Annotated in this window: 48 protein-coding genes (1 of these 48 running past the window's edge); 33 read left to right on the forward strand and 15 right to left on the reverse strand. The window is 64.3% G+C overall.

Translation table 11 applies throughout. From position 1 onward, the window contains the following. Positions 1 to 289 precede the first annotated feature (289 nt). The 20 genes from flhD (at position 290) to GFD32_RS05650 (ending at position 23947) form a co-directional block, all read left to right on the forward strand. Entirely contained in the window at positions 290 to 622 is a 333-nt protein-coding gene (flhD, locus tag GFD32_RS05555; protein WP_163575574.1) for a flagellar transcriptional regulator FlhD, read from the forward strand. Beyond that, the gene (gene flhC, locus GFD32_RS05560; protein ID WP_163575575.1) at positions 619 to 1191 is read left to right on the forward strand and encodes a flagellar transcriptional regulator FlhC; all 573 of its coding nucleotides are present in this window, start codon (positions 619 to 621) and stop codon (positions 1189 to 1191) included. The genes flhD and flhC overlap by 4 nt, the downstream gene beginning before the upstream one ends. Positions 1192 to 1372: 181 nt before the next feature. Then, positions 1373 to 2245 carry a flagellar motor stator protein MotA gene (gene motA / locus GFD32_RS05565; RefSeq protein ID WP_163575576.1) on the forward strand — a complete coding sequence of 291 codons (873 nt, stop codon included), beginning with the start codon at positions 1373 to 1375 and terminating at the stop codon, positions 2243 to 2245. Then, positions 2242 to 3201: a flagellar motor protein MotB gene (gene motB / locus GFD32_RS05570; RefSeq protein ID WP_163575577.1), complete on the forward strand. Its 960-nt coding sequence runs from the start codon at positions 2242 to 2244 to the stop codon at positions 3199 to 3201. The genes motA and motB overlap by 4 nt, the downstream gene beginning before the upstream one ends. 39 nt (positions 3202 to 3240) lie before the next feature. Beyond that, a complete protein-coding gene (gene cheA / locus GFD32_RS05575) occupies positions 3241 to 5427 on the forward strand; it encodes a chemotaxis protein CheA (RefSeq protein WP_163575578.1) in 2187 nt (728 codons plus the stop codon). Beyond that, positions 5424 to 5918 carry a chemotaxis protein CheW gene (gene cheW, locus GFD32_RS05580; protein ID WP_163575579.1) on the forward strand — a complete coding sequence of 165 codons (495 nt, stop codon included), beginning with the start codon at positions 5424 to 5426 and terminating at the stop codon, positions 5916 to 5918. Before cheA ends, cheW begins: the two co-directional genes overlap by 4 nt. A gap of 92 nt (positions 5919 to 6010) precedes the next feature. Then, positions 6011 to 7657, forward strand: coding sequence for a methyl-accepting chemotaxis protein (locus GFD32_RS05585; protein ID WP_240455555.1), 1647 nt, complete (start codon positions 6011 to 6013; stop codon positions 7655 to 7657). Between the two features lie 86 nt (positions 7658 to 7743). Beyond that, entirely contained in the window at positions 7744 to 9099 is a 1356-nt protein-coding gene (locus GFD32_RS05590) for a methyl-accepting chemotaxis protein (protein ID WP_407081070.1), read from the forward strand. Positions 9100 to 9238: 139 nt separating this feature from the next. Next, complete coding sequence (locus GFD32_RS05595; protein WP_163575580.1) at positions 9239 to 11437, forward strand: methyl-accepting chemotaxis protein; 2199 nt, start codon at positions 9239 to 9241, stop codon at positions 11435 to 11437. Further along, positions 11434 to 12318: a CheR family methyltransferase gene (locus GFD32_RS05600; RefSeq protein ID WP_163575581.1), complete on the forward strand. Its 885-nt coding sequence runs from the start codon at positions 11434 to 11436 to the stop codon at positions 12316 to 12318. Before GFD32_RS05595 ends, GFD32_RS05600 begins: the two co-directional genes overlap by 4 nt. Positions 12319 to 12405: 87 nt before the next feature. After that, complete coding sequence (locus GFD32_RS05605; protein ID WP_163575582.1) at positions 12406 to 13467, forward strand: protein-glutamate methylesterase/protein-glutamine glutaminase; 1062 nt, start codon at positions 12406 to 12408, stop codon at positions 13465 to 13467. Between the two features lie 127 nt (positions 13468 to 13594). Further along, the gene (locus GFD32_RS05610; RefSeq protein WP_163575583.1) at positions 13595 to 15346 is read left to right on the forward strand and encodes a methyl-accepting chemotaxis protein; all 1752 of its coding nucleotides are present in this window, start codon (positions 13595 to 13597) and stop codon (positions 15344 to 15346) included. Between the two features lie 25 nt (positions 15347 to 15371). Then, complete coding sequence (gene cheY / locus GFD32_RS05615) at positions 15372 to 15761, forward strand: chemotaxis response regulator CheY (protein ID WP_163575584.1); 390 nt, start codon at positions 15372 to 15374, stop codon at positions 15759 to 15761. A 46-nt stretch (positions 15762 to 15807) separates the two neighbouring features. Next, complete coding sequence (cheZ, locus tag GFD32_RS05620; protein WP_163575585.1) at positions 15808 to 16503, forward strand: protein phosphatase CheZ; 696 nt, start codon at positions 15808 to 15810, stop codon at positions 16501 to 16503. A 164-nt stretch (positions 16504 to 16667) separates the two neighbouring features. Further along, positions 16668 to 17837 carry a flagellar biosynthesis protein FlhB gene (gene flhB / locus GFD32_RS05625; RefSeq protein ID WP_163575586.1) on the forward strand — a complete coding sequence of 390 codons (1170 nt, stop codon included), beginning with the start codon at positions 16668 to 16670 and terminating at the stop codon, positions 17835 to 17837. Further along, positions 17834 to 19915 carry a flagellar biosynthesis protein FlhA gene (gene flhA, locus GFD32_RS05630; protein WP_163575587.1) on the forward strand — a complete coding sequence of 694 codons (2082 nt, stop codon included), beginning with the start codon at positions 17834 to 17836 and terminating at the stop codon, positions 19913 to 19915. Before flhB ends, flhA begins: the two co-directional genes overlap by 4 nt. A 3-nt stretch (positions 19916 to 19918) precedes the next feature. Further along, positions 19919 to 22123: a flagellar biosynthesis protein FlhF gene (flhF, locus tag GFD32_RS05635; RefSeq protein WP_163575588.1), complete on the forward strand. Its 2205-nt coding sequence runs from the start codon at positions 19919 to 19921 to the stop codon at positions 22121 to 22123. Continuing rightward, a complete protein-coding gene (locus GFD32_RS05640) occupies positions 22123 to 22782 on the forward strand; it encodes a hypothetical protein (RefSeq protein ID WP_163575589.1) in 660 nt (219 codons plus the stop codon). Before flhF ends, GFD32_RS05640 begins: the two co-directional genes overlap by 1 nt. 8 nt (positions 22783 to 22790) lie before the next feature. Next, a complete protein-coding gene (locus GFD32_RS05645; RefSeq protein WP_240455556.1) occupies positions 22791 to 23183 on the forward strand; it encodes a flagellar protein FlhE in 393 nt (130 codons plus the stop codon). A 59-nt stretch (positions 23184 to 23242) separates the two neighbouring features. Next, positions 23243 to 23947, forward strand: coding sequence for an RNA polymerase sigma factor FliA (locus GFD32_RS05650; protein ID WP_163575591.1), 705 nt, complete (start codon positions 23243 to 23245; stop codon positions 23945 to 23947). 12 nt (positions 23948 to 23959) lie between these two features. Here the strand turns inward: GFD32_RS05650 and GFD32_RS05655 are convergent, their stop codons facing one another. Next, positions 23960 to 25165, reverse strand: coding sequence for an EAL and HDOD domain-containing protein (locus GFD32_RS05655; protein WP_163575592.1), 1206 nt, complete (start codon positions 25163 to 25165; stop codon positions 23960 to 23962). Positions 25166 to 25275: 110 nt separating this feature from the next. Next, the gene (locus GFD32_RS05660; RefSeq protein ID WP_163575593.1) at positions 25276 to 26061 is read right to left on the reverse strand and encodes an EAL domain-containing protein; all 786 of its coding nucleotides are present in this window, start codon (positions 26059 to 26061) and stop codon (positions 25276 to 25278) included. Positions 26062 to 26285: 224 nt separating this feature from the next. Here GFD32_RS05660 and GFD32_RS05665 point away from each other — a divergent pair, with 224 nt between their 5' ends. The 3 genes from GFD32_RS05665 to GFD32_RS05675 are packed head-to-tail and all read left to right on the forward strand — an operon-like array spanning position 26286 to position 29810. Further along, positions 26286 to 27104, forward strand: a complete 819-nt coding sequence (locus tag GFD32_RS05665; protein ID WP_163575594.1) for a motility protein A — start codon at positions 26286 to 26288, stop codon at positions 27102 to 27104. Continuing rightward, on the forward strand, positions 27097 to 27789 hold the full coding sequence (locus GFD32_RS05670; protein ID WP_163575595.1) for an OmpA/MotB family protein: 693 nt from the start codon (positions 27097 to 27099) through the stop codon (positions 27787 to 27789). The genes GFD32_RS05665 and GFD32_RS05670 overlap by 8 nt, the downstream gene beginning before the upstream one ends. Positions 27790 to 27815: 26 nt before the next feature. Further along, positions 27816 to 29810 (forward strand): putative bifunctional diguanylate cyclase/phosphodiesterase, encoded by a 1995-nt coding sequence (locus GFD32_RS05675; protein WP_163575596.1) that lies wholly within the window; start codon positions 27816 to 27818, stop codon positions 29808 to 29810. 37 nt (positions 29811 to 29847) lie between these two features. On the opposite strand, the gene argF is transcribed toward GFD32_RS05675, so the two are convergent. Next, positions 29848 to 30768 carry an ornithine carbamoyltransferase gene (gene argF / locus GFD32_RS05680; RefSeq protein ID WP_163575597.1) on the reverse strand — a complete coding sequence of 307 codons (921 nt, stop codon included), beginning with the start codon at positions 30766 to 30768 and terminating at the stop codon, positions 29848 to 29850. A gap of 162 nt (positions 30769 to 30930) precedes the next feature. Between argF and GFD32_RS05685 the strand changes: the two genes are divergently transcribed. Beyond that, on the forward strand, positions 30931 to 31275 hold the full coding sequence (locus GFD32_RS05685) for a Grx4 family monothiol glutaredoxin (protein WP_163575598.1): 345 nt from the start codon (positions 30931 to 30933) through the stop codon (positions 31273 to 31275). A 27-nt stretch (positions 31276 to 31302) separates the two neighbouring features. On the opposite strand, the gene rnt is transcribed toward GFD32_RS05685, so the two are convergent. Beyond that, the gene (rnt, locus tag GFD32_RS05690) at positions 31303 to 31968 is read right to left on the reverse strand and encodes a ribonuclease T (RefSeq protein ID WP_163575599.1); all 666 of its coding nucleotides are present in this window, start codon (positions 31966 to 31968) and stop codon (positions 31303 to 31305) included. A gap of 152 nt (positions 31969 to 32120) precedes the next feature. Between rnt and GFD32_RS05695 the strand changes: the two genes are divergently transcribed. From GFD32_RS05695 to GFD32_RS05705, 3 genes are all read left to right on the forward strand, one after another. Next, positions 32121 to 33341: an argininosuccinate synthase gene (locus GFD32_RS05695; protein WP_163575600.1), complete on the forward strand. Its 1221-nt coding sequence runs from the start codon at positions 32121 to 32123 to the stop codon at positions 33339 to 33341. Between the two features lie 215 nt (positions 33342 to 33556). Next, on the forward strand, positions 33557 to 33856 hold the full coding sequence (locus tag GFD32_RS05700) for an HlyU family transcriptional regulator (RefSeq protein ID WP_163575601.1): 300 nt from the start codon (positions 33557 to 33559) through the stop codon (positions 33854 to 33856). Between the two features lie 146 nt (positions 33857 to 34002). After that, complete coding sequence (locus GFD32_RS05705; protein ID WP_163575602.1) at positions 34003 to 35130, forward strand: DUF294 nucleotidyltransferase-like domain-containing protein; 1128 nt, start codon at positions 34003 to 34005, stop codon at positions 35128 to 35130. A 19-nt stretch (positions 35131 to 35149) separates the two neighbouring features. On the opposite strand, the gene GFD32_RS05710 is transcribed toward GFD32_RS05705, so the two are convergent. The 5 genes from GFD32_RS05710 to GFD32_RS05730 form a co-directional block, all read right to left on the reverse strand. Further along, entirely contained in the window at positions 35150 to 37885 is a 2736-nt protein-coding gene (locus GFD32_RS05710) for a sensor histidine kinase (RefSeq protein WP_163575603.1), read from the reverse strand. Between the two features lie 4 nt (positions 37886 to 37889). After that, positions 37890 to 38093, reverse strand: a complete 204-nt coding sequence (locus GFD32_RS05715) for a hypothetical protein (RefSeq protein ID WP_163575604.1) — start codon at positions 38091 to 38093, stop codon at positions 37890 to 37892. After that, positions 38090 to 40153, reverse strand: coding sequence for a 3'-5' exonuclease (locus tag GFD32_RS05720; protein WP_163575605.1), 2064 nt, complete (start codon positions 40151 to 40153; stop codon positions 38090 to 38092). Before GFD32_RS05720 ends, GFD32_RS05715 begins: the two co-directional genes overlap by 4 nt. Next, positions 40153 to 40524 (reverse strand): response regulator transcription factor, encoded by a 372-nt coding sequence (locus GFD32_RS05725; RefSeq protein ID WP_163575606.1) that lies wholly within the window; start codon positions 40522 to 40524, stop codon positions 40153 to 40155. The genes GFD32_RS05720 and GFD32_RS05725 overlap by 1 nt, the downstream gene beginning before the upstream one ends. A 182-nt stretch (positions 40525 to 40706) precedes the next feature. Then, positions 40707 to 40979: a hypothetical protein gene (locus tag GFD32_RS05730; RefSeq protein ID WP_163575607.1), complete on the reverse strand. Its 273-nt coding sequence runs from the start codon at positions 40977 to 40979 to the stop codon at positions 40707 to 40709. A 92-nt stretch (positions 40980 to 41071) separates the two neighbouring features. On the opposite strand from GFD32_RS05730, the gene GFD32_RS05735 reads away from it, so the two are divergent. Next, positions 41072 to 42130 carry a tRNA-queuosine alpha-mannosyltransferase domain-containing protein gene (locus tag GFD32_RS05735; protein WP_163575608.1) on the forward strand — a complete coding sequence of 353 codons (1059 nt, stop codon included), beginning with the start codon at positions 41072 to 41074 and terminating at the stop codon, positions 42128 to 42130. Here the strand turns inward: GFD32_RS05735 and GFD32_RS05740 are convergent. The 6 genes from GFD32_RS05740 to GFD32_RS05765 form a co-directional block, all read right to left on the reverse strand. Beyond that, complete coding sequence (locus GFD32_RS05740) at positions 42119 to 43186, reverse strand: hypothetical protein (protein WP_163575609.1); 1068 nt, start codon at positions 43184 to 43186, stop codon at positions 42119 to 42121. The genes GFD32_RS05735 and GFD32_RS05740 overlap by 12 nt on opposite strands. A 5-nt stretch (positions 43187 to 43191) precedes the next feature. Continuing rightward, on the reverse strand, positions 43192 to 43827 hold the full coding sequence (nth, locus tag GFD32_RS05745; protein WP_163575610.1) for an endonuclease III: 636 nt from the start codon (positions 43825 to 43827) through the stop codon (positions 43192 to 43194). A 70-nt stretch (positions 43828 to 43897) separates the two neighbouring features. Next, the gene (gene rsxB, locus GFD32_RS05750; RefSeq protein ID WP_163575611.1) at positions 43898 to 44701 is read right to left on the reverse strand and encodes an electron transport complex subunit RsxB; all 804 of its coding nucleotides are present in this window, start codon (positions 44699 to 44701) and stop codon (positions 43898 to 43900) included. Continuing rightward, positions 44698 to 46740 (reverse strand): methionine--tRNA ligase, encoded by a 2043-nt coding sequence (metG, locus tag GFD32_RS05755; protein ID WP_163575612.1) that lies wholly within the window; start codon positions 46738 to 46740, stop codon positions 44698 to 44700. Before metG ends, rsxB begins: the two co-directional genes overlap by 4 nt. Positions 46741 to 46827: 87 nt before the next feature. Next, entirely contained in the window at positions 46828 to 48303 is a 1476-nt protein-coding gene (gene thiI, locus GFD32_RS05760; RefSeq protein ID WP_163575613.1) for a tRNA uracil 4-sulfurtransferase ThiI, read from the reverse strand. Between the two features lie 177 nt (positions 48304 to 48480). Next, the gene (locus GFD32_RS05765) at positions 48481 to 48762 is read right to left on the reverse strand and encodes a hypothetical protein (protein ID WP_163575614.1); all 282 of its coding nucleotides are present in this window, start codon (positions 48760 to 48762) and stop codon (positions 48481 to 48483) included. Positions 48763 to 49240: 478 nt separating this feature from the next. On the opposite strand from GFD32_RS05765, the gene GFD32_RS05770 reads away from it, so the two are divergent. The 5 genes from GFD32_RS05770 to GFD32_RS05790 form a co-directional block, all read left to right on the forward strand. Then, complete coding sequence (locus GFD32_RS05770; RefSeq protein WP_163575615.1) at positions 49241 to 51409, forward strand: TolC family outer membrane protein; 2169 nt, start codon at positions 49241 to 49243, stop codon at positions 51407 to 51409. Positions 51410 to 51484: 75 nt separating this feature from the next. After that, a complete protein-coding gene (locus GFD32_RS05775) occupies positions 51485 to 53659 on the forward strand; it encodes a type I secretion system permease/ATPase (RefSeq protein ID WP_163575616.1) in 2175 nt (724 codons plus the stop codon). After that, complete coding sequence (locus GFD32_RS05780) at positions 53659 to 55086, forward strand: HlyD family type I secretion periplasmic adaptor subunit (protein WP_163575617.1); 1428 nt, start codon at positions 53659 to 53661, stop codon at positions 55084 to 55086. The genes GFD32_RS05775 and GFD32_RS05780 overlap by 1 nt, the downstream gene beginning before the upstream one ends. After that, the gene (locus tag GFD32_RS05785; RefSeq protein WP_240455557.1) at positions 55086 to 55694 is read left to right on the forward strand and encodes a response regulator transcription factor; all 609 of its coding nucleotides are present in this window, start codon (positions 55086 to 55088) and stop codon (positions 55692 to 55694) included. The genes GFD32_RS05780 and GFD32_RS05785 overlap by 1 nt, the downstream gene beginning before the upstream one ends. A gap of 157 nt (positions 55695 to 55851) precedes the next feature. After that, positions 55852 to 57671 carry the 5' end (the start) of a BapA/Bap/LapF family large adhesin gene (locus GFD32_RS05790; protein ID WP_163575619.1) on the forward strand. The gene runs 7513 nt beyond the window's last position, so only the first 1820 of its 9333 coding nucleotides appear in the window; the start codon lies at positions 55852 to 55854; its stop codon lies off the right edge, out of view.

Consider the following 57671-nt stretch of genomic DNA (forward strand, 5'->3'; position numbering starts at 1 on the left):
CGGGCGGGATCCGGTCATCGGACTCCAGCTGGAGCCGCAGCGTCTGAGGATCCAGGAATTCGTGGTGGGCGACAGTGAAGCCTTTCCAGAACAGGCATAGCGGGGTAGCATCCATGGCAACGGCGGTGTCCGTAGGCTGACGTTTTGGCGAATATCAGCTTACTCGGATTTACCGCCGTTTCTCTATCCTGACCTCGCTCAGCGCCCTGCTCATTTCACGCCAGTCTGCGAAGAACCAAAAAAAAGTGTTAGATAAAAACGACGCGCGATATCACGTGCAGGGAACCTTATGCAAACCACCGATCACCTGGATGAGATACAGGATCTCAACCTTGCCTATCTGTTGCTCGCCCAGCGTTTGCTGACCGAGGACCGTTCGGCGGCCATGTTTCGTCTCAAGATCGATGACGACATGGCCGATCTGATCGCCTCGTTGAACGCTTCGCAACTCACCACGCTGTCCCGTACCAACCAGCTGCTCTGCCATTTCGGTCATGAGGCTGCTGAACGCCTGCGCCAGGTGGTGGACAACCCTCGAGACAATGGCCTGTCGCGGTTCCATGCTGCGCTGCTGATGGCCGGTCAGGGGAATGCGTCGCCGCTGGCGGGAGGTGAAGGATGAGTCAGAAGAGCCTCGTCACGGAAATGCAGCAGGTGCAGCTGGCCATCGAGTTGATCGAACTCGGTGCACGCCTGCAGGTGCTGGAAACCGAGACCGATCTCAGTCGGGCGCGCTTGATACGGCTGTTCAAGGAGGTGCGCGGCATGTCGCCCCCCAAGGGCATGCTGCCGTTCTCCACCGATTGGTTCATCACCTGGCTGCCGAACGTGCATGCCTCGCTGTTCTACAACATTTATGAGCGGCTTCGCTCTGAGCAGGGCTGCGAGCGCATGCCGGCCTTCGTGACGGCTTATCGCCTGTATGGTGAGCAGGTACGCATCGATGACGTGGAGCCGGTATTGGGGCTGACTCGGGCCTGGACCCTGGTGCGCTTCTTCGAGAGCGATCAACTGCAGTTGTCGTCATGCACGCAGTGCGCCGGCCGTTACGTGGCCCACGCCCACTCGCCGGACCACGATTACGTCTGTGGCATCTGCATGCCGCCGTCGCGTGCCGGTAAGACCCGCAAGCGCCGCGAACGGGAAGCTGCCCAGGCAGCGGTCGATTCGCTGACGGTAGCCTCCGGCTGAGTCGCTGGCGGGAGCGAGAACCCCATCCCCATAGTCTCATTGACGATTCCGCCCCGGTAGGCTCTGCCGGGGCGGCGCTGGCTGAGCGACTATTTTTTTGTGGCTGCGGCTCAAGTCGTGATGGCGGTGGCCGATACATCCCTATGACATCAAGACGCATCCCTGACTAAGGATACCGGTTGTGCTGATTCTGATTGGCTACGTCGTCGTCATACTCTGCGTGTTCGGCGGCTATGTACTGGCCGGCGGCCATCTAGGGCCGCTTTACCAGCCCACTGAGCTGCTGATGATAGGCGGCGCCGGGGTGGGGGCATTCATCGCGGCCAACAACGGCAAGGCGCTCAAGGCGACGTTCAAGATCTTTCCCAAGCTGCGCCGCACCAAGAAGTACAACAAGGAAATGTACATGGAACTGCTGGCGGTGCAGTTCAAGCTGCTCAGCAAGGTTCGCCGCGAGGGGATGCTCGGCATCGAGCGCGACATCGACGACCCCCAGCAGAGTGCGCTGTTCCAGGAGCACCCCAAGGTGAGCAGCGATCCGATGTTGATGAACTTTCTGACCGACTATCTACGCCTGATGGTCAGCGGGGGCATGGACCCGATGGAAATCGATGAGCTCATGCTGCACGAGATCGAGGCCTTCGAGCAGGAGGCGCACATTCCCGTCGACGCCATCGCCAAGGTGGGCGACGCCATGCCGGCGTTCGGTATCGTGGCGGCGGTCATGGGGGTGGTGAAGGCGCTGAGCAGCGCCGATGCCGGCCCGGAGGAGATGGGCGTGATGATCGCCCACGCCCTGGTGGGTACCTTCCTCGGCATTCTGCTGGGCTACGGCTTCATCAACCCGGTAGCGACCAGTCTCGAGCGTCAGGCCAAGGAAGCGGAGAAGATGCTGCAGTGCATCCGCGTGACCCTGCTGGCGAGCCTGCATGGCTACGCGCCGCAGCTGGCGGTCGAGTTCGGCCGCAAGGCGCTGCACAGCACTGAGCGGCCTGGATTCAGCGAGCTCGAAGAGTACGTACGTAATGCCAAGGCGGGTGCCACGGTCGAATGAGCGAGAATTCAGGCAAGCGGCCCATCATCATTCGCCGCAAGAAGGTCGTTCACGCCCATCATGGCGGCAGCTGGAAGATCGCTCTGGCCGACTTTATGACGGCGCTGATGGCCCTGTTTCTGGTCATGTGGATACTCTCGGTGGCCACCCAGGAGCAGCGCGAAGGGGTGGCGGAGTACTTCAGCACGCCGTTGGTGAATGCCGTCACCGGTGGCGAGCGCTCCGGCAGTACTCAGGTGATTCCCGGCGGCGGACCGGATCCGGCGCACAGCGATGGCGAACGGGCGCGCATCGATACTCAGGAGCGCACGCGCCCCAGCGAGGAGCAGCGACGCTTCTTCATGGATCTGCAGCGGCGCATCGAGACGGTGATCGAGCAGGATCCGGATCTGCGCCAGCTACGCGACCAGATGCGTTTCGATCTGACGCCGGAGGGATTGCGCATCCAACTGTTGGATACGGAGCAGCGGCCGATGTTCGATCTGGGCAGCGCTCGCGTGGAACCCTATATGCGAGATCTGTTGCGTGCCATGGCGCCGCTGATCAACGAACTGCCGAATCAACTCAGCATCAGCGGACACACCGACAGCCTCGCCTACCTGAGCGGGTATCGGGGCTACAGCAACTGGGAGCTCTCCACCGACCGTGCCAACGCCTCGCGCCGCGAGCTGGTGGAGGGCGGTCTGGAATCGGTCAAGCTGCTGCGCGTTTCCGGCTTCGCCGATCGCGTGCCGATGCCGGACACGGAGCCCTTCGATCCGATCAACCGGCGCATCGAGCTGCTGGTGCTGTTGCCCGAAGTGGCGGAGCGGATTCGCAATCCGGGCGTGTTGAACGGGCCCGGCATGCCGAGTCCGATGAGTCGTCGACAGGACGCGCCACTCGGCGGCGATGTGAACCTCGCGCCGGTACGACAATTCACGGAAAGCCTCAGCCGCTCGCTCGGTAGCGAGTGAGTCGGCTTGGATATCAACTGAAACCAGGTGGAACTGCGCATGGATATCACGGACTTCTATGAGACTTTCTTCGAGGAGGCCGAGGAGCTGTTGGCCGACATGGAGCGCCACCTTCTGGAGCTGGATGTAGACGATCCGGATTCGGAGCAGCTCAATGCCATCTTCCGTGCGGCGCACTCCATCAAGGGCGGAGCCGGCACCTTCGGCTTCGATGTGCTGCAGAAAACCACCCATCTGTTCGAGAACCTGCTGGACCACGCACGCAACGGCGAGATGGCTCTGCGGCGGGACATCGTCGATACCTTTCTGGAAACCAAGGACATGCTCAACGATCAGCTGGACGCCTACCGTAACGGCGACGAGCCCGATCAGGAGGCCTTTGAACGTATCTGCAAGACCCTGCAGCAGGTGGCCCTGGAGGAGATCGGCAAGGGGTTGGAGGCGGCCGGCGGCGACATGCCGCAGCCCGATGGCGGCGCCAAGAGCGAGCCACCCAGCCAGTCTGCTGAGCCCGAAGCCGACGCCGAGCCGAGCAGTGATTCAGCCGCCGGTGCGGGGGCCGCGAATGACGGGTGCCGGGTAGTTGCTCTGCTCGGAGTGGGCGAAAAGGATCGCGAACTTCTGGTTGAAGAGCTTGGCCAGCTCGGCGAGGTCGTCGAACATCACGGCGATGAAAAACGCTACGAAGTGGTGATGGAGTCCACGGTCAGCGATGACGACATCGAGGCCGTGATGTGCTTCATCATCGATGCCGATCAGCTCGAGATTCGTGCGCCGGTGGAGCGGGCCGATCAGGGCGAGCCGTCGGCCACGGCCGATGCCGCCAGCGACGAGGAAACGGCTGCGCAAGAGGCCAAGCCGTCTGCCGCGCCGGAGAAGGCCGCCGTGGCTTCCGACAAGCCGAAGTCGGCGGAGTCGAAGGGTAACGACAAGCCCAAACCCGCCGACAAGTCCAAGGCGCAGCCCAAGGCCAAGGCCGGCAGCGAGTCGACCTCGATTCGCGTTTCCGTCGACAAGGTGGACCAGATCATCAACCTGGTGGGCGAGCTGATCATCACCCAGTCGATGCTCGATCAGACCGTCAGCGAGCTGGAGGGCCCGGCCAACGGCAACCTGGTCAACGGCATGAGCCTGCTGCAGCGCAATGCGCGGGATCTGCAGGAGTCGGTGATGTCGATCCGCATGATTCCCATGGATTTCGTGTTCAGTCGCTTTCCACGGGTGGTTCGCGAGACCGCCGGCAAACTCGGCAAGGAGATCGAGCTGGTCACCGAGGGGGCGGCCACCGAGCTCGACAAGAGCCTGACCGAACGCATCATCGATCCGCTCACCCACCTCGTTCGCAACAGTCTCGATCACGGCATCGAGCCACCCGATGCGCGCGAGGCCGCCGGCAAGCCGCGTACCGGCAAGCTGACACTGTCGGCCAAGCACCAGGGCGGCAACATCATCATCGAGGTCATCGACGACGGTGCCGGCCTCAACCGCGAGAAGCTGCTCGACAAGGCTCGCGAGAGCGGCCTCAACGTCTCCGATACCATGAGCGACGATGACGTTTGGCAGCTGATCTTCGCCCCGGGCTTCTCCACCGCCAAGGAAGTCACCGACGTCTCCGGCCGCGGTGTCGGCATGGATGTGGTCAAGCGCAACATACAGGGCATGGGCGGCAGCGTGCAGATCACCTCGAAACCAGGTGAAGGCACCACCATTCGCATCGTGCTGCCGCTGACCCTGGCGATCCTCGATGGGATGTCGATCAAGGTCGGCAGCGAGATGTTCATCCTGCCGCTGTCGGCGGTGCTGGAGTCGTTGCAGCCGGCCAAGGAGGACATCTATGCCATGGCCGGTGACGACGTGGTGCTCAAGGTGCGCGACGAGTATCTGCCGGTAGTCGCGGTGCATGAAGCGCTCGATGTCGCCGACGCCCGCACCGAGTTGACCGAGACCATCGCGGTGATCGTGCAGGGCGAGGGGCGTCGCTATGCGCTGCTGGTGGATGACCTCGTGGGCCAGCAGCAGGTCGTCGTCAAGAATCTCGAAACCAACTATCGCAAGGTGCCGGGCGTCTCCGCCGCCACCATTCTGGGTGACGGCAGCGTGGCGCTGATACTCGATATCACCGGGTTGCACCGGCTCAGCCGTCAAAAGAAAGAAGCGCGTCGGCACAAGCCCGCCGATCGTTCGCTCGAATCCGTAACCGACAACGAGATGGAGACGTCATCATGAACCAGACGACCGATGTAGCGCTGGCCGCGGCGGAAGCGCAGAACAGCGAGTTCCTGGTGTTCTCGCTGGGCGACGAGGAATACGCCATCGACATCCTCAAGGTGCAGGAGATCCGCGGCTACGAGAACGTCACCCGCATCGCCAACACCCCGGAGTTCATCAAGGGGGTGACCAACCTGCGCGGCGTGATCGTGCCGATCGTCGATCTGCGCATCAAATTCAATCTCGAGAAGGTCGAGTACGGCGGTCAGACGGTGGTCATCGTGGTCAACGTCGAGGATCGCATCGTGGGTATCGTGGTTGATGGCGTCTCCGACGTGATGACCCTGTCGCCGGACCAGATCAAGCCGGCCCCCGAGTTCGGGGTCACCCTCTCTTCCGACTTCCTCAGCGGCCTGGGCAGTCTCGAGGACCGCATGCTGGTGATCGTCGACATCGACAAGCTGCTCACCAGCGACGAAATGGCTCTGGTGGAGAAGGTTGCCGAGTGAGACTTGGCCGGGGTCAATTTTGTGATGCCCCGGCCTCTATACAATAACGTTGCATAACGCCAGTGAGCCGTTTGGGAACAGGGGGTTGAAAGTTGAAACTGACCACGATGCAGAAGCTGTGGGGATCGTTCGCCTTCATCTGGCTGGCAATGATCGTGCTGGTCGCCTGGGGGGCCTGGGAGAATCGCCAGATCATGGTCGAGGAGCGCCGGAGCGCGTTGAGCGACTATACCGACATGGCCATGAACGCCATCGACGGGTATGCCCAACGGGTGGAAGCCGGTGAGCTCGGCGAGGAGGAAGCCAAGAGCCAGGTGGCCGAGGTCATCAGCAGCATGACCTACGATGAAGGTCGTGGTTATATCTACGTCTTCAATGAAGACTACGATCTGTGGGCCCACCCGCGCTTGCCGGTGGGCACCAATCTGGGCGACTTCCAGAACGATGAGGACCGCTTCCTGTTTCGCGAATTCGTCGAGTCGGTGCACGACGACGACGGCTTCGTCAGCTACTTGTGGGCTCACGCGGACGAAGACGACGAACTCGTCACCAAGACCTCATTTCACCAGTACCATGCCGATTGGGGCTGGGTCGTGGGGACCGGGGTTTATGTCAACGACATCAACGCCGCCTTCGTCTCCAAGCTGGCCTGGAGCCTGGTGCCTTTGTTGATCGTGGGGCTTCCGGTCACGCTGATGATCGGCAGCGTGTTCCGCGACATCTCTCGTCGGTTGGGCGGCGAGCCGCGCACTGCGGCCGAATTCGTCGGCCATATCGCCGACGGCGACCTGACGCCGGAAGTGACGCTGCGCAAGGGTGACGACAGCAGCCTGCTCTACCACATCGACCGCATGCGCGGTTCGCTGGCGGGAACCATTGGCGAGATCAATCGCCGCGCTCACGAAGTCGACCAGGAGGTAGAAAGCATCGTCTCGGTGAACGATGAGCTGGCCACCCGCACCGAAGAGCAGGCCGCCTCCCTGGCCGAGACGGCGTCGAGCATGGAGCAGCTCACCCAGACGGTGAAGCAGAATGCCGACAATGCCGATCAGGCTCGTGACCTTGCCGGCAAGACCGAGCAGAGCGCCCAGCAAGGCAGCGAGGCGATGGAGAACGTCATCGAGGCGATGTCGAGCATCAACGACAGCGCCGTACAGATGACCAGCATCGTCGACACCATCGAGTCCATTGCTTTCCAGACCAATATTCTGGCGCTCAACGCTTCGGTCGAAGCGGCACGCGCCGGTGAGCACGGGCGTGGCTTCGCGGTGGTGGCCGAGGAGGTTCGCAAGCTCGCGAGCCGCAGCGCCGAGGCCGCCCAGGAGATCAAGACGTTGATCGAGAAGTCGGACAGCCAGGTCAGCAACGGCAGCCAGCTGGTGCGCGAGACGGGCGAAGTCATTCACGGCATGGTGCGCGACATCACCCAGCTCAGCACGCTGGTGGCCGAGATATCTTCGGCTTCAGTGGAGCAGAGCAGTGGCATCGAGCAGGTCAATCAGGCCGTCACTCAGATGGATCAGATGACCCAGCAGAACTCGGGCCTGGTGCAGAGCAGCAACAATGCCGCGCAACGCCTCAGCGAGCAGAGCCGGCGTCTGACCCAGCAGGTGGCGCATTTTCGCGTCGACGGCATGACCCTGTCGACGGCCGACCCGAGGCCGCAATCCTTGCCTGCGCCTGCATACGGCCGCGACGAGGATGCCTGGGGAGAGCGTCGCGAACCGGCAGAGGCGTGAAGCATGACGGTGCCGGCCGCCTCAGCGCGGCCGGTCGACGGACCACAACCATCAGGCTGCGTGCCTGTCGATCATGAGGGAATGACGTGAAGCTTCTCGACAACATGACCGTGCGGGTCAGCTGGAGTCTGGTGCTGGTGTTCTTCGCCGGCGTCATCGTGCTCCTCAGCGGCCTGGGGCTGTATGCCCTGCACATCGGCACCAATGCCGTCGCCGACATCGCGCCCGAGGCCGGCGAGAGCGGCCTGGCATTGTCGCAATCCTACGAGAGCCTGGCCGGTTGGATGCGCCTGGGCATCATCGTCATCCTGGCGGGTTCCGCCGCGGTGATGGCGATCGTGATGTGGGGCATTACCGTCAACGTGCTCAAGCCGCTGGCGCGTCTGGTCGGGTACTTCGAGGGCCTGGCGCAGGGCGATCTCTCCCAGCCCGTGGAGCAGCGCGGCAACAACGAGATCGGGCGGTTGTTCAACTCCCTGAAGCACATGCAGGACGGCCTCTCGGCGACCGTGGGAACGGTCCGCCGCAGCGGCGAGGGGATCTATCACGGTGCCCAGGACATCGCTCAGGGAAACAACGAGCTGTCGTCGCGTACCGAGCAGCAGGCGGCTTCACTGGCCGAGACCGCGTCGAGCATGGAGCAGCTCGCCTCCACGGTGGAGCACAACGCCGACAACGCCCGCCAGGCCAGCCAGCTTGCCGCCGAGGCCACGCGCACCGCTCAGCAAGGGGGCGAGGTGGTTGGCGATGTCGTCACCACCATGCACGAGATCAATGAAAGCTCGCACAAGATGTCGGACATCATCGAGGTGATCGACAACATCGCCTTCCAGACCAACATTCTGGCGCTGAATGCCTCGGTGGAGGCGGCGCGGGCCGGCGAGCATGGCCGTGGCTTCGCCGTGGTGGCTCAGGAAGTGCGCAACCTCGCCGGTCGCAGCGGCACCGCTGCGGGGGAGATTCGCGAGCTCATCGAGGCTTCTCTCAAACGTGTCGATGCCGGTACCCAGCGGGTCGACACCGCTGGCAAGACCATGACCGAGATCGTGCAGGCCGTGCAGCGGGTCAGCGACATCATGGATGAGATCGCCTCCGCCTCGCAGGAGCAGAGCAACGGCATCGGCCAGGTCAACCAGGCCGTCACCCAGATGGACGAGGTGACACAGCAGAACGCCGCTCTGGTGCAGCAGGCGGCCAGCGCTGCCACTCAGCTCGAGGCCGAGGCCGCGCGACTTCACGAGGCGGTGTTCAACTTCCGTCTGGCCGGTGAGGCGGCCGGCGAAAGACGTTCGCAGGGTCGTGCCAAGCCACCCGCCGACATCGATCCCAAGCCCACGGCCAAGGGCGCGAGCAGCGCCCCGGCATCTGGCAAAACAGCGGCATTGCCGGCGTCACGCAGTAACCCGGTGCAGGAAGACGAAGAAGAGTGGGCGTCGTTCTGACCTACCACCCGGCGGCGTCCTAGCGTGGCCGGTGCACGACTGACAACAACGAGAATGCGACTCCCCCTGACGTGATCGCGCGCATGATCACTGCCCTTGATGCGGCAGGGAGTCTGGAGCAAGAAGAACAGGAGGGAACATGCGCAACAACCAGCCCGTCACCCAGCGAGAATACCGGCTCAATGATGAGCAGTTGCTGATTTCGCGAACCGACCTCAAGGGGCGGATCACCTACGCCAACAGCCATTTCGTGGAGGTCAGCGGTTTCGATTGGGAAGAACTGTACGGCGCGGACCACAATATCGTGCGCCACCCCGACATGCCGCCGCCGGTCTTCGAGGACCTGTGGGCCACCTTGCAGAAAGGCGACAGCTGGCAGGGGCTGGTCAAGAATCGCTGCAAGAACGGCGATCACTACTGGGTGCAGGCGACGGTGACGCCCATCATCGAGGATGGCGAATGTTTGGGCTATACCTCGGTGCGCGTCAAAGCCGACGCCGAGGCGGTTCAGCGCGCCGAGAAGCAGTATGCGAGGCTGCGTGACGACAAGGGTCACGGTTTGACGGTTCGCGACGGCCGGGTGACCCGCGGGGGAGTGCTCGGTTGGTGGACGCGGCTCAACCTGGGCAGCGTGCGCGCCAAGCTGGTGATGATGACGCTGGTACCGCTACTGTTGCTGGCGGTGAGCAGCGGTGTCGGTCTGTTCGGACTGCAGGTTTCCGGCGAGCGCCTCGACGAGCTCAATCGCGACGGCCTGCAAGACGTGATTCGCCTGCAGCAGATCGACCAATTGATCTCCCAGGCGCACCAGCAGGTTGGCGGACAGGACCGCATGGAGATCCTGTCCGAACGCGAGACGCATGCCGAGAGCCTGAGCGAGATCGTGGTACGCCTGCGTGAACTGTGGGGTGAGTACCGTGATCGTGATGTCAATGCCACGTCGCTGGCCGATGATTTCGGTGAGGCGGTCACTCGCTACGTTGACGAGAACCTCACGAACATTCGTGATGCGCTGGCCTCCGAAGACTCCATGGATACCTTCACGGCCCTCAACAATGACATCCAGCCGCTGCGCGAGCGGGGGCGCGAGCTGTCGGGCATGGTCAACGAGCTGATCGAGCAGAAGCGTCAGGCCGCTCTCGACATGTCGGAAGCGGCCTCAGCGGGGCAGCGTCAGATGATGATCGGCCAGGCCGTCTTCCTGCTGGTCGGGCTCGTGGTGCTGGTCGCCTTCGGTGGCTGGATCATGCGTGCCATCAACCGCCCGCTGCACCGGGCCAGGAACATCGCACTGCAGATCGCCTCGGGGAACCTTGCCACCGTGGTACCCAAGCTCAAGGATGACGAGTTCGGTCGGCTCATGGATACCCTCGGCATCATGCGTCGCAGTCTCTACATCACCACGTTAGGGGTCAAGCACGGCATCGGCGTGGTGGAGCCGGCCAGTCGCTCCATCGCCGACGGCAACGAGGGTCTGGCCTCACGTACCGAGCAGCAGGCCTCCTCGCTGCAGGAGACCGCCTCCAGCATGGAGGAGATGACCACCACGGTGCAGCAGAACAGCGACAATGCCCGGCAGGCGAGCGGTCTGGCCATGGACAATGCCAACCGCATGCGCGACACCGGCGAGCTGATGCAGGAGGTGGTGTCCAGCATGGAGCGAATCACCGCCAGCTCGCAGAAGATGAAGGACATCATCGGGGTCATCGATGGTATCGCCTTCCAGACCAACATTCTGGCCCTCAATGCCTCGGTGGAGGCGGCGCGGGCCGGCGAGCACGGCCGCGGCTTCGCCGTGGTGGCCGAGGAAGTGCGCAGCCTGGCCGGTCGCAGCGCCGACGCCGCCAAGGAGATTCGCGGGCTCATCGACGGCACCAACGGTGAGATCGAAGGTGGTGCCAGCCGAGTGCAACAGGTCGAAAGCGCCATGTCCGAGGTCATGGAAACTTCGACACGGGTCAACGACATCATCGGCGAGATTACCGCGGCGTCGGAAGAGCAGAGCAACGGTATCGGCCAGATCAACCAGGCCATCGGCGAACTCGACCAGGTGACCCAGGAGAACGCTTCCCGCGTCGAGGAGACGGCCACCGCGGCCAAGAGTCTGATGCGCCAGATCGAAGACCTGGCACGCGACATACAGGTATTCCGCATGCGCGGTATGGGGGCGGAACAGGTAGTCGCCGTGGCGTCGGCGTCGGCGTCGCGAAGCCAGGCCGGCGGTGGCTCGGGTCCTGAGTCGCCGCGCCAGGTTGAGCGTGATCCGCTGCCCGAAAAGCGCCAATCGAGATCGGCCCCTGCCAGTTCGGCCGCTGAAGAGGAGTGGGAAACGTTTTGACCCAGTCTGTGGAAGGTGCTGCCTCCGACGCGGGGCAGTGGTCGAGCGGCGGTCAGCTGGAGCGCGACCTCGTTTTGACCGATGCGGACTTCACGCGGATTCGTCAGCTCATCTATGAGCGGGCGGGGATCGTGCTGGCCGAACATAAGCGCGAGATGGTCTACAGCCGCTTGGCAAAGCGGCTGAGACATCATGGCATGACGCGCTTCGGCGACTACCTGGCGCGCCTCGAACGCTATCCGGAGGCGCGGGAGTGGCAGGCGTTCACCAACGCCTTGACGACCAACCTCACCGCTTTCTTTCGTGAGGCGCACCACTTTCCGCTGCTGGCCGATCACGTGCGAGATCGCCGTGAACCCGTGCGGGTGTGGAGCGCGGCGGCATCCACCGGCGAAGAGCCTTATTCCATCGCCATGACGCTGATGGAAACGTTGGGTTCGCGGGCGTCCAATGCTTTCGTGTTGGGTACCGACATCGACACCGATGCGCTGGAGCGGGCGCGGGCCGGCATTTATCCGGTGGAGCAGGTCAACAAGCTCGATGCGGAGCGGATCAGGCGCTTCTTCCAGCGTGGGCGCGGTCGCCACGAGGGGCTGGCTCGTCTGCGGCCGGAGGTCTCGAACCTGGTGGAGCTCCATTCGCTCAACCTGCTGGCGCCGCAATGGCCGCCGGTGAAGGGTCCCTTCGATGCCATCTTCTGCCGCAACATCATGATCTATTTCGATAAGCAGACGCAGGCGCGGATTCTCGAGCGTTTCGCGCCGCTGCTCAAACCCGATGGACTGCTGTTTGCCGGGCACTCGGAGAATTTCTCCTATATCACTGACGTGTTCCGGCTGCGCGGCCAGACCGTCTACACCCTGGCCAAGGGGCGCGGTTAAAGTTCCGCCGCGCCCTGGCCGATAGGGTCAATAGTTCGCTATCGCCGCGGACCGCCAGCAGCGGTTCGCCAGACTAGGAGGCTTGCCTTGGGATCGACAACGATCAAGGTGCTGTGCGTCGACGATTCGGCGCTGATTCGTGACCTGCTCAGCGAGATCATCAACGAACAGCCCGACATGGAAGTGGTTGCCGTGGCCCCCGATCCGCTGGTAGCCCGCGATCTGATCAAGCGACACAACCCCGACGTGTTGACGCTGGACGTGGAAATGCCGCGCATGGACGGGCTCGATTTTCTCGAGCGACTGATGCGGCTGCGACCCATGCCGGTGCTGATGGTGTCGTCGCTGACCCAGGCGGGCTCCGAGGTCACCCTGCGTGCCCTGGAGCTGGGCGCGCTGGATTTCGTTGCCAAGCCGTCGCTGGGCATTCGCAGCGGCATGCGCGAATACGCAGACGATATCGCCGAGAAGATCCGCGCCGCGGCCAAGTCGCGTCCTCGCCAGGCGCGCAAGCACGACACGCCGACGCCTGCTCGGCTCAAAGCGCCCATCAGCACCAGCGAGAAGCTCATCATCATCGGCGCTTCCACCGGCGGTACCGAGGCGATTCGCGCCGTGCTCGAACCGCTGCCCGCCAACAGCCCGGCGATTCTGATCACCCAGCACATGCCGGGCGGGTTTACCCGCTCGTTCGCGGAGCGGCTGGATCGTCTGTGCAGCATTACCGTCAAGGAGGCGTCGGACGGCGAGCGGGTATTGCCCGGCCATGCCTACATCGCCCCCGGGGATCACCACCTGAAGTTGTCGCGCAGTGGGGCGAACTACGTGGCGCGTCTGGACGACGGGCCTCCCGTCAATCGCCATCGCCCTTCGGTTGACGTGCTGTTTCACTCGGCGGCGACTCAGGCCGGACGCAATGCCATTGGTGTGCTGCTCACCGGCATGGGAAAGGATGGCGCGGCCGGGCTGGTCGAGATGCGCCAGGCCGGTTCGCCGACCATTGCCCAGGACGAAGCGAGCTGCGTCGTGTTCGGCATGCCCCGCGAAGCGATCGCCATGGGCGGCGCTCAGGAGGTGGTGTCGCTGGAGCACATTCCCGAGCGCGTGATGGCGCTGATAGCCGCCTCGGGTCGAGCGCAGCGGGTATGACGCAGCCAGCTTCGCTGCGCAGGAAAGCGCGGGAATACCGTCAAGGATGCAGTCAATTTTTCGTTAGTCGAACCGTAGCAATGCGTAATATGACCGTATCCCGAAATCGACTCGAGGCGTCAACCAAATGACCCGTTTCCTGCGTAATTTGAGCATCCATGCCGCCGTCATCGCGGCTCTGGCATTCTTTCTGGTGGCCTTTGCCGCCAACGTGGTCATCGCGACCCTCGCCGATCGGACATCGCAGGAAACGATCGACACCCTAGAGCAGGTCAACGTCGACCAGCTCAACGAGATCAACCGGGCCGACGCCTTGCTGAGAGGCGCTCTCTATGACCTGGAAGTGGCTTCCAACCTGTTCATGCTAGGGCGCAGTGGTCAAGCGGACGATCGTCTGGCCTCTGCCCTGGATGAGTTGGATCGTGCAGAGGTGCGTTTCGGGAATTTCGTTGCGGTGCCGCGTACTGAAGACGGTGAAGAGCTAGGGGCGAGGGTCGAGGAGACGTTCCAGGCCGTTCTCGATTTGGCACGCGAGCAGCACTCGGCGCTAGATTCCATGAATTCCACGGCGTTCAACACGCTCCGTGAAGAGATGGCCGAGCCGGTTGCCGCCAAGGCTGCCGCTATGACCGAGTTCATGAGTTATGCCTCCGAGCGTGGCGATGCCCTCAAGGCGGAACTCGAAGCGTTTTCATCATTGATCGCCTGGGTCGAGTGGGGCGTGCTGGCAGCGGTGGCGCTGCTCGTCGGTCTGATCTACTTGGGCCTGCGCGGCGTGGTGATCCGCCCACTCAACGTGGCGGTCGAGAACCTGGATGCCATCGCCAATGCCGATCTCACCTCGCGGATTCCCGAAGGCGGGCGCAACGAGGTCGGGCGACTGCTCAACGCCATGCGCGGCATGCAGCAGAGCCTGATCGGGATCGTCGGCGACGTGCGCACCAGCAGCGACTCCATTCATGTGGGAACCCGCGAGATCGCCACTGGCAACGCCGACCTTTCCTCGCGCACCGAGCAGCAGGCCGCCTCGCTGGAGGAGACCGCTTCCAGCATGCAGGAGCTGACCAGCACGGTACGCCAGAATGCCGACAACGCCCGCCAGGCCAGCGGCCTGGCGCAGGAGGCCTCGACGACTGCCGAGCGCGGTGGGGAAGTGGTCGACCGGGTGGTGACCACCATGGATGGCATCTCCGAGAGTTCCCAGAAGATCAGCGACATCACCGGCCTGATCGACTCCATTGCCTTCCAGACCAACATCCTGGCCCTCAATGCCTCGGTGGAGGCGGCACGTGCCGGCGAGCAGGGGCGCGGTTTCGCCGTAGTGGCTGGCGAAGTGCGCAACCTGGCCAGCCGCAGCGCCACGGCGGCGAAGGACATCAAATCGCTGATCGACGACTCCGTCACTCAGATCAAGGATGGTTCGGTGTTGGTGCGCGATGCCGGCGATACCATGCAGGAGGTGGTCAAGTCCGTGCGCCGGGTGACCGATATCATGGACGAGATATCGGCGGCCTCCCAGGAGCAGAGCGATGGCATCGAGCAGGTCAGCCACGCCGTGGAGCAGATGGATCAGGTGACCCAGCAGAACGCTTCCCTGGTTCAGGAGGCCTCGGCCGCCGCTGCTTCGCTCGAGGAACAGGCCAACCGGCTCGAGCGGGCCGTGGCGGTTTTCCGTCTGGCCAGCAGCGATCAGCATGCCGCCCCGGTCGCGAGCCGGCCGAGCTCTGATAACAGCCAGGGCGATCGGCATGCAGCGACTTCCGCCAGTCTGCCGGCTACTCGTGAGTCGCGACAGGCGGCACCGGTGGACCCCAAGCCCAAGCCCAGTAAGACGGAATCACGCCAAGCCGTCGCCGAAGGGGACTGGGAAGAGTTTTAATCGTCGAAAGCAATGAGGATTTCCGATGGCCGATAAAGACATGAGCTTTCTGGTGGTCGATGATTTTCCGACCATGCGCCGGATCGTTCGCAGCCTGCTCAAGGAGCTGGGGTACACCAACGTCGAGGAGGCCGAAGATGGCCAGGACGCGCTGACCAAGCTGCGTGCCGGCAATTTCGAGTTCGTGGTGTCCGACTGGAACATGCCCAACCTCGATGGTTTGGAGATGCTCAAGCAGATACGGGCGGATGACGAGCTCAAGGAGCTGCCGGTGCTGATGGTGACCGCCGAGGCGAAGAAGGAAAACATCATCGCCGCCGCCCAGGCGGGTGCCAGCGGCTACGTGGTGAAGCCGTTCACCGCGGCGACCCTGGAAGAGAAGCTCAACAAGATCTTCGAGAAGCTGGGCAAATGACGAGACCGGCGGGCGCTAGGCGTTCGCCGGTACGAGGAGACGAAAGATGAGCGCAAACGAGCAGTCGGGCGATGCCCGGTCGTCGGGCGCCGCGGGCGATGACCTGGTCCAGCGCATTGGCCAGCTCACACGCATGCTGCGCGAGAGCATGCGGGAGCTGGGGCTGGACAAGGAGATCGAGAAAGCGGCAGAGGCCATTCCCGATGCCCGCGATCGCCTCAGCTATGTAGCCAGCATGACCGAGCAGGCGGCGGAGCGGGCGTTGAACGCCATCGATCGCGCCCAGCCGCTGCAAGACTCGCTCAGCGAACGGGCCGTCGACCTGGACAAGCGCTGGGCCGAGTGGTTCGCCGAACCCAAGGAGCTGGATGACGCCCGCGAATTGGTCAAGGAGACGCGTACCTATCTGGCCGATGTCCCGGACAAGGCCCAGGCCACACAGAAGGAGCTACTCGAGATCATGATGGCCCAGGACTTTCAGGACCTGACTGGCCAGGTGATCAAGAAGATGATGGACGTGATCCGTGAGATCGAGCATCAGCTCGTTCAGGTGCTGATCGACAACGTCCCCGAGGAGCTCGCCCGCGAGAGCATGCAGCGCCAGGCCAACGATCAGTGGGAAAGCGATGCTCGCAAGCGGGATGAGGGCCTGCTCAACGGCCCTCAGGTCAAGCCGGACGCTGCCGACATCGTCACCGACCAGGATCAGGTGGACGATCTGCTGGACCAACTGGGGTTCTAGCCCTCAGCCTCCTGTCGCGGCGCGCCCGTCAGCGCGCCGTACGCTTTCCCCGGTGACTCGGCCGTGCCGATAAAGCCACGATCATAGGCGCTTTTTGGCGTATGGCTGCGGGTATCTTGCCGCCACAATGGCAGGCTGGAAAAACCCGTGTCGGGTAGTGGTCCATGGCCGACGAGAGCAGTGATCAGGAAAAGACCGAAGAACCTACCCCACGACGCCTGGAAAAAGCCCGTGAGGAAGGACAGGTTGCGCGCTCGCGCGAGCTGACGACCTTTCTCATGCTGCTGGGCGGCGTCGTCGGCATGTGGTCGATGGGCGGCCTGCTCTATGACCAGTTGGGAACGGTCATGGAGCAAGCCTTCCTCTTCGAGCGCCGCCAGGCCTTCGATACCGGGCCGATGCTTGCCAAGGTGCTCGAGCTCGGCCAGCGTACGCTGGTGGCCATGCTGCCGCTGTTCCTGCTGTTGGCGCTGATCGCGTTGGTGGCACCGGCCCTGCTGGGCGGCTGGCTGATCTCGGCCAAGTCACTGAAGCCGCAGCTCGGTAAGCTCAACCCTCTCAAGGGGCTCAAGCGTATGCTGGGTACCCAGGCGCTGGTGGAGTTTGCCAAGGCGGTAGCCAAGTCCGTGCTGGTGGGTGGTGTCGGCATGGGCTTTCTTTATTTGAAGCGTTATGACTACCTGGCGCTTCTCGACATGTCGACCACACAAGGCTTGGCAACGGCGCTGATGCTGGCCGCTCAGGCGTGCGGGTTGATGGTGCTGACGCTGCTGGTGGTGATCCTCATCGACGTGCCGTATCAACTATGGAGCCACACCAAGAAGCTGCGCATGAGCAAGGAAGAGGTCAAGCGCGAGCACAAGGAATCCGAGGGCGACCCTCACGTCAAGGCGCGCATACGCTCCCAGCAGCAGGCCATGGCGCGGGGCCGAATGATGAGTCAGGTGCCCGAGGCGGATGTCGTCATCACCAACCCCACTCACTACGCGGTGGCGTTGAAGTATGACGAGGCTCGCATGGGAGCGCCGCGGGTGGTGGCCAAGGGGGCCGATGCGGTGGCGGCGCGCATCCGCGAGCTGGGTGCCGAGTCCGGCGTACCGCTGCTCGAGGCGGCTCCCCTGGCTCGGGCTCTCTACCATCATGTCGATCTGGACAGCGAAATTCCCCTCGATCTGTATACTGCCGTGGCGGAGGTTCTGGCCTGGGCCTTCCGTCTCAAGCATGTGAACGACGAAGGGGGAGACGTGCCGCCAACGCCCGATAACCTGCCGGTGCCGCCTTCCATGGCTGTGCCGGGCAACGACGATACCGAACCGAACGGGGCGCGTGAATGAAATCCCTGAGCCAATACCTGGGGCGCCGTGACTGGCTGGGTGACGTGCGCATGAAACTGCTGGCGGGACCGGTCCTGATCATGATGATCCTGGCCATGATGATCCTGCCGCTGCCCCCATTTGGCCTCGACCTGCTGTTCACCTTCAACATTGCGCTGGCGGTAATGGTGCTGCTGGTGAGCATGTTCACCCAGAAGCCGCTGGATTTCGCCGCCTTCCCGGCGGTACTGCTGTTCACCACGCTGTTGCGCCTGTCGCTCAACGTGGCCTCCACCCGTGTGGTGCTGATGGAGGGACACGCCGGCGGCGATGCAGCGGGCAAGGTCATCGAGGCGTTCGGCAGTTTTCTGGTCGGCGGGAATTTCGCCGTGGGCTTGGTGGTATTTCTGATCCTGGTCATCATCAATTTCATGGTCATCACCAAGGGCGCCGGGCGTATCGCCGAGGTCGGCGCCCGCTTCATGCTGGATGCCATGCCCGGCAAGCAGATGGCCATCGATGCCGACCTCAACGCCGGCCTGATCGGTGAGGACGAGGCGCGCCAGCGTCGTTCCGATGTCGCTCAGGAAGCCGACTTCTACGGTTCCATGGACGGTGCCAGCAAGTTCGTGCGCGGTGACGCCATGGCAGGGCTGGTGATCATGGTGGTCAACATCATCGGCGGGCTGCTGATCGGCATGCTGCAGCACGGCATGAGTTTTTCCGACGCCGGGCGTACCTACACGCTGCTGACCATCGGCGATGGTCTGGTGGCCCAGATTCCGGCGCTGGTGATTTCCACGGCGGCCGGCGTCACGGTGTCCCGGGTCAACACCGACCAGGACGTTGGCCAGCAGATGATCAGCCAGCTGTTCATCAATCCACAGGTGATGATCCTGGCGGCGATGGTCATGGGGCTGCTCGGTCTGGTGCCGGGCATGCCCAATCTGGTGTTCCTGATTTTTACCGGCGTGCTCGGCGGTATCGCCTGGTTCTTGTTGCGCCAGCAGGAGCAGAAGCTGGTGGAAAAGGAAATGCAGGCCGCGCCGCCGCCGGCCCCCGAGGCGCCAGAGGCGAGTTGGGATGACGTCCAACTGGTCGATACCCTGGGACTCGAGGTCGGCCACCGTTTGATACCGCTGGTCGATCAGCGCCAGGATGGCGAGCTGCTGGCGCGCATCAAGAGCGTGCGCAAGAAGTTCGCCCAGGAAGTCGGCTTTCTGCCGGCGGTGGTGCACATTCGCGACAATCTGGAACTGGGCGCCAATACCTACGTGATCTCGCTGAAGGGCGCGGAGATCGGACGTGCCGAGGCGTTTCCCGGGCAGTGGCTGGCCATCGATCCGGGCCAGGTGACCGGGCAATTGCAGGGGACGCCGACCCAGGATCCCGCATTTGGGCTGCCGGCCGTATGGATCGATTCCGCGCAGCGCGAACATGCGCAGGTCTATGGCTATACCGTGGTGGATGCCGGTACCGTGGTGGCCACGCATCTCAATCACCTGCTGCATCGCCATTCGGCCGAGATGCTCGGCCGGCAGGAAGTGCAGAAACTGCTCGATAAACTGAGCGACGATCAGAAATCGCTGGTCGAGGACGTGGTGCCCAAGGCGATCAGCCTCACGGTGCTGCAGCGAATCCTGCAGAACCTGCTCGAAGAGGAGGTGTCCATTCGCGACATGCGCACCATCCTCGATACCCTGGCCGAATATGCGTCTCAGCAGCAGGATCCCAACGAGCTCACCGCTTTGGTACGCATCGCTCTGGGCAGGGCCATCACGCAGCAGTGGTTTGCGGGTCAGGAAACCCTCAATGTGATGGGGTTGGACGCCCAGTTGGAGCAGGTGCTCATGCAGGCCATGAACGGCAACGGCGCGCTGGAACCCGGTCTTGCCGAAACCTTGATGACCCAGGCCGAGCAGGCGCTGGAGCGCCACGAAGCGAGCGGCGAGCCGCCGGTGCTGGTCGTGCAGCACGCCTTGCGGCCGTTGCTGTCGCGCTTCCTGCGCCGTCGTCTCCGGCATCTGGTGGTGATGTCCCAGGCAGAGATTCCCGATGATCGAACACTACGCGTCACCACCCTGGTGGGAGGTCGATAAACCATGAGCGTCATGCGATTCACCGGTGCCAACAGTCGCGATGCCATGCGCCAGGTACGCGAGGCGCTGGGCGACGAAGCACTGATCCTCGCCAACCGGCGTACCGACAGTGGCGTCGAGATCCTGGCCATGGCCGAGTCGTCGGCGCCGGGCGGCGGCGAGGTACCGACGGCTCCCGCCTCGCCTGCGGTGGCCGAATCGCGTGCCGCCCCGGCCGGCAGTGCCGACGGCGCCTTTGCCGCCATGAGCGAGAAGCTGCTCGAGGAGATGCGCGACATGCGTGCGCTGCTGGCGCGCGATCAGCAGGGGCGCGAGTCGCCGAGTGGCCTCGACGCTCAGATATGCGATCTGCTGCTGGGCGTCGGCTTCGGAACGGCACTGGCCGATGAGGTTGTCGCGGCTCTCCCCGACGAGCTGGCCGCTGCCGACATCCAGGAAGAGCGCGTCATGGCGTGGATCAAGCGACAGCTGGTGCAGCGCCTTTCCGGACTCGATGACGAGGCGGCGTTCCTGGATCGCACCGGGGTGGTCGCTCTGATCGGCCCCACCGGGGTGGGCAAGACGACCACCACCGCCAAACTGGCGGCGCGTTACGTGATGCGTCACGGTACCCGCCCGGTGGCGCTGGTCACCACCGACAGCTTCCGGATCGGCGCCCACGAGCAACTGCGTATCTATGCGCGGCTGCTCGACGTGCCGATGTTCGCGCTTACCGCCGACCAGCCGGTCAACGATCTGCTGGGCCGAATGCAGGGCAAGTCCTGGGTCATCATCGATACCGTGGGCATGAGCCAGCGCGATCACCGGGTCATCGAGCAGGTTGGGCACCTGCGCGGCGGCAGCACCCCCGTGCGTCTGGTGCTGCTGCTCAATGCCGCCAGCCAGCCGGAAACCCTGGAAGAGGTGGTGCAGCGCTATCGTCAGGCGGCCCAGGCAGCCGGCGCCGAACTGAATGACTGCGTGATCACCAAGCACGATGAAGCCGGCCGCGTAGCCCCGGCGCTGGACATCGTCATGCGGCATGGCCTGCGCTTGCTGTTCGTTTCCCATGGCCAGCGCGTGCCCGAGGACATGTCGCTGGCCGAACCGCCCGCGTTGATCGACGAAGCGCTGGCCCAGCGTCGCGAGGTGCCTTATCGAGGTAGCGCCTCCGCACCTCGCGACGCGTCCGCGGGACGAACGCCGACGTTGATGGGCCAGGGGCGGCGTCTGGCGGGCACGCTGCAGGCGCTGCGCCAGCGTGTGGACGGCTTCGGCGAACTGGAGGCAGTCTGGGATCTGCTGGGCTTGCCCGACTCGGTCCAGCAGCAGCGTCTGGACGATCTGCTGGCGAGCTATCCCGGCCCCGATCGCGCACTGGGCATGCTGTGGAGCGAGCGTCGCCGGGTGAGTGGCGCTTCCTGGTCGATGCCGGACATCGCCTTGAATGCCGACGGTGACTGGCTGGCGCTGCCGCTGCTGCAGCATAGGCAGGTCGCTGGGCAACAGCCGCGCCTGGCCGATGCAGAAACGAAGCTGGGGGCCAGCGTTCATCTCATGGCAGGTCTACCCGATGCCGATGCCTGCCAGTGGCTGGAAAGCCGTTCGCAGAGCTGGGTCAGTCAGGTGCGCGGCAGCCAGCGCGTCGAGCATGCCGGAGAGCGCGACCCCCTCAAGGCGCTGGCTGCGCTCGCCGATCCCCTCGATGAGGCGCATTGCCGCTTCCGCGGCATGGCGGCGCGACTCAAGCTCGGTACTCTGGCAGTCAACGTGGTTCCCAGGCCGGCGCGACGCGGTGATGAGGGCTTGGCGGCACAGGCCTGGTTCGCCGAGGTACGCGATGCGGAAAGCGGTCGCACGGTAGCCCGGCGCTACTGGCTGACACCGGCACGACTGGCTCGCCAGCCCGTGCCGTTGTTGCTCCATCAGTTGCAGGGGGATGGCCTGGCACTGCTTGCCCGGCGTGCCTGGCAGCGTATCGAACCACAGGAGCTCGGCGAGTTGCGCCCCGATGTGCGACTGCTGATGGCCAGTGGCACGGCGGCGGTGGCGGCGCACCTCGATCTGGCCGATGACGAGGCGGCCATGGATCTACGTGCCGAGCTGCTGGGCCTGGCTGGCGGACGTCGTCGGCGACGTGACGTGGCGCTGATGGAGGCGTTGGTAGAGCTGTTCCTGGTGCGCGATGCCATTCGCCACCTGGGACTTGGTGAACGGGAGGCTGGCTAATGGGCATGGATCAAGCCGCCGGCTTGCGGCAGTGGGCCAGCGGAGGTGAGTCGGCCGATACCGGTTGTCCGCGTCATGTGGCGGAGATGCTGGTCGAACTTTCCGCCAGTCAGGAGGCGGCGGAACTGACGGCTCCGCAGCCGGAGCCATCGGCGGTGCCGCCGACGACGCAAGCCGCGCACGGTACTGAGTCGGCACCCGCGGCATCGTCGGGTGCCGGCGCAGCGGCGAAGGCACCCATGGGGCATTCACGTGCCCAGCCTTCTTCGGCGGATACGGTGACGCTGATGGTATTGGGCCTGCCGGGCATGGGCGAGCGCCAGGCGCGCAAGGTGACCGAGCTCTTCGAGGCGTGGGCCGCAGAGGGCCGCGACTGGATCGGTGACCCGGCCAACTGGCGCGTGGTACCGCTGGACCCATCCAGCCCCCATTTGCCGGTGCTGGCGACCGAGCAATCGCGCTGGGCCCTGTGGGTCGGCAGTGACGAGGAGGCTTTTCGTCGCGCCTACCGCGTGCTGAAGCAGGTGGCCGAGCGAGGTGGGCCCCAGCGCCTACTGGCAGTGCATCCGCCGGACGTGGGCCCCAAGGGCTTGCTGGATAACCTGCGGCGGGTGGCTGCCAACTATTTTGGCATCGAGTTGCTGGTGCTGGCCCGATGAGGGGGGTGATGAGCGCCATGCTGGTGGCCGCCGGCCTGTGGTCGACCGCAGCCGGTGCGGCCGGCAGCTGGGTAGCCAGCGCGCCGGCCATGACCGTCGTCATGGCCGAGCGTGAGATGAGTTCAGCCAGCCTTGCGCCACCCACGCCTCATCTGGCCCGGGGTGAGCGGATCGGGAGCATCCGCTGGCGTTATCGCGTGGCTACGGACGCGGCGGTGAACGCCCGTCTCTGTCAGGCCGAGCGGTGCGTGGCCCTGCCCGGCCCGCGCGGCCAGACGGATGCCTTGGCAGGAGGGGATGCACAGGCTCCGCTGAGGTTCCGCTTCACGCTGGCCGAGAAAGGTCAGCGTGCTGTCAGGGTGGAGGGACTGCAGGTGATCGTGAACCACGAAGCGCCATGACGTTGGCATGGGTGAGCGCCTTCGGCGCGACATCCGGGTGACGGCCGCGAGACGAGAGCATGTACACAGCACGAGGCAAGATCGAACAGAACGACCTGTTGGACCAGTACCTGCCGCTGGTGCGACGCCAAGCGCTGTCGCTCCAGGTACGGTTGCCAGCGAGCATCGAACTGGACGACCTGATCCAGGCCGGTACCGTGGGTCTGCTGGAGGCCATGGGGCGTTTCGATGCCGGCCAGGGGGCGAGCTTCGCCACCTTCGCCAGCCAGCGCATCCGAGGCGCGATGCTGGACGAACTGCGCAGCCGTGACTGGCTGCCGCGCAGCGTGCGACGCAATGCCAGGGCGGTGGACGAAGCCGTACGCAGCCTCGAGCAGCGCCTGGGGCGAGCCGCCGAGGAGACGGAGATCGCCGCTGAACTGGACATGGAGCTGGAAAACTATCGCCAGCTGCTCAGCGATACCAACAGCGGCCACCTGTTGCCCTTCGAGGCGCTGCTCGACGAGGGGCTCGAACCGGGGGTCGACAATGCCGAGGCCGACCGTCCGTTCGATGAGCTGATCGACCAGCAGAGACGCGATCGACTCATCGCGGGAATCGAGGCGTTGCCCGAACGCGAGAAGCTGTTGATGGCGCTCTACTATCAGGAAGAGCTGAACCTCAAGGAGATCGGTGCCGTGCTGGGCGTGACGGAATCGCGCGTCTGCCAGCTGCACAGCCAGGCGGTGAGCCGCCTGCGCACGCGCCTACGCGCGGACGGCTGAGCGTCGCTTGCGTCAAAGGTTGCCCATGAGCGCGCGGGTACTTTCCAACGCTGCCATGTAGCAGCGGTGCAGCTGGTCCGGGCGAGGCTCGTCGGGCATCTCTTCTATTTGGCGTTCATGGCTCTCGGCAAGGCTGAGCACGGCTCCCAACGGGCCCTGACGATCCTTCAGGGCGTGGATGATGGCCGTGTTGAGCGGCAGCTTGGCCAGCAGAGAATCGCGTTCCTCTTCCAGCAGGGCATCCATCAACGAGAACAGACCGGTGGTGAAGGCGTCTTCGGGGTCGAGATCGGGGAAAGGCGCTGCCAGGTTGCGACACATGAAGGCGCGCACCAGGGCCATGCGCAGTACGATGCGAGACGATGGCTGCAGGCTGGCCAGGGTCAGCGTCAGAATCAGGCGGCGCAGCTCGATCAGGCCGAGAATCTGCATGCCGCGGCGCAGGTCGACGACTTCCTTGCCGCCCCGGTTGAAGTAGCTGGAATTGGCGCGGCGCAGGATGGCGACGTGAAGGTGGGGCATCTGCACGACCAGCTCCTGCAGTCGCTGCAAGTCGGTGTTTTCGTCGTAGAGCGCCTGGATCAGGCGGATCTGGGCGGCCTTGTTGCCGTGCCGGCCGCGCGGGCGTGAGGCGATGAAGTCGGGCTTGGCCAGATAATGGCCATCGTAGTAACGGCAGCCCATGGCCCGGTAGCGTTCGAGCGCTTCCGCGCTGTCGATCCGCTCGGCCAGCAGGGCGAGGTCGGCCTTGGCAAGGCGGCTGAGGGTATCGGCGTCGAGGTCGTCGGGTGAGCTCAACCGTACGATGTCGGTGCGTGGAAGCAGGACATCGGAGGCGCATGCCAGCAGGCTGGCTGGCAACTGGAGCCGATAGCCCCTCTCGCGCATCTCGTCCAGGCGCTGAAGCAGCTCGTCGGTCAGGTTGGCCGTGGCATCGATCCCGATCACCAGTCGGCTGGCCGGCGTGGGCAGCAGCTCGGGACGATTGATCCATGGCAATGGGAGCGTGACGAACAGCAGGCGTTCGTCCAGCAAGCCGGTGTCGCCGAGCTCGTAGACGGCGACGGCCAGGGCGCGGGCGGTGGCGGCCAGGATGTCGTCGCTTTCGTCGTCATCCGGCTGGCGATATACGAGCCGCTCGGCGACGTGACGATGCTCACTGTCGTGGATGGGGTGGAGGGCAAGGGTGCAAGGATCGAGATCCCGTGACTCCGACATGCTGCATGGCTCCTTGCTGGATGCGTATGTGCGCGTGAGCATGATACGGGAAGACGGCGGCGACGTCCTCTTCGGCCGCTTGGCTTGGCCGGCGCGGAGCCGGTTGCGACTCAGGCGTCGAGCGTCTCGCGCAACGCTTCCAGGTGTGCGTCGAGCCCGTTGGCCAGCGTTTCCAGAGCGGGCCGAGCGTGAAAATAGCCCTGTTGGTGAGTCAGCCCGTTGCGAGCGAGCCATAGGGCCTCCTCGCGCGTCTCGACGCCTTCGGCGATGAGTCCGATGTCGAGATCGTCGGCGAGCGTCACCAGGCTGTGCAGAATGGCCTGGCGGCGAGGATCGCGGTCGCAGTGGCTGATCAGAGTGCGGTCGATCTTGAGGCGGTCGGGATGCAGAACCGTCAGCAGGTCGAGGTTGGCGTAGCCGTTGCCGAAGTCGTCGAGAGCGGTGGCGAAACCCATGCGTCGGTAGGTGTCGATGATGTTGCGCAGGTGTTGCTGATTCTGTACCTGCTCGGTTTCGGTGATTTCGAAGATCAGCCGCTCGGTGGGCCAGCCGACCTTCCTGGAAACCTCGAGGGTGGCCTGAATGCAGGCACTGGGCTCGTACACCGCATTGGGCAGGAAGTTGATGGAGAGGTTGCCGGTCATGCCCAGGTGGCTGGCCAGTTCGATGGCGCGGATACGGCAGGCCTGGTCGAACCGGTAGAGCAGCTTGGGCGTCACTTGGGACAGAATGCTGAAGGCCGACTCGCCGTTGGGGCCGCGCACGAGAGCCTCATGCGTGGTCACCCGGGCCTGAGCCAGGTCGACGATGGGCTGAAAAGCCATGGTGAACTCGAAGGGCAGCGGCTGTTCGCAGCGAGGGCAGCCATCTTCGGTGCTGGTGAGGCATCGGTGCATCACGGCTCCTGGTTCGGGATTGTAGGGCAGCCGCAACTGGGCCTGTACGCCAAGGTATCGGCCTCGTTGACGGAATCTTTAACGGATAGCCATGGACTTGTTCGAGATCAAGGACGATACCGCTGAGCCGTTGCTGTCGAAGGTGGCAGCAGTCTAAAGTCTGGGGCCGTGTCGCCGATATCGTGTTATCGAGAACGCGCGCCCACGCAGTACTGGAGCCCTGAATGAATCCATCCACCATCATCGGCATGCTTGCCAGCATCGTGCTGCTGGTCAGCGTGCTTTTCTTCACCGCCGAATCGCCGCAGAGCTTCTTGAACCTGCCCGGTCTTGCCATCGTGCTGGCGGGCACCATGGCGGCCACCTTCATCAGCTACCCGTTGCGCGAGGTATTGCGGGTGGTTCGGTTGGTAGGGTTGGTGTTCCGGCGTGAGAACACCTATACCCGCGACGACATCAAGGAACTCGTCGATATGGCGCGGCTGTGGTTCAAGGGCGACGTACGAGCCGTCGAAGAGGCCCTGGAGCGTACGCGCAATCCCTTCCTGCGCACCGGCATCCAACTGGTCATCGCCAATACCAAGGAAGAGGAGATCTTCGACTTGCTGCGCTGGCGCATCGCCCGACTGAAGGCCCGCGAGCACGCCGAAGCGCAGATCTTTCGCACCATGGCGACCTACGCGCCGGCATTCGGCATGATCGGCACCCTGGTGGGGCTGGTGAACATGCTGGAGGTGATGGAGGCCGGCGACCTGCATGTCATCGGACCACGCATGGCAGTGGCGCTGCTCACCACCTTCTACGGCATCCTGCTCGCCAACCTGGTGTTCAAGCCCGTTGCGGTGAAGCTCGAGCGGCGCACCGAGGAGCGCTTGATCGCCATGAACATGGTGCTCGAGGGTATCTCGCTGATCACCAAGCGGCGCCTGCCGTCCTTCATCGAGGAGACGCTCAACTCCTTCGTGGCCAACTACCACGATGAAATCCGCGATGTGGGGCCGGCCAACCAGAACGATCCGACCGAGGCGGGACAGAATGCTTGACAGCACCACCCGCAACGCCTTGCAGCCACCCTCGACCGGTGGGGGCGACGAGGAGGGGTGGCTGATGAGCTATCTGGATGTGCTGACGCTGCTCATCACCCTGTTCGTGCTGTTGGTATCGATGATGGGTAACGGCGTTGCCAGCATGGGCACGCAGGCCGGGGGGCAGTCGCGCCAGGAGATCACGCCGGAGGCTCGGGTAGCAGCCATGATCGTGGCCGGACAGCTGTCGCCGGGCCTCAAGCCGCGACACGATGGGCTCGAGCCACGCTTTTCCGGGCTGCAGATCGATGGGGTGAGCGTTGCCGAGGGCGATCGCGGCATCACGCTGCGCATCGACGACAACCTGCTGTTCAGCAGTGGCGCCGCTCAGTTGACCGGGCAGGGCGAGGAGGTGCTGAGTAGCTTGCACGATACCCTGGCCGAGTTCGACGGTGAGGTGTCGGTGGAGGGGCATACCGACGATGTACCCATCGCCACGGCGCGCTTTCCTTCCAACTGGGAACTTTCCACGGCGCGGGCCATCGCGGTACTGCGCTTCCTGACCGAGCTGGGCGTGGACGCCGAGCGGCTGCGCGCCGTGGGGTATGCCGATACCCGGCCGCTCGAAAGCAACGATTCGGCGCAAGGACGTGCCGCCAACCGTCGTGTGGAACTGCTGCTGCGCCAGCCTGCCGGCCAGTAGCCCAGCACCGTAACCGAGGAGAGGCTTTGTCGTCGGATAACGACATCCCCATGCCCCGGCGCTGGAGCGCCTGGCAGGCCATCGCCCTGTACGTCACGGCGATGACCTGTCTGCTGACACTGCTCATCCTGCTGGTCGCGGTCGGTCAGAACGCGGGTAGCTGGCTCTACGACTGGCGTCACAAAGTGCTCGTGCTTTCCTGTGGCTGGCTGCTGGTGGCTCTCGCCGGGTTGCTGGCGCTGGTGCACTATCTGCGTCTGCGAAAAACGGAAGCCGAGCTGCTGCGCAGCGAACGGCGGCTGTGGCACATCAACCGTTCGTTGCAGGCAGAGCTGCGCATTGCCGCCATGGCGTTCGAAACGCACCTGGGGATGTTCATCACCGATGCCCGGGGGCGTATCCAGAAGGTCAACCGCACCTTCGAGGCGATCACCGGGTATCGCGAGTCGGAGGTGCTCGGCTGCAATCCGCGCATGCTCAACTCCGGACGCCACCCGCCCGAGTTCTATCGCGAGATGTGGCAGCACATCCATGACGAGGGGAGCTGGCAAGGCGAGCTGTGGAACCGTCGCAAGAATGGCGACACCTACCCGCAGCGTCTCACCATCAGTGCGGTGACCGATGACGCCGGAGAAGTCACCCACTACGTGGCGACGCTCAGCGACATCACCACCCGCAAGGCGGCCGAGCAGGAGGCGTATCGCCTGGCTTACTACGATCCGCTCACCGGGTTGCCCAACCGTCGCATGATGCTCGATCGCATCGGGCATGCCCTGGAGGCGTATGCGCGTACCCAGCAGCAGGGTGCCGTGCTGTTCATCGATCTCGATGGTTTCAAGCACGTCAACGACAGCCTGGGACATCAGCAGGGGGATGACGTGCTGCAACTGGTGGCGCGACGCTTCGAGGAGGCGGGTCACGATGGCGATCTCGTCGCGCGGATCGGCGGTGACGAGTTCGTGATCCTGGTCGAGGCATTGGGCGAGGATCTCGAGATGGCCTCTCAGGCCGCCGAGCGCAAGGCCAACAAGCTGCTCGCCGCGCTCGCCGAGCCGTTTCGGGTCGGCGAACAGCGCCACCCGGTTTCGGGCAGTATCGGCATCACCCTGCTCGGTGATGGTACCGAGAGCGTCGAGGAGTGCCTGCAGCAGGCGGAGATGGCCATGTACCAGGCCAAGCAGGCGGGGCGCAACACCCTGCGCTTCTTCGATCCCGTGATGCAGGCCGTGGCAGTCCGGCGAGCCATGCTGGAGTCGGATCTGCGTCAGGCCGTGGCGCACGATCAACTGCACCTCTTCTACCAGGTGCAGGTCGACGAAGCGGAGCGAGTGATGGGGGTGGAAGCGCTGCTGCGTTGGCAGCATCCGGAGCACGGCATGGTGCCGCCCGGCGATTTCATTCCGGTGGCGGAGGAGAGCTACCTGATCGTTTCCATCGGACGCTGGGTGCTGGAGACCGCGTGTCGACAGCTGGCGGCATGGGCTGCCCGTGCAGAGACGTCGGGCATGACCATGGCCGTCAACATCAGCCCCCACCAGTTCCAGCAACCCGATTTCGTGGCCGAGGTGGAAGCCGTGCTGGAGGAGACCCAGGCTCCTCCCGAGCGACTCAAGCTGGAACTCACCGAAACCCTGTTCCTGGAGGAGCCGGAGATCGCCCGCGCGACCATGCTTCGCCTCAAGACACTGGGCGTGCGCTTCTCCCTGGACGATTTCGGCACCGGCTACTCGTCGCTCTCCTACCTCAATCGGCTGCCTCTCGATCAGCTCAAGATCGACCAGTCCTTCGTGCGGCCGCTGTTCGAGGACAGCGCCAACGAAGTGATTTCGGCATCGATCATCCAGCTCGGCCGCAACTTGGGCCTGGAGGTGATTGCCGAGGGCGTGGAAACCGAGGCGCACCGCGAGTGGCTGGCCGGGCAGGGCTGTGACGCTTATCAGGGGTATCTCTTCTCGCGCCCGCTGCCACTCGATGACTTGGAAACGCTGCTGGAGACGTCAGCCTGTACCACGGGCCGCTGACCGGGTTGCCCAGCCCGGCGTGGCGCCCCACGGAGCGTTAGTCCTCGACGCGGCCCAGCAGCAGGAATTCGATCAGTGCCTTCTGGGCGTGCAGGCGGTTGCCGGCTTCCTGCCAGACCACGGCGCGCGGATCGTCGAGCAGGGTCTCGCTGATCTCTTCACCGCGGTGGGCGGGCAGACAGTGCAGAAACAGCACGTCGCGCTTGGCGCGGTCGAGCAGGTCTTCGCTGACCCGGAAACCGGCGAAGTCGGCCTCGCGCTTGGCCTGTTCCTCTTCCTGGCCCATGGAGGCCCAGACATCGGTGGTCACCAGGTCGGCATCCACGACCGCGGCTTCGGGGTCGTGGAGAATCGTCACTTGGTCCTCGGCGGCGTCGAGTATGTCCTGGCGCGGCTCGTAGCCTTCGGGGCAGCACACGCGCAGCCGGAAACCGAACTGGCGGGCGGCATTGATCCATGAATGGCACATGTTGTTGCCATCGCCGATCCACACGGCCGTCTTGCCCTTGATGTTGCCGCGTTGCTCCGTCCATGTCATGACATCGGCGAGCAACTGACAGGGATGATAGTCGTCGGTCAGGGCATTGATCACCGGAACGCTGCTGGCGGCAGCGTATGCCTCGAGGCCGACATGCGAGAAGGTGCGAATCATCACGATGTCGACCATCTCGGCGAGCACGCGGGCGGTGTCCTCGATCGGCTCGCCGCGGCCGAGTTGGGTATCGCGGGGTGAGAGAAAGAGTGCATGGCCGCCGAATTGGGCCATGGCGGTTTCGAAGGAGACGCGTGTGCGGGTCGAGGATTTCTCGAAGATCATCGCCATGGTGCGGTTGGCGAAGGGGGCGTAAGTCGGCCCCTGAGCCCGCAAGCGGTTCTTGATGGTGATGCCGCGCTGGATGAGGTAATGCAACTCGTCGCGGCTCAGATCCAGTAGCGTCAGGAAATGGCGTGTCGCCATGGTGGTTTCTCCCACGAAAAAACGCCCATCCTAGCCAGCCGTCGGGGGATGCGCAATGCGCCTGGCATGGGTAGAATGTGGCCATGAATAAAGGCCAAGCGTCGCACTCGGGTATTGCCCGTCGGCGAGCTTGCCACTCACGTGAAAGAACCGGGAGCGCAAATGAGCACCACCATCGAGAACATCCAGCGTCAGATCAGCGAAAATCCGATCCTGATCTACATGAAGGGGACGCCGCAGCTGCCGCAATGCGGGTTCTCGGCCCAAACCGTTCAGGCTCTGATGTCCTGCGGTGAGCGTTTCGCCTTCGTCAACGTACTCGACAACCCGGACATTCGCGCCGAACTCCCCAAGTATGCCAACTGGCCGACGTTCCCTCAGCTGTGGGTCGACGGCGAGCTGGTGGGCGGTTGCGACATCGTCGCCGAGATGTACGAAAGTGGCGAGCTGGAGACGCTGATCAAGGAAACTGCCGAGAAGCACAAGGACGATCAGCCGGAAGGCTGAAGCTCGAAGAGCGGCGCTTCGCCTTTCTTACTCCTCTTCCATCCCCTGTTCGCGCTGGGCCTGCGCCCAGCCCCCCAGATCCTTGTAGCGATTGACCATGGCGCAGAAAAGCTCGGCGGTGCGTTCGGTATCGTAGCGTGCCGAGTGCGCCTCCTGGTTGTCGAAGGGGATGCCCGCGGCCTGGCAGGCACGGGCGAGTACCGTCTGGCCGTAGATCAGCCCGGCGAGGCTCGCCGTATCGAAGCTCGAGAACGGATGGAAGGGGTTGCGCTTGATACCGCAGCGCGCCACGGCTGCATTGAGGAAACCATGGTCGAATGCCGAGTTGTGGCCGACCAGCACGGCGCGGGTGCAGCCGTGGGCTTTGATTGCCTTGCGCACGGGACGAAAGATCTCGCCGAGCGCCTCGGCTTCGGAGAGGGCGACGCGCTGGCGCAGTGGGTCGTCGAGCTTGATGCCGGTGAAGTCCAGCGCCGATTGCTCGATGTTGGCTCCTTCGAAGGGGTCCAGATGAAAGGCGTAGGTGGCATCGGGTAGCAGATTGCCGTCCGGGTCCATGGTGAGGGTGACGGCAGCGATCTCCAGAATCGCATCCCGCTGGGAGTCGAACCCTCCGGTTTCCAGGTCCACCACCACTGGCAGGAAGCTGCGGAATCGCTGGGCCATCAGATCGCGGGCTATCGCCTCGCTCATGCACCTCTCCTTCGTCTATGCGCCGATTGCGGTCGTCGAAAAGTGGACAGCAGTCTAGCAGGTTGGCAAGAGGCCGTCCCGCGCCGGTATTCGCCGCGCAGCAGCCACGCTATAATCCCAACCTTCAGTCGTTCATCACAAAGGAGCCCCGAATGTCCGATGTCAAGAAGGTCGTGCTGGCCTATTCCGGCGGCCTGGATACATCCGTCATCGTCAAGTGGTTGCAGGAGACCTATGACTGCGAGGTCGTGACCTTCACTGCCGACATCGGCCAGGGCGAGGAAGTGGAGCCGGCTCGTGCCAAGGCTCAGGCGCTGGGCGTCAAGGAGGTCTACATCGAAGATCTCCGCGAGGAGTTCGTGCGCGACTACGTCTATCCGATGTTTCGCGCCAACACCATCTACGAAGGCGAGTACCTCCTGGGTACCTCCATCGCCCGCCCGCTGATCGCCAAGCGCCTGATCGAGATCGCCAATCAGACCGGTGCCGACGCCATTTCTCACGGTGCCACCGGCAAGGGCAACGACCAGGTTCGCTTCGAGCTCGGGGCTTATGCGCTCAAGCCCGGCGTCAAGGTGATCGCACCGTGGCGCGAGTGGGACCTGACCTCCCGCGAGAAGCTGATGGCCTACTGCCAGCAGCACGACATCCCGGTGGACTTCACCAGCCAGAAGAAGAAGTCCCCGTATTCCATGGACGCCAATCTGCTGCACATTTCCTACGAAGGCGGCAACCTCGAGGATCCGTGGGTGGAAGCCGAAGAGGACATGTGGCGCTGGAGCGTCTCCCCGGAAGCCGCCCCGGACACCCCGACCTATGTCGAGCTGACCTATGACAAGGGCGACATCGTGGCCATCGACGGCCAGCCGATGAAGCCCCATGACGTGCTCTCCCGTCTCAACCAGTTGGGAGGCGACAACGGCATCGGCCGTCTGGACATCGTCGAGAACCGCTATGTGGGAATGAAATCCCGCGGTTGTTACGAGACGCCGGGTGGCACCATCATGCTGCGCGCTCATCGCGCCATCGAGTCGATCACTCTGGACCGGGAGGAAGCCCACCTCAAGGACGAGCTGATGCCCAAGTACGCCGAGGTGATCTACAACGGTTACTGGTGGAGCCCCGAGCGGCGCATGCTGCAGGCCGCCATCGACGAAACCCAGAAGAACGTCTCCGGCGTGGTGCGCATGAAGCTCTACAAGGGCAGTGCCACCGTGGTGGGGCGCAAGTCCGAGCAGTCGCTGTTCGACGAGTCGATCGCCACCTTCGAAGACGATGCCGGCGCCTACGACCAGAAGGATGCCGAAGGCTTCATCAAGCTCAATGCCCTGCGGTTGAGGATTGCTGCCGGGAAGGGGCGCCAGCAGGATTAAGGAAACGCTGATTTATTGCTGCGCTCGATATCTTGGCCGCCGGCGGTGCTCGTACGCGAGCCCGGTCGAAATCCTCACCTAGTACCGCATAGGCTCCGGTTTCTGTGCTCCGGCGACGGCCAACCTCTCTTCGCTCGCTACATAAATCAGGCGTTCCCTGAAATGCTGCCTGTGCCGGCACCGACTGGGCCGGCGCGCTTGTCTTGGGAGGTCATATGCTGAAGAAACTGTTGGGTGGTCTGTTCGGTAGCGGTGGAGATGCGTCGGGGAGTACGGCGACTGCCGAGCCGGTGGAGTATCACGGCTACCAGATCATCTCCGAGCCGGCGGAACAGGGTGGGCAGTTCCGCGTCAGCGGCTGGATACGCAAGCCCGGGGCCGATGGCGAGACCCTCGAGCACCGCTTCGAGCGTTCCGACCTGGTACCCGGTCGCGAGGCCTGCGATGACCTGATGGTACGCAAGGCGCAGATTTACATCGATCAGGTTGGCGACGAGATGTTCGAGCCGCGCTGAGCCCCTTCAGGCAATGGCAGCGAGATGCGATGGAGGTCCGGGATCGGTCGTTGCTCGTTTTCCTGCGCCTTTCGCCCAAGTGCTGTCGGGTGGCGCTCTCGCTACACTTCGGTCATTGCCGATTGACGCGATGAGCGGAAGTGTCCATGCGCCTGCTGCACCGAGCCTCCCCGTGGCGTGACCTCTTCGCCGCCGATACGCTGCCCGACCCTCGGCGGCTCCCCGATCTGCTGGCGCCGCTGAGTTCGGCCCTGGCGGAGCTCGGCCCAACGCCAAGCCTCGCTGCCGCGCACGCCTGGCAGGGGCGGCTGGTCGAAGCCCTGGGCCGCCTCGATCTGCCCGCGGGGCGTATCAGCCAACTGATCAGCGACCACAACGATTGGCTCTATCGACGGGCCATCGAACTCTCCCTCGACGAGATGGCCGGCCAGGGCTGGGGTGCGCCCCCGGTGGCCTACTGCGTACTCACGCTGGGCTCCGGCGCCCGCCATGAGAGCCTGCTCGGGCCGGACCAGGACAACGCCATGATCGTCGACGACTACCCGGATGCTCAGCACACCGCGATCGACGGCTATTTCCAGAATCTTGGTGAGCGATTCACGGCGCGCCTGGACGAAGCCGGTATTCCACTCTGCAACGGCCATGTCATGGCGCGCTGGCCGATGTGGCGCAAGCGGCTCTCCGAATGGTGCGAGCAGCTGTCGATCTGGACGGCCGAGCGGCGAGTGAAGCGGGTGCAGCAGGCCAACATCCTGCTTGACTTCCATCCGGTCCACGGCGACGTCTCACTGGCCGAGTCGCTGCGCGACTGCGTGGCGGAGCGGCTGCCGAAGGCGGGGCTCTTCCTCGACGAGATGGCGGCACTGCTCGATGAATCGCCAGTGGCGCTGGATCGTTTCGGGCGGGTTGCCGGCGGTGGAGATGGCGCTCCCCATGACCGCGCCGTGAATCTCAAGCATCAGGGGGTGTTGCCGCTGGTGGGGGGCGTGCGGTTACTGGCGCTGCGTCATGGCGTGCGTCCGCCGGATACCCGTCGGCGGTTGGCCTCCCTGGTGGCCAAAGGGGCGCTGGATAGCCGTGAGGCGTATGGCCTGGGGGCGGCGCTGGAGCGGCTGCAGGCGCGGTTGCTGGCGGCCCAGCGACGTAGTCTGGCAGCTGGTGGCGGAGCTGATGGTTGGGTCGACCAGGCGCAGCTGGAAGCGGACGAACGCCTTCTGCTGCGCCATGATCTGCACACGATACGGCGTTTCGTCCGTCAGGTCGGTCGTCGGTAGCGTGTCACTGAGCGGGCGATCAGCGCGGTGAGCTGGGTAGCTCCATCACCAGGCACGCTCCCCCGAGGGTGGGGGCATCCTCGACCCACAGCCGGCCGCCCAGATGGGCGACGATGCCCCGGCTGATGGGCAGGCCCAGGCCACTGCCGCGCGGGCGTCCACGTACCTGGTCGGCACCGTCGTCGTGCCGCTGGATCTGGTGGAACTTCTCGAACACGCGTTCGCGCTCATCCGGCGCGATGCCGGGGCCGTTGTCCTCGACGCTGAGGCGATAGTGCGACTTGTAGGGTGCTAGGTGCAGGCGTACCCGTGGTGCGTCGTCATCGGCGAATTTGCCGGCATTGTCGAGCAGGTTGATGATCACCTGTTCGAGGCGGTCGGGGTCGCCGATCACCATGGCCTGGTCGGGCTCGATGTCGACCTCCAGAGCTACGCCGCGATCCTCCTGAAGCCGGTGCACCGCGTCGATGCTGTGGCGGACGAGCTCGACCAGGTCGAGCGGCCGAGGGTCGAGCGTCAACCTGCCGCTCTCCAGGCGGGCCAGGTCGAGGATCTCTTCGATCAGGCGCGACAGCCGTTGACTCTCCTTGACCACCACGTCGAGGAAATGCACGCGTTTCTCGTCGGGCAACGACTCGCTGTCGCGCAGGATCTCGGCGAAGGCACGGATCGAGGTGAGCGGGGTGCGCAGCTCATGGCTGACCATGGCCACGAATTCGTCCTTGAGCCGGTCCAATTCGCGCAGCCGCTCGTTGGCGGCGCGCAGCTCCTCGCCGATACGCGCCAGTTCGCGGGATTTCTGCTCCAACTGGCGGTTGTACTCCAGCGTCTGCGACGTGGTGTCGAGAATGCTCAGGATCGACTCCAGGTCCAGCGCCTCGCCGCGCACGACGGAATTGATCAGCACCCGTGCCGAGGCGTTGCCCAGCGCTCCGGAAAGCGCCTGCTCGGCACGCGCGATCAGTGCCGGCGGGGCGGGTTCGTCGTCGTCGCGTTGGCGCTCGCCGGGAGTGTCCAGTGTGCGCGCAGTGGCGTTGGCGCCCAGGTAGCGGCCCAGCAGGCTTCTCAGCTCTCCGCGGGTGGTCTGGCCGCGCCATAGCGAGGTGTGCTCGAGCCCGGGGTTCATGGCTTCGGTGAACAGGGCGGCCTGGGTCTGTTCCAGCGGGCTCTGACGCGTGAACAGGGAGACTCCCACCAGCAGCCCGACGTTGGCGGTCAGGCTCCATAGTAGCGAGTGGGCGTAGATGTCCCAGCCCTCCAGTCCGAACAGGGCGTAGGGCTTGAGCCAGGCGAGCCCCCACAGACCCTCGTGCAAGAAGGCGTCGTCCAGCCAGCCCGACTGGGCGAAACCGGGCAGTAGCAGCGTGTAGGCCCATACCAGGAAGCCGGCAATCAAGCCTAGGCTTGCCCCGATGCGGTTGGCGCCGCGCCAGTACAGACCGATCAACATCGCCGGAGCGAACTGGGCGGCGGCGGCGAAAGAGACCAGGCCGATGGTGACCAGGCTGTAGGAGTCGCCGATCAGTGCATGGTAGAGGTAGCCGAGCAGCAGGATCAGCACGATGGCCACGCGGCGAATGCCCAGCAGCCAGCCGGCCAGCTCGCCCTGAGAGCTGAGGTGCAGGTGGCGTGAGCGCAGCAGCAACGGCATGACCAACTGGTTGCTGACCATGGTGGAGAGCGCGATGGTCTCGACGATCACCATGCTGGTGGCTGCCGATAGACCGCCGATGAACACCAGCAGCGGGATGCCGTCGAGCCCCGCTGCCAGCGGCAGGGTGAGAACGAAGCTGTCCGGATCGCTGTTGCCGCTGGGCAGCAGCAGCCCGGCCATGGCGATGGGGATCACGAACAGGTTGATGGCCAGCAGGTAGAGCGGGAAGAGCCAGCTGGCGCGCTTGAGATGCCGCTCGTCGACGTTTTCCACGACCAGCACCTGGAACTGACGCGGCAAGGCGATGAAGGCGAGGAAGGCTAGCGCCAGCGTGCCGAACCACCCGGTAGCGCCTCCCGGCACGGCGCCCAGCCCTAGGGCACCGCTCAGCTCGGGGTCGGCAGCGACCTGAGCGAACAGGTCGCCCGGCCCCTGGAAGAGTCCGAACACCACGAAGACGCCGATGCTGAGAAACGCCACCAGTTTGACCAGCGACTCGAAAGCGATGGCCGCCACCATGCCTTCGTGGCGTTCGCTGGCGTCCAGATGGCGCGTGCCGAACAGGATGATGAACACGGCCAGTACCAGCGCCACCCAGAACGACTTGTCCGTCCAGAAACTCTCCTCGGCCAGGCGGAAATCGGCTGCCTCGGGGTAGTTGACCAGCACTGCATGGCTCAGGGTAATGGCTTTGAGCTGCAGGGCGATGTAGGGCGTGATGCCGATCAATGCAATCAGCGCCACCAGGGCGCCGAGGCTCGAGCTCTTGCCGTAGCGGGCACTGATGAAATCGGCGATGGAGGTGATGCGTTGCGAGCTGGCGATGCGCACCATCTTACGGATCATCAGTGGACCCATGAGCATCGCCAGGGTGGGCCCAAGGTAGATGAGCAGAAAGCTGGGGCCGAATTCGGCGGCGCGACCCACGCTGCCGTAGAAGGTCCAGGCCGTGCAGTACACGGCGATGGATAGCGCATAGACGGTGGGCGAGCCGATCAGCGAGCGGTTCTGTTCGGCTCGCCGGTCGCCCCATGCAGCGATCACGAAGAGCAGGGCGAGATAGCCGAAGGCGACCGTCAGGACTACCGGATCGCTGCGCATCGGACTAGCGCTCCTCCTCGCGCCGTTCCATCAGCCAGGCAGCGAGGCCGATCACCAGGGCCCAGGCGAGGAAGAGGTAAAGCGGCAGCCAGGAAGGGCCATCGCCGCTCGAGCCGGTGTCGAAAATGACCACCAGCGGGGGCGAGAAGAGCAGGGCGGCGAGTGTCGTCAAGGCAATGAGGCGGGCGCGGCGGCTCACATCGTTCATGTGCAGGCGTCCTCCCTGTCGAAGGCGCTGGCTTGCAGCGCCAGGGCCTGCTCGAGAGTCTCGATGCCGCGTGCTTCCAGGCGCGGCAGCAGTGCCAGCCACAGCTCGGCAGTGACCCGGGCGTCGCCGAGTGCCGTGTGGCGCGTGCCGGGAGGAAAGCTAAGGTCATAGCGCTCGGCCAGGCTGTCGAGGTCGTGACCGTCCAGGCTTTCATCCAGGGCACGCGAGATGAGCAGGGTGTCGAGTACGGGCATGTCCAGCATGGTACTGCTGCCGGGAAGCTGCAGGGCCAGCAGGTCGAAGGCCGCATTGTGGGCCAGGATCACGGCATCGCCGATATAGTCGCGAAAGCGCGGCAGGGCCACCGACAGCGGCGGGGCGCCGCTGACGTCGGCATCGGTGATGCCGTGAATGGCGGTACTGGCCGGCGGAATCGGCTTGCCCGGGTCGACGCGCAGGTCGAAGACGTCACTGGCCAGCAGCCGCGCATTGACGATGCGACAGGCACCGATACTGATGACGGTGTCGCCGCGACGCAGCTCGAGACCGGTGGTCTCGGTGTCGAAGGCGACCACTTCCAAGGCGCGCAGCGGGCGGCGGGCGAGTTCGGCGTCGGGAGGTGGCAGGTCGGCGATGCCGAAGTCATGGAACTCGGGGCGCGGCGCCAGCTTGGCACGGGGCGCGCCGACGCGCTCCACTGCGGGTAGCGGCAGGCGCAGACGGGCGTGTTCGCCGTCGGCATCGGCCAGACTCCAGGCATCGCTGGCGTGCTGGCGAAGCAGGTCGCGTACGCGGGGGGACAGCGGCAGGCTCTCCAGGCGCGCCTCGCTCCAGGCGGCCAGCTCGCGTTGGGGCAGCGGTGTGCCGGACCACACCAGGTCGAGATAGACACGGCGGTTGCCGAGCAGCATTTCTCCCTCGAAGCGGGTGGTGTCGGCGTGCGTGCGCAGGTGCTCGAGCAGCGAGGCGAGCAGTACCAGCAGCGCCGGGGCATCGCCCCGGAACCAGGCCGGCATGCCGATGGGGACGACCTCCAGCGGCGATTCGGTCAGGCGCTCGTTGAGCGACTGCCAGAGATCGTTGGACCACAGCGGCACGAGCCGCTCGCCCTGGTGTTGCATGTCTTCGATGAGCCGGCCGAGGCGTTCGATGGTCTGGCTCAGCTCACGACTCTCCTCGTCGATGACCGCTTCCAGGCGACGGCGCAGGCCGTCATCGTCCTGTTCGGACTGACGGGTACGGCCCAGCACCTCGGCGGCGCTGCCCAGGCTGGCGCCGTGGCGGCGCAGCGTGGGCAGCATGTCGGTGAGCTCGGACCGGGCGCCCATCTCGCTGGTCCAGGCCGCCGTGGCATCGGTCAGAGTGAGCAGGGTTTCACCGTCACTGTGTGGCACGCGACGCAGAATGACCCGTAGCCAGCGCTCGCCGCAGGGTGTCAGCAGCTCGCGTGGAGCGCCATCCTCGGGCAGTTGGCCGAGCGCGTCCTGCAGGCTGGCCACTGGCAGCAGGGAGTCGAGTCGCTTGCCGAGCCCCAGACCGGGATGATCTTCGAAGAGCGTTTCGGCGGCCTGGTTGAATAGCAGCAGGCGCCGGTGGTGATCGCAGAGCAGCAGCGGGGTGTCGAGCACCTGCAGTAGCGTTTCCAGCTCCTGGCGAATGCGTGCCGCGCTGCGTGCCCCCTCGGCATGGGCGGTGGCCAGTCGTTGACGGTCGGACCGCCATGCCTCGCGCACTCGGATCAGGTCGGGACCGAGGCCGCGCAGCCAGCCTTCGGGCGGGTAGTCCTCCCGGGCGTCGGGATTGGCGACGAGACGCGCGAGCTGCACCTGAAGGTGACGTAGCGGGGTGAACAGCATGCGCTCCAGCAGCAGGCCGCACAGGAAGATGGTGCCGCCACCGGAGAAACAGCCCAGCCACAGTACCAGGCGAGCGAGCCCTTGGGGCTCGAAGAGGCTGTCGAGCCAGGCAGCGAAGAGGGCGCCGCCCAGCAGGCTGATGCCGCTGAGCAACAGCCACAGGCCGATCAGCCGCTGGCGGCGAGGTAGCTTGTGCCCGAACATCACGCGTCCTCGGCCAACAGAGCCTTGACCTTGTCGACCAGCGCCTGGGTGGAAAAGGGCTTGGTGACGTAGTCATCGGCGCCCAGGGCGAGCCCTTTCTCGCGCTCCACTTCGCGACCGTGTGCCGTCAGCATGATGATCGGTAGGCGCTGGTGGTGAGGGTCGCCGCGTAGCCGTTCGAGCACGTCGAATCCGCTGATGCCGGGCAGGCTGATGTCGAGCAGAATCAGGTCCGGTGCGCCGTTGGCCACCGTGGCAAGCGCCGATTCGCCGTCCTCGGCGGTGACCACCTCGAAGCCGGCCTGTTGCATCAGGAACTCCAGTGACAAGACGATGTTGGGTTCGTCGTCCACCACCAGTACCTTGGCCATGGCGATCTCCTTTATTGATTGTTGTCGTTAGTCTAGTGATCGCGCTCAGGGCGGCAAAGACGACCTTGGGCGCAGGCAGCCGGAGCGGCGTGTCTGGAGAGCGTCAGTGGGTAGGGCAGTGCGGCGTCAGCGCGCGCCTCCTCGTGGGTGCGAAAAAGCCATGCCGTCCAGGCATGGCGTCGTCACGAATCGCGGTGCCGGTCGAAACGTGGCCCGAGGGGGCCCAGCCACAGCCAGGTCTGCAGCACCACCAGCAGCGGCAGTAGCCAGGCCGGTGCGCCCGTCGTCACCGACAGCAGATAGAAGATCACGTAGCCCGCGATGCCGGCCGCCAGGCCGACGAGAGGAAAGAGCATCGGACGCTGGCTGCCGGGCCTTCGCGAGAGGCGAAACAGCGAGCCGACGAAGGTGCCGAAAGCGGCCGCCATGGCCAGGTGAAGCAGAATCGCTTGCATGTGGTGTATCGCAATCCGGTGGCTGTCATGGCAGCCTATCGCCTTTCGGCGGTGGCCGGCTTTACGACTTTCGACAACCCGGGGAGAAGCGGATGAGGGCGTTGCTGCTGTCGGCCTATGCGGCGGTGAGCCATCGCCACTGGGCACAGGGCATGGTCGAGTGGCTGGATGACTGCGAGTGGACCCTGCTGGAATTGCCACCCCGCCATTTTCGCTGGCGAATTCGCGGCAACCCGCTGACCTGGATGCTGCGCGACCACGAAACCCTGGCACGACACTACGATGTCGTCCTGGCGACATCGATGGTCGATCTGGCGACGCTGTGTGGGCTCTATCCGCATCTGGGTCAGGCCCACAAGGTGGTCTATTTTCACGAGAACCAGTTCGCCTACCCCCTTTCGCCTCATCAGGCGCCCCAACCCGAGGCGCTGATGGTGAATCTCTACGCTGCGCTGGCTGCCGATCGCCTGGTGTTCAACACGGCCTACAATCGTGACAGTTTCGTGGCGGGGGCTCGTCGTTTCCTCAACCGGATGCCGGAAAATCTGCCCGCCGCACGACCGTTGGCCAAGCTCGCCGAAGCGGCCGAGGTGCTGCCGGTGCCGATTTCGCCGCTGCGTCGGACGCCGCCAGCACGCGCACCGGGACGGCGCATCATCTGGAACCATCGCTGGGAGTACGACAAGAATCCCGAGGATTTCTTCGCCGTGCTCTTCTCGCTGGCCGAACGTGGCAGCGACTTCGAAGTGGCGGTGATGGGACAGCAGTTTCGCGATTGTCCGGCAATTTTCGACGAGGCTCGCCGGCGCCTGGGCGCACGCGTGGTGTGCTGGGGGCCACAGCCGGAAGGCACCTACCGGGAAGAGCTGGCCAGCGGCGATATCGTGGTTTCCACGACCTGGCATGAGTTCCAGGGACTGTCGGTCATGGAGGCGGCTCAATTGGGCGTATTGCCCCTGGTGCCCGACCGTCTCTGCTTCCCCGAGCTCTATGGCCCCGAATATCGCTACGACGGTACTCGGGAAGGCCTGGAGTCCACGCTCGAAGCGTGGCTGACCGCGCCCGAACGGCGGCCGCCACCGCCGGACGTCAGCGCCTGGGAGTGGCCGGTCCTGGCCGCCCGCTATCGTGCCTTGCTGTCAGGCGGTTGACTCGTCCAGCAGATCGAGGCACCGCGTGGGCCAGTGGACCACGGCCGTGTGTGAGACCATGCGCTTCGCCAGTTCGGGGTGGCGCGTGTGGATCACCTTGCTGGCGAAATCGGCAAGGAAATGCGATTTGAGTTCGGCGCGCGCGCGGTCGACGCCAACGGTTTGGTAGGGCGTCGAGGCAAGCAGCATGAAACCGTCTTGGGGGATGCGGCCGGACTGCATGTTGTCGTCGATGATATCGGCGGCGGTGCCGATGGGTTCGGCCAGGTCGGGGCCGTAGGGGCCGATGATCAGCGCCGTGTTGGGCAGGTGCAGGAAGTCGAAACCCCGCCCGATGCAGATCACCCATTCGCGGTGTTCGAGGTCCAGGTCGCGCGAGCCCCCGCGCAGTTCGGCAGCGTGCGACAGGTTGCCTTCCAGCAGCGGCAGCAGGTCGCGGCGGATATCGTCGGGCATGTCAGGGCAGAGCTGGGCAAGTCGGCCGGGGAGGCTCGTCCGCTCGCTGGCGTCCAACTGATCGATGTCCAGGGTCGCGTCGTCTGCGCCGTGGACGATCAAGGCGTCGCCGTCGGTCTCGAAGCCGCATACCAGCGGATAGACGTGCTGTCGGTCGCGGCCGAAGAGCCGGTCGGCCTGATTCTGCAGGTGCCGGGCGTGGGCCAGTGCCGCCTGTCGGTCGCAGTCGAAGCCCGCGCAGCCCCGGGCGCGTTCGCCACGGGAGAAATGGTAGGTGATCATCAGCAGGGTGCCGTGGCCGCTGCTGATGGCCTCGCTGACTGCGTCGGTCAGCAGTTCACCGAGATAGGGCCAGCCGAGGTCGAAGATGCCGCCCAAGTTGCGGAAGGGGGTAATGATGCCCAGTGGCGTGCGAGTGGCATGGGGAATGTGGATGCGTCCGTCCATGCACTTCATTACCAGGATGCGTGTCGGGTGCTTGGCGAGGTAACGCTCTCGGGCGAGGCTGGCCGAGGGGCTGCAGAAGGTGGAGGCATGCCTCCGCGACAGCCCCAGCAGGGTGTCGATGCGCTCGAAGATGGGGCGGTCGTGGATGTGCATGGGTGTCAGAACTCCGTCTTCTCCTGATACTCGCACAAATCCTCGATCACGCAGCTGCCACAGCGGGGTTTGCGCGCCACGCAGGTGTAGCGGCCGTGGAGGATGAGCCAGTGGTGGGCATCGCGGCGGAACTCACTGGGTACGTAGCGCAGCAGTTTCCGTTCCACCTCGTTGACGTTCTTTCCCTGGGCGATGCCGGTGCGGTTGGACACGCGGAAGATGTGCGTATCCACGGCAATGGTGGGTTCGCCGAAGGCAGTGTTGAGAATGACGTTGGCCGTCTTGCGCCCCACGCCGGGCAGTGCCTCGAGCTCGGCCCGCGTGCGCGGCACCTCGCCGCCATGCTGCTCGACCAGCATCCGGCAGGTCTTCAGCAGGTTTTCGGCCTTGGTGTTGTAGAGCCCGATGGTCTTGATGTGTGCCTTGAGGCCTTCCAGGCCGAGATCGAGAATCGCCTGGGGCGTGTTGGCCACCGGGAAAAGGCGCGCCGTGGCCTTGTTGACGCCCACGTCGGTGGCCTGGGCGGAGAGCAGCACGGCAACCAGCAGCTCGAACGGGGAGGACCAGTTCAGCTCGGTGGTGGGTTGGGGATTGTGGGCGCGCAGGCGCGTGAAGATCTCGTGGCGTTTTTGGGCGTTCATAGCGCCTCCTCGCAGGCCTGCCGCTGGGTCGGCCCCGTGCGGTAACTCCTGTCTCGTGGTATGGGGTAGTTCAACTGCGCTGGGCTTCCTCCAGCGCTTTCCTGGCCTCGGCGAGCAGCCGTTCGGCTTCGGGCAACTGGGCCATAGCGGTGGCTTCTGCCTCGCTGTCAGCGCGCCGTTGAGCGCTCTCCAGTTGCTGGCGTACTCGTTTGAGGGCCTGCTCGGCGGCCTTGACGGCCATCTGGCGCTGCCGCGGCTGGGCCGCCCCCGCCCCGGCCCGGCTCGAGCCGGCCGAACTGGGCCGCTGGCGCTGCCGCATCAGGCGTCGCTGGCGCTCGAGGCGCTTCTCGCGAGCTTCGCGCTCCAGGCGCCGTTGGCGTGCCTGAAAGCGCTGCCGCCCATTCTCGGCGCGTCGCGCGAGATAGGCGTCACGCTCGGCATCGCTGTGCGCGGCCTGCCAGGCCGGATGGGGAAGCAGGTCGATACAATCCACCGGGCAGGGGGCCACACATAGCTCGCAGCCGGTGCACTCGTCGGCGATGACCGTATGCATGCGTTTGGCGGCACCGAGAATCGCGTCTACCGGGCAGGCCTGAATGCATTTGGTGCAGCCGATGCATTCGTCTTCGCGAATCCATGCCACCAGCGGTTCCTGCGCCGGTTCGGCCAGCGGCAGCGAAGGGCGGTCGGTCAGCTCGGCGAGCCGCTCCACGGTACGTTGTCCGCCCGGCGGGCAACGATTGATCGCCTCGCCAGCGGCGATGGCTTCGGCATAGGGGCGGCAACCGGGCTGGCCACATTTGCCGCACTGCGTTTGTGGCAGCAGAGCGTCGATGGCGTCGATCAACGCCTCGTCGCGCAGGGCCTGGGTCATTTCACGCGCTGACCGGGCTCGGCGCCGCTGTCCGGCGAGAGCAGGTAGATGCCGTCGTCGTTGCCGGCTGCCAGCACCATGCCTTCGGAGACACCGAAGCGCATCTTGCGCGGCGCGAGGTTGGCCACCATGACGGTGAGTCGCCCCTCCAATGCCTCCGGTGCATACGCCGAGCGGATGCCGGCGAAGACGGTGCGGGTTTCGCCGCCCAGGTCGAGGGTCAGCTTCAGCAGCTTGTCGGCCCCCTCGACGTACTCCGCCTTGGCGATGCGGGCGATGCGCAGGTCGACCTTGGCGAAGTCGTCGAAAGCGACCTCCGTGGCGATGGGGTCTTCCGCCAGCGGGCCCTTGGGGGTTTCCTTCAGCTTCTGTTCTTCCACCAGATCCTCCTTCGATGCTTCTATCATGGCATCGATCTTGTCGCGTTCCACGCGGGTCATCAGCGGTTTGAACTTGGCGATCTCGTGATCCAGCAGCACCTCGTGGCGGCTCTCCCAGGCGAGCGAGTCGAGCTTGAGAAACTCGCGGGAAGCCTCGGCCATGGCGGGAACGATGGGGGCCAGGTAGACCATCAGCTGGCGGAACAGGTTGATGCCGACCGAGCAGATGTCGAGCACTTCCTGATCACGTCCTTCCTGCTTGGCCAGCACCCAGGGTTCGGCTTCGGCGATGTAGGTGTTGGCCTCGTCGGCTAGATCCATGATCCGGCGCACGGCGCGGCCGAACTCGCGGACTTCGAACTCCTCGGCGATGTCGTCGCCGGCGGAGATGAAGCGGGCCACCAGATCGGGCTCGGCGCAGTGGGCCGAGAGCCTGCCACCGCCCAGTTTCTTGACGAAGCCGGCGCAGCGGCTGGCGATGTTGACCACCTTGCCCACCAGGTCGCTGTTCACCCGGGCGGCGAAGTCCTCGAGGTTGAGGTCCAGGTCGTCGACCTTCGAAGTGAGCTTGGCGGCGAAGTAGTAGCGCAGGTACTCCGGATTGAGGTGATCGGCGTAGGTGGCGGCCTTGATGAAAGTGCCGCGGGACTTGGACATCTTGGCGCCATTGACGGTAACGAAACCGTGGCAGTTCACCGCCGTGGGGGTGCGGAAGTCGGCACCGAACAGCATGGCCGGCCAGAACAGGGCGTGGAAGTAGACGATGTCCTTGCCGATGAAGTGGTAGACCTCGGCATCGCTGTCTTGCTTCCAGTAGGCGTCGAAGTCGATGCCTTCGCGTTCGCAGAGGTGCTTGAAGCTGGCGAGGTAGCCAATGGGGGCATCGAGCCAGACGTAGAAGTACTTGCCCGGCGCGTCGGGGATCTCGAAGCCGAAGTAGGGCGCGTCACGGGAGATGTCCCACTCGTTGAAGCCGGCCTCGAACCACTCCATCAGCTTGTTGCGGATCTGCGGTTGGACGTGGCCCTGGTTGATCCATTCGTGCAGGAAGTCGGCGAAGTCGGGCAGCTTGAAGAAGAAGTGGGTGGAACTGCGAACCTCGGGAGTGGCGCCGGAAATGGCCGAGACCGGGTCGATCAGTTCCGCCGGGGTATAGGTGGCGCCGCAGGCCTCGCAGTTGTCACCGTACTGGTCATCCGCCCGGCATTTGGGGCAGGTGCCCTTGATGAAGCGGTCGGCGAGGAACAGGCCTTTCACCGGGTCGTACATCTGCTCGATGTCGCGGGTGGCGATGTGGCTGGCATCGCGCAGACGGGTGTAGATCAGTTCGCTGAAGTAGCGGTTCTCGTCGGAATGGGTCGAATGGTAGTTGTCGAAGGCCACGCCGAAGGTGGCGAAATCCTGCTGGTGCTCGCGGGACACCCGCTCGATCAGCGCTTCGGAGGTGATGCCCTCCTGCTCGGCACGCAGCATGATGGCGGTGCCGTGGGCATCGTCGGCGCAAACGTAGTGGCACTCGTGACCGCGGCTCTTCTGGAAGCGCACCCAGATGTCGGTCTGGATGTATTCCAGAAGGTGGCCAAGGTGAATGGCGCCGTTGGCATAGGGCAGGGCGCTGGTGACCAGAATCTGGCGCGAATCGCGAGTGGTGTTCGGCATGATGGCTCTGCTTGTCCCGTTGAAAACAGGCCCCGATTGTAGCCATCTTCGCTGCACGCTGCATCCGGTCGACGAGTGTTGCCGCGCTCAGGTGCGCAGCACGCCGAAATGGGTCAGGCCTCGGTCGGCCAGGTGCAACGCCTGCATGCGGCTCATCACCCCCTGGTCGCAGTAGAGGAGGTACTCGCGGTCGTGGGGCAGCGCCTCGGCCCGGGACTGGAGTTCGTAGAAGGGGATGGCGAGCTGTTCCACCTGGGGCAGATTCAGCGGTGCCGCCTCGCGTTCATCGGGAGGTCGGATATCGATGACGCTGACCGCCTTGCGGTCGGTCAATGCGGCGACACCTTCGACGATGGGTACGTCGTCGTTGCCGGCGACGCTGGCATCGTCCAGCAGACGGTCCGAGCGGGTAGAGACGGCACAGGCGACGGCCTCGTCGAGTACCCCGAAGTCGAACGCCTGCTCGGCGGCAAGCACCTTGTCGCGGCGTGCCTGAGTGTTGGGTCGCCGCGAGATGGCGCCACACACCTCCGGCATTCCCTCGGCGAAGCGGTCGGTGCCGATCCGGCGTGCCGTGGCGATGATGTCGAGCTTGTCCTCGGCGATCAGCGGGCGCAGCGTGGGAAGTTCGCTCACCTCGTCGATCAATGCCAGGTTGGTCAGACTCTGGCTGGAGACCTGAGCGATGGCATCGCCGGTGGCGAGCACGGGAATTCGCGCGCGCTTGGCGATGTCCCCCGCGGCGCGCACCATCATGCGCTTGAGCACCACGCCGATGAGCCCATCGGGAATGGTGCGATGCATTTCGCCGACGACCCCCTCGAAGGGCACGCGAATGAACTGAACCCGGTGCGAGCGGCTGTACCGTTCCCATAGGTGGTGAGCCACCTCGCGTACCGCGCGCTCATGGGCGGGGCCACCCATGTCGAAGAACAGGAAGTGCGTCTTGATCCCGCGGCGGATCAGCTTCCAGGCCGCCACGGGGGAGTCGAAGCCGCCGGAGAGCAGGCACAGGGCCTGGCCTTGCTGGCCGAGGGGATAGCCGCCCAGCCCCGGCCAGCCCTGGTGGATCAGACGCAGGCGCTGATCGATGACGTCCACGCGGACGTTGATCTCGGGGTGGTTCAAGTCGACCTGCGCGTCAGGGGCGGCGTCGAGCAGAATACGGCCCAGGTAGCGCTCGAGGTCGGCAGAGGTGAAATCGTGGCTGCCCCGGCGTTTGGCGCTGACCCGGAAGCGGTGGCCGGCGATGGCGGATTGCCAGATGACTGCCAGCCGTTTGCCGGTATCCTCGAAGGAGGTGAAGGGGACTTCTTCGACGACCTGGACGGCATGAATGCCGGGGATGCGCGTCAGGATGCTTTCCAGTTCGTCCCGTCGTTCGGCGGTCAGCGAGGCGTTGACGCTGACCTGCAGGGAATCCCAACCGCCCTTGATGCGTACGGCTTCACCGAAAGAGGCGAGCGTGTTGCGGACGTTGCTGACCAGGCAGCGAGTCATTTGCTGGCGTACCGGGCGCGACTTGATGGTGATTTCCGGGAACAGCTTGAGCAGGTAGTACATCACGGCTTCGCTTGTCTAAGATTAGTAAAAACAATTGGTTGTCAGTATACCAGAGGTTCGCTCGGCGCTCTTTTCGCTTCCTTCTACCTGCGGCACTGCCCCGAAGCGAGGCCCGATAACGTAGCGCGCCCGGCAGTCGCCGGGCGCGGTGGTGGCATCGACCATGCTGGGGTGCCGTCAATACAGCGCCTGTTCCTCGCTCACCACTTCCTTGAGCAGTTCCAGGAACAGCTTGTCGGCTTCGGAGTGGTCATCCGGGTCTTCGGGGATGTGCACGCTGGTGGTGTCGGAAATTTCGTTGGCGATGCGGGCCATGACGTCCCGGGGCGCGTCCTGGTCCAAATGGCGCCGGGCGATTTCCAACGACTGTTCGAGAATCTTGGGATCTTGCAGCAGCTTCTTGATGAAGTCGCGTAGCTCATTGATTACCCGCGTCTTCTGAATTTCCGAAGATGACATGGCGGTCTCTCCTTTTCGCGATTGGCCCTGTCGGCGTTGCCGCGACGATAGCACGTTTGCGCGATGCTGGCAGCGGACCTACCTGGCTGGGCGGTGGATCGTCCTGGCGTGGCTGGATCCTAGGCGGCCGAACGGTCCGCGTAAGACATGGCTTACATTGTAGAACGCCGATAGATTCGCTTTCACGCGCGTTGACTGTGTTGGACATTCAGCAAAATAGGGTTACGATGAGTTACATACGCAGAGCTTAATGCTTTCCAGTGATCAACCTGAGCTTTTTGACTAAAGTTAAGCTAATCCCATCTGTCCGGATCCTTGATGCAAGTGCGCGGCTTTATCGATTGGCTGAGAGGGAGGAATGGCGGAGGCGGCACGCTGGCGGTGCCGGACGGCAAACGGGTGGATTCGAAAAGCTAAAGCAACAGCAACCGTACGGTGACAGGGACTACCAATGGCTTCATCACAAGAAACGCAGCGCATGACGTGGGGACAGCAGGCCGGCCGCATGGCGACACGTGTCGGTCTTGGTTCGACATTGGCACTTCTCCCGCTGGCGGCAGCCATGGCCCAGGGGCTGCCTCAGGGAATGGCTTCACCCGGCTCCGCCGACCTGCGGGGGGTCATCCAGCAGGCCATGGCCACCAACCCCGAGGTTCGCGCCGCCTGGAACGAGTTTCAGGCATCCGGCCACGATCGGCGCGAGGCATGGGGCAACTATCTGCCCAGCATCGATGTCTCTGCGGGGGTCGGCCGTGAGGACCGCGAGGATGATTTCCGAGGCAGTTACGATAGCCAGTTCGCCGAGCTGAGCCTCAACCAGATGATCTATGACGGCTTCGCCACGCAAAGCGAGGTCGAGCGTTTGGACCGGGCCCGCTTGGTGCGCTACTACGAACTGCTGGGAGCCAGTGAGGAAGTCGCTCTGGAGGCGGCACGTGCATACTTGGACGTTCGCCGTTATCGCGAGCTGGTCACGCTGGCTCAAGAGAACTACGCCGAACACATGCGCGTCTATGACCAGATCGAGGAGCGCGTGCGTTCCGGCGCCGGCCGCGGGGTCGACCTTCAGCAGATCAACGGTCGCCTGGCACTGGCCGAGTCCAACCTGATGACCGAGGCCTCCAACCTGCACGACGTGTCGGCGCGCTATCAGCGCATCGTCGGCGATCTGCCGGCGGAAAACCTCGCGCCGGCACCCGAACTGGACGAGCGGATTCCCGCCTCCGTGGCCGAGGCCGTGGACCTGGCGTTCCAGGGCAATCCCGATTTCCATGCCGCCATCGAGAACATCGAAGCCAAGCGTGCCGAGGAGAGCCAGACCCAGGCGGCTTTCCAGCCGCGTCTCGATCTGCGGGCGAGAACGGGCACCTACGAGAACAACGATGGCAGTTTCGACGGCGATGACCGCTACGACCGTCATCGGGTCGAACTGGTTGCCAGCATGAACCTGTACAACGGCGGCAGCGACCTGGCTTCCTATCGCGCGGCCAGTGAGCGTGTGGAGCAGTCGGTGGATCTTCGCGACAAGGCCTGTCACGACGTCCGACAGACCACCCAGATCGCCTACAACGACACTCAGCGCCTGCGTGAGCAGCTCGACTATCTCAACGAGCACCGCCAGTCCATCGACCGCGTGCGCGGCGCCTACCAGCAGCAGTTCGACATCGGCGAGCGCACCCTGCTCGACCTGCTGGACAGCGAAAACGAATACTTCGAAGCCAGCCGCGCTTACGTCAATGCGCTCTATGACATCCGCATCGCCGATGCCCGGACCCTGGCCGCCATGGGTGAGCTGATGCAGTCACTCGAGGTGACGCGCGAGGACATGCCGATCCTGGCGGAGTTGGGCAGCGATGGCGTCTCCCTCGATCCCGATACGGTGTGTCCCGTGCAAGGGCCGTCCGGTTTCACCCTGGACGACCTCACCCGCGGGCTCGGTTCCACGGCACCGGCGCCTGACCGCGAGCCGGACGTTACGCTCTCGGCCGATGCCCTGTTCGCGGTCAACAGTGCCGAGCTGGGGCCCGATGCCCGTAACGAGCTGGATTCACTGGCCGAGCAGATCCGCCAGCGTGACGATCTGGCCCGTGTGTTCATTGCCGGTCATGCCGACACTACGGGCAGCGATGCCATCAACGATCCCCTCTCGCAGCGGCGTGCCGACAGCGTGGCGAGCTACCTGGTAAGCCAGGGCGTCAGTGCCGACCTGATCCAGACGCGCGGCTATGGCTCTCGGCAGCCGGTGGCCAGCAATGACAGTGCCGATGGGCGACGTCAGAATCGCCGGGTCGAGGTGACGCTCGAGAGTCGCGGAGAAAGCGCCGCGAACTTCGATCTCGATTCATCACCAAGCGTTTCCCAGCTGTCGAAGCCGACGGAAACGTCCGGCGAGCGGCTGGTCGCCTTCGAATCCAGTGCGACGGAAACTCGCGAGACATTCCTCCAGGTAGCGGCTCTCTCTCGCCAGGAGGCCGCCGATACATTGCGCACCACCCTTACCGACGCCCTCGATGAGCCCACCCGGACGGCCAGTGGCGGTGGACTCCATCGCGTCCTGGTCGGTCCACTCTCGGCTGGCGACCTGGAATCGGTGCAGCAGAGACTGGGTGACCTGGGCTATCAGGACGCCTACGCCACGCGAGGTTGAGCCGGTGTGCCAGCCGGTGCCCGGTGGCATCGGCTGGTGTTTTTCATGCATTCCGGCTGATGGCGAGAGGTGTTCGTGAGCCAACAGGAAAATCTGGAGGCAACGCTCGGTGACGAGCGTTCGTCGGCAGTGCAGGACGAGCTGCTGGAGTGTTTGCTGAGCGTGGCCCGTGCGCACGATCACGAGGCCACTCCCGAGTCGTTGGTGGCCGGCTTGCCACTCGAGGAAGGGCGGCTGACGCCGGCCGTCTTCCCGCGCGCGGCAGCGCGAGCCGGTATGACGGCGCGCATCGTCAAGAGTCGCCTGGTACAGCTCAACCCGGCTTTGTTCCCGGCGGTGCTATTACTGGAGCCGGGTCGGGCCTGCTTGCTGGTGGCGCTGGATATCAAGGCGCGTAAAGCTCAGGTGATCTTTCCGGAGCTGGGCGATGCCGTCTCGGAAGTGAGCCTCGACGGCTTGCAGCGCAGCTACAGCGGCCAGGCGATCTACGTCAGACCACGCTTCCACTTCGATGCACGGGGGCCGGAGGTCAAGAAGCAGCGTGCGCGCCACTGGTTCTGGGGCGTGATTCGCGAGAACCGCAAGCTCTACCGCGATGTCATCGTCGGCTCGGTGCTGATCAACCTCTTTGCGGTTGCCATGCCGCTGTTCGTGCTCAACGTCTACGACCGCGTGGTCCCCAATCAGGCGACCGAGACACTGTGGGTGCTGGCCATCGGCATCTTCATCGTGCTGTGCGTCGATCTGGCACTGCGACTGATGCGCAACGCCTTCGTGGATCTGGCGGCCAGCCGTGCCGACGTCAAGCTGTCGTCGTCGATCATGGCGAGGGTCTTGGGGATGCGCATGGAGGCAAAGCCGGCATCCACGGGCTCCTTCACGGCCACGCTGCAATCCTTCGAATCGGTGCGGGCCTTCATCGGTTCCGCCACGGTGGTGGGCCTCGTCGATCTGCCTTTCGTGCTGATGTTCGCCGCGATCATCGCGCTGATCGGCCCGCCGCTGGTGATCCCCGTGTTGGTGGGCATCGTCGTGGTGCTGCTCTACGCCCTGGCGGCTCAGGGAAAGCTGCATGAGCTCTCCGAAACTACCTGGCGGGTGGGTGCCCAACGCAACGCCACCCTGGTGGAGTCGGTCTCGCATCTGGAAACCGTCAAGGCCCTGCGTGCGGAGAGTCGCATCCAGGGTACCTGGGAAAAGGCCAGTGCCTTCCTGTCGCGGACGGCCGCTCAACTACGCCTGGTCAGCTCCTCCGTCTCCAGCATGGCGCTGTGGACCCAGCATACCGTGGCAGTCGCTGTGATCATCATCGGTGTCTACCAGATCATCGAAGGCAACCTGACCCAAGGCGGACTCATCGCCGCCTATCTGCTCTCCTCGCGGGCCATGGCGCCGGTGAGCCAGGCGGCAGCGCTGCTGGCTCAGTATCATCAGTCCTCGACGGCACTCGAGTCGCTCAATGGCGTAATGGACAAGCCGGTCGAGCGCCCCGATGGCAGCCACTTCATCAGCCGTCCGGTGGTGCGCGGCGATGTCGCTTTCGACAAAGTGTCGTTGCGCTATCCCGAGACCGAGAACGAGGCGCTGCGCGATGTGTCGCTGAGGGTCAAGGCAGGAGAAAAAGTCGCACTGTTGGGGCGTGTCGGCTCTGGCAAATCGACCCTGCACAAGCTGCTGCTGGGGCTCTATCAGCCCACCGCCGGAGCGGTGATGATCGACGACGTCGATATCCGCCAGTTCGACCCCCTGCAACTGCGCCGCCATATCGGCTACGTACCCCAGGACGTCAGTCTCTTTTTCGGCACCCTGCGGGAAAACATCGTCGCCGGCGGTGGCAGCGATGGCGTCGAGGACGAAGCGCTGCTGCACGCGGTGAAATTGAGCGGCCTGGAATCGCTGGTCAACAGTCACCCTCATGGCGTCGATCTGCCCGTGGGGGAGAGTGGCGGCATGCTCTCCGGTGGGCAGCGCCAGGCAGTGGCCATTGCACGTGCCGTGGTGCACGACCCTCAGATACTGCTGCTCGACGAGCCCACCAGCTCCATGGACAACGCCAGCGAGGAGGCCTTCAAGAGCCAACTGACGACCTATGCCGAGGGCAAGACGCTGCTGCTGGTGACCCACCGCACCTCGCTGCTGTCGCTGGTGGATCGCATCATCGTCGTCGACGGTGGCAAGGTCGTTGCCGATGGCCCGCGCGACAAGGTCGTCGAAGCCCTGCGCAAAGGACAGATCGGGAGGGCCAACTGATGGCGAGCCGCAAGCCAACCGCCGAACAGCAAGGCTTCGAAGCCATCGGGCGGTTCTCCACGGTGGGGGGCAAGCCCTTTCGGCCCTTGGTCGATCGTCTCTTTGCCCGCCGCGTGACGGCGGCGCACTTGAACCGCGACTGGGCCAGTGATGCCGACTGGGCGCGCATGCAGCAGGATCCGATCCGGGCGCGAGCCTTGCTGTATGTCTTCCTGCTCGCCGTGGCGGCCTTGATCACTTGGTCGTACTTCGCCGCCATCGACGAAGTGACCCGTGGTGCCGGCCGTGTCATCCCCGCGCAGCAGCTGCAGCGCATCCAGTCGCTGGATGGCGGCGTAGTGCAGGAAATCCTCGTACGCGAAGGCCAAGTGGTCGAGAAGGGCGATGTGCTGATTAGTATCGACCCCACGCGTTACGTTTCCGACTTCCGGGAAAACCGTGCCCAGGCACTGGCCCTGCGTGCGCGCATCGAACGCTTGCGTGCGCTGGTTACCGACACGCCGTTCAATCCCGATGACGAGCTGCGTGCCGAAGTGCCGGACATCGTCGCTCAGGAGCGTGAGGTCTACGAGAGCCGCCGCGAAGAGCTGCGCGAACAGGAGAACGTGCTGCGCGATCGCATTCGTCAGCGCGAAGAGGAGCTGCGCGAAGCCAATGCGCGGTTTGAGGCCGCCCAACGTGAATTGAGCATGGCCACCCGTGAGCTGAACCTCACCCGGCCGTTGCTCGACTCCGGTGCGGTTTCTGAGGTGGATGTTCTGCGGTTAGAGCGTGAAGTGTCCCAGGCGCGCGGTGAGCGCGAGCAGGCAGAGGCCTCCGTGGGTCGCCTCGAAGCGGCCGTGGAAGAAGCCGAGGGCCAGTTGACCGAACTCGGCAGCGAGCGGCGCAGCGACTGGCGCAACGACCTGGCCCAGACGCTTGGCGATCTCAATGCGCTGAACGAGTCGAGCACCGGTCTGCAGAATCGTGTGCGCCTGGCCGAGCTGCGTTCGCCGGTGGATGGCGTGGTGCAGAAGCTGGAGATCAACACCGTTGGCGGGGTGGTTCAACCCGGACAGGAAGTGGTGAGTGTCGTGCCCAGCGACGAACAGCTGCTCGTCGAAGCGCGGATCGCCCCTCAGGACATCGCCTTCCTGAGCCCCGGCCAGCCAGCCACCATCAAGCTCACGGCCTATGACTACAGCATCTATGGCGGCCTGAAGGCCGAGCTGGACCACATCAGCGCCGATACCATCACCGACGACAACGACAACACCTTTTATTTGGTGCGAGTCCGCAGCCTGGAAGGCGAATCGTTGGATAGCGACATTCAGGTCATTCCCGGCATGACGGCCGAGGTCGACATCATGACCGGCAAACGCACCGTGATGCAGTTTTTGCTCAAGCCGGTGTTGCGCGCCTGGCGGGATTCCATGGGAGAACGATGATGGCTCACTGGTTTGTCAGTCACGGACGTGACGAATTTCCTCGCTGGCGCCAAGCCTTTCCTGCGGCTCGGCTCGCCTCCGGTGCCGATGCCAAGCTGCTGGCCAAGTCCGGCGATGCGGTCTGGATCATGGACGACACACCCCAATGGCCGAGCCTGGTGGCGCCGTTGAGTGAACGCGGTGTCATCGTCGTGATCATGAGCCTGGCACCCAATGATCGCGATGCCCTTCAGGCACTGCAGGCAGGTGCTCGTGGCTATCTGCACGCCCTGGCGTCGCCGGCTCTGTTCGAGCAAGCGGGACTGGTGACTGCCAACAAAGGCATTTGGGTACCGGCCGACCTCATGGGGCGAGTGCTGGGCGCAACGTATCAGGCCCTGGGCGGTGAATCCCGCTTGCCCAGCGATGAACTCTCGGCACTCACCGAGCGCGAGCGTGACGTCGCTCTGGCGGTGGCCAGTGGCAAGAGCAACAAGGAAGTCGCACGCAATCTCGACATCACCGAGCGGACCGTCAAGGCACACCTCGGCGCCGTCTTTCGCAAGCTCGGGGTTCGCGATCGCATGCAACTCGTGCTGCGTTTGGGGCAGCAGGCCGAAGTGTCGTAATCATCGAAAACATTTCGTTACCTGTCCATCGGTACAATACCCAGCGACCGATGGCTTGCCTACCTTGAACCTCATAGAACTCATACGGGCGCACGGTATCCGTTCGGTGCGCGCCGTCTTCATAACATGATTTTTGACGTACGCAGGGGAACGAGTTATGAGCATTGCCACCGTCGTATCCATTACCGGCCAGGCCTGGGCACGCGATGAAGAGGGCAACCTTCGCGAACTGAGCGTGGGCGACACCCTCCAGGAAGGCGAGGTGCTCGTCACCTCCGACAATGGGCGTGTGCAGCTGGATTTCGGCGACGGCCTCGATCCGACGGTAGTAGCCGGCGGTGAGGAAGTCACCATCACGCCGGAGCTCGATGCCGAACAGGAAGTCGACGAATCCGAATTCGCGGCCATGGATGATGACATCGATGCGCTGCTGGCTGCCGTGGAAGAAGAAGACGGCGACCTGCTCGAGGCCCTCGAGGCTACGGCTGCTGGTGCCGGCGGTGGCGGCGCCGACGGTGGCGGCCATAGCTTCGTACGTCTCTCGCGCATCAGTGAAGACGTCGACCCCTTGGCGTTCACGTTTGCCGGGGCGAATGCCGCCGGCCCTGACTTCGAAGACGACGTGGCGCCGGCTGAAGTGGAGGATGAAGAAGTAATCACTGGTCCTTCCGTTGAGGACTTCACGCTCGACTTCGCAGAGGCTGATCTTCTGGCGGAAGGTGAAGGCGGTGATATCCCCTTACCCGAGATGCCGCCGCAAGACGGAGTATCTCCCTCCCTCACCTTGTCGGCACCACCCATGGGAGCTTTCTTTGCTCCATGGTTCTCCCCGGTGACCCAGACTTTCACGCCGACCTTCGACTTCGGCAATGGTGGGGCGGGTACCATCGGCTTCGAATCCATGGATGGCCAGACGATCCAGGCTGGCCGGGAAACTTTCAACACAGAGTGGGATGCCGCCAGCAATACGCTCACGGTCACCAACGAGCGAGTCGAGTCGGCGCCGAATAGCGAATCCTATCTGCTGCAAGTGCAGGTAGATCCGACTACCGGTGAGCTGACGGTGACACTCGGAAGCAACCTGCTTCATGAGGAAGCCCAGGATCTCGCCTCACTGCCGCTTGTCTTCACCGTGACCGATGGGGAAGGCAATAGCGCGGATGCGAGCTTCACCGTCAACATCGAAGATGATATGCCGGAGCAGTTCGAAACCCAGGAAGGGGTGGGTGTGGCGATCGACGAGTCGCCCGGGCTGCAACAAGACGAGTTTTATGGTGAAGAGCAGTTGCCGACTGATGAAAGGGTCGAAGTCCTGAACGGAGCGCCCGGCAATCCGGCTGCACTTTTCTCTGGCCTGGAAAGCATCGCTGAGGATCAGAGCTTCGGCCTCCCTCAGTATGCGGTGGGTAGCGGACCTGCTTTCTCCGGGGCGTCATTTTTCTATGGCTTTTATAATTTTGGAGCCGATGGGCCCGAAGTCGGAGAGGATGGCATCTCAGGTATCCCGGGAGTTGATTTTTCCCTAGCTCTTCATGATGCCAGTGACGACCAGGCAGTCCCGGTCGCTGAGGGAAGGGATTCCGGTTTGAAGACAACCGATGGCACCGGTATCTACCTCTTTAGCGAGGACGGCATGATCCTTGGCCGTGCGGCCGGCTCCGAAGGAGAAGCCGATGAAGGGGGCGACATCATTTTTGCATTGGCCCTGGATGGCCAAGGCAAAATCAACGTTGCTCAGTACGCCTCGCTTCAGCATCCCGATCAGGACGATGCCAACGATAGCGTCGATCTCGAAGGCCTGATCTACGGTGTCGCCACCCTTACTGACGCGGACGGTGACAGTGCAACCGTGGCGAATGAGATCGGTGGGAATATTGAGTTTTACGACGACGCTCCCGAGATTACCGCCTTCACTACTCAAGACGGTGCCGAGCTGGTGGTCGACGAATCGGCAGCGCCGAGCACGGATACCGATCC

This window comes from Halomonas faecis, from assembly GCF_010993975.1.
GTDB classification, from domain to species: Bacteria; Pseudomonadota; Gammaproteobacteria; order Pseudomonadales; family Halomonadaceae; genus Halomonas; species Halomonas faecis.

Bases quoted from the DNA above. Each gene is read 5' to 3' on its own strand.
- GFD32_RS05705 (WP_163575602.1), top strand. From the start codon at position 34,003: ATGCGCCTGCTGCACCGAGCCTCCCCGTGGCGTGACCTCTTCGCCGCC.
- GFD32_RS05610 (WP_163575583.1), top strand. From the start codon at position 13,595: ATGACCCGTTTCCTGCGTAATTTGAGCATCCATGCCGCCGTCATCGCG.
- GFD32_RS05700 (WP_163575601.1), top strand. From the start codon at position 33,557: ATGCTGAAGAAACTGTTGGGTGGTCTGTTCGGTAGCGGTGGAGATGCG.
- GFD32_RS05660 (WP_163575593.1), bottom strand. From the start codon at position 26,061: ATGCACCGATGCCTCACCAGCACCGAAGATGGCTGCCCTCGCTGCGAA.
- motB (WP_163575577.1), top strand. From the start codon at position 2,242: ATGAGCGAGAATTCAGGCAAGCGGCCCATCATCATTCGCCGCAAGAAG.
- cheY (WP_163575584.1), top strand. From the start codon at position 15,372: ATGGCCGATAAAGACATGAGCTTTCTGGTGGTCGATGATTTTCCGACC.
- GFD32_RS05730 (WP_163575607.1), bottom strand. From the start codon at position 40,979: ATGCAAGCGATTCTGCTTCACCTGGCCATGGCGGCCGCTTTCGGCACC.
- GFD32_RS05695 (WP_163575600.1), top strand. From the start codon at position 32,121: ATGTCCGATGTCAAGAAGGTCGTGCTGGCCTATTCCGGCGGCCTGGAT.
- GFD32_RS05765 (WP_163575614.1), bottom strand. From the start codon at position 48,762: ATGTCATCTTCGGAAATTCAGAAGACGCGGGTAATCAATGAGCTACGC.
- rnt (WP_163575599.1), bottom strand. From the start codon at position 31,968: ATGAGCGAGGCGATAGCCCGCGATCTGATGGCCCAGCGATTCCGCAGC.
- thiI (WP_163575613.1), bottom strand. From the start codon at position 48,303: ATGTACTACCTGCTCAAGCTGTTCCCGGAAATCACCATCAAGTCGCGC.
- flhF (WP_163575588.1), top strand. From the start codon at position 19,919: ATGAGCGTCATGCGATTCACCGGTGCCAACAGTCGCGATGCCATGCGC.
- rsxB (WP_163575611.1), bottom strand. From the start codon at position 44,701: ATGACCCAGGCCCTGCGCGACGAGGCGTTGATCGACGCCATCGACGCT.
- cheW (WP_163575579.1), top strand. From the start codon at position 5,424: ATGAACCAGACGACCGATGTAGCGCTGGCCGCGGCGGAAGCGCAGAAC.
- cheZ (WP_163575585.1), top strand. From the start codon at position 15,808: ATGAGCGCAAACGAGCAGTCGGGCGATGCCCGGTCGTCGGGCGCCGCG.
- GFD32_RS05640 (WP_163575589.1), top strand. From the start codon at position 22,123: ATGGGCATGGATCAAGCCGCCGGCTTGCGGCAGTGGGCCAGCGGAGGT.
- GFD32_RS05685 (WP_163575598.1), top strand. From the start codon at position 30,931: ATGAGCACCACCATCGAGAACATCCAGCGTCAGATCAGCGAAAATCCG.
- GFD32_RS05655 (WP_163575592.1), bottom strand. From the start codon at position 25,165: ATGTCGGAGTCACGGGATCTCGATCCTTGCACCCTTGCCCTCCACCCC.
- GFD32_RS05665 (WP_163575594.1), top strand. From the start codon at position 26,286: ATGAATCCATCCACCATCATCGGCATGCTTGCCAGCATCGTGCTGCTG.
- GFD32_RS05735 (WP_163575608.1), top strand. From the start codon at position 41,072: ATGAGGGCGTTGCTGCTGTCGGCCTATGCGGCGGTGAGCCATCGCCAC.
- GFD32_RS05780 (WP_163575617.1), top strand. From the start codon at position 53,659: ATGGCGAGCCGCAAGCCAACCGCCGAACAGCAAGGCTTCGAAGCCATC.
- GFD32_RS05710 (WP_163575603.1), bottom strand. From the start codon at position 37,885: ATGCGCAGCGATCCGGTAGTCCTGACGGTCGCCTTCGGCTATCTCGCC.
- GFD32_RS05645 (WP_240455556.1), top strand. From the start codon at position 22,791: ATGAGCGCCATGCTGGTGGCCGCCGGCCTGTGGTCGACCGCAGCCGGT.
- flhB (WP_163575586.1), top strand. From the start codon at position 16,668: ATGGCCGACGAGAGCAGTGATCAGGAAAAGACCGAAGAACCTACCCCA.
- cheA (WP_163575578.1), top strand. From the start codon at position 3,241: ATGGATATCACGGACTTCTATGAGACTTTCTTCGAGGAGGCCGAGGAG.
- GFD32_RS05725 (WP_163575606.1), bottom strand. From the start codon at position 40,524: ATGGCCAAGGTACTGGTGGTGGACGACGAACCCAACATCGTCTTGTCA.
- GFD32_RS05740 (WP_163575609.1), bottom strand. From the start codon at position 43,186: ATGCACATCCACGACCGCCCCATCTTCGAGCGCATCGACACCCTGCTG.
- metG (WP_163575612.1), bottom strand. From the start codon at position 46,740: ATGCCGAACACCACTCGCGATTCGCGCCAGATTCTGGTCACCAGCGCC.
- GFD32_RS05720 (WP_163575605.1), bottom strand. From the start codon at position 40,153: ATGTTCGGGCACAAGCTACCTCGCCGCCAGCGGCTGATCGGCCTGTGG.
- flhC (WP_163575575.1), top strand. From the start codon at position 619: ATGAGTCAGAAGAGCCTCGTCACGGAAATGCAGCAGGTGCAGCTGGCC.
- GFD32_RS05785 (WP_240455557.1), top strand. From the start codon at position 55,086: ATGGCTCACTGGTTTGTCAGTCACGGACGTGACGAATTTCCTCGCTGG.
- nth (WP_163575610.1), bottom strand. From the start codon at position 43,827: ATGAACGCCCAAAAACGCCACGAGATCTTCACGCGCCTGCGCGCCCAC.
- GFD32_RS05715 (WP_163575604.1), bottom strand. From the start codon at position 38,093: ATGAACGATGTGAGCCGCCGCGCCCGCCTCATTGCCTTGACGACACTC.
- GFD32_RS05770 (WP_163575615.1), top strand. From the start codon at position 49,241: ATGACGTGGGGACAGCAGGCCGGCCGCATGGCGACACGTGTCGGTCTT.
- GFD32_RS05670 (WP_163575595.1), top strand. From the start codon at position 27,097: ATGCTTGACAGCACCACCCGCAACGCCTTGCAGCCACCCTCGACCGGT.
- GFD32_RS05650 (WP_163575591.1), top strand. From the start codon at position 23,243: ATGTACACAGCACGAGGCAAGATCGAACAGAACGACCTGTTGGACCAG.
- argF (WP_163575597.1), bottom strand. From the start codon at position 30,768: ATGGCGACACGCCATTTCCTGACGCTACTGGATCTGAGCCGCGACGAG.
- flhA (WP_163575587.1), top strand. From the start codon at position 17,834: ATGAAATCCCTGAGCCAATACCTGGGGCGCCGTGACTGGCTGGGTGAC.
- flhD (WP_163575574.1), top strand. From the start codon at position 290: ATGCAAACCACCGATCACCTGGATGAGATACAGGATCTCAACCTTGCC.
- GFD32_RS05595 (WP_163575580.1), top strand. From the start codon at position 9,239: ATGCGCAACAACCAGCCCGTCACCCAGCGAGAATACCGGCTCAATGAT.